At 70.4% G+C, this 48,399-nt stretch carries 48 protein-coding genes; 21 read left to right on the top strand and 27 right to left on the bottom strand.

Annotated features, from left to right (window positions below):
- Nucleotides 1-366: 366 nt before the first annotated feature.
- Nucleotides 367-1,017: a DNA-3-methyladenine glycosylase gene (locus ACZ60E_RS43930; RefSeq protein WP_384814933.1), complete on the bottom strand. Its 651-nt coding sequence runs from the start codon at nucleotides 1,015-1,017 to the stop codon at nucleotides 367-369.
- Between the two features lie 169 nt (nucleotides 1,018-1,186).
- Here ACZ60E_RS43930 and ACZ60E_RS43925 point away from each other — a divergent pair, with 169 nt between their 5' ends.
- The 3 genes from ACZ60E_RS43925 (at nucleotide 1,187) to ACZ60E_RS43915 (ending at nucleotide 3,235) form a co-directional block, all read left to right on the top strand.
- Nucleotides 1,187-1,972 (top strand): sporulation protein, encoded by a 786-nt coding sequence (locus ACZ60E_RS43925; protein WP_384814936.1) that lies wholly within the window; start codon nucleotides 1,187-1,189, stop codon nucleotides 1,970-1,972.
- A 75-nt stretch (nucleotides 1,973-2,047) separates the two neighbouring features.
- Entirely contained in the window at nucleotides 2,048-2,587 is a 540-nt protein-coding gene (locus tag ACZ60E_RS43920; RefSeq protein WP_469447985.1) for a YbhB/YbcL family Raf kinase inhibitor-like protein, read from the top strand.
- Between the two features lie 144 nt (nucleotides 2,588-2,731).
- On the top strand, nucleotides 2,732-3,235 hold the full coding sequence (locus ACZ60E_RS43915) for an HNH endonuclease (protein WP_107017795.1): 504 nt from the start codon (nucleotides 2,732-2,734) through the stop codon (nucleotides 3,233-3,235).
- A 197-nt stretch (nucleotides 3,236-3,432) separates the two neighbouring features.
- Here the strand turns inward: ACZ60E_RS43915 and ACZ60E_RS43910 are convergent, their stop codons facing one another.
- The 3 genes from ACZ60E_RS43910 to ACZ60E_RS43900 all read right to left on the bottom strand — a co-directional run bounded on the left by ACZ60E_RS43910 (nucleotide 3,433) and on the right by ACZ60E_RS43900 (nucleotide 5,874).
- Nucleotides 3,433-4,368: an SPFH domain-containing protein gene (locus tag ACZ60E_RS43910; protein WP_107017794.1), complete on the bottom strand. Its 936-nt coding sequence runs from the start codon at nucleotides 4,366-4,368 to the stop codon at nucleotides 3,433-3,435.
- Between the two features lie 168 nt (nucleotides 4,369-4,536).
- On the bottom strand, nucleotides 4,537-4,968 hold the full coding sequence (locus ACZ60E_RS43905; protein WP_384814939.1) for an NfeD family protein: 432 nt from the start codon (nucleotides 4,966-4,968) through the stop codon (nucleotides 4,537-4,539).
- Between the two features lie 114 nt (nucleotides 4,969-5,082).
- Complete coding sequence (locus ACZ60E_RS43900; protein WP_384814942.1) at nucleotides 5,083-5,874, bottom strand: ABC transporter ATP-binding protein; 792 nt, start codon at nucleotides 5,872-5,874, stop codon at nucleotides 5,083-5,085.
- A 134-nt stretch (nucleotides 5,875-6,008) separates the two neighbouring features.
- On the opposite strand from ACZ60E_RS43900, the gene ACZ60E_RS43895 reads away from it, so the two are divergent.
- Nucleotides 6,009-6,797 (top strand): hypothetical protein, encoded by a 789-nt coding sequence (locus ACZ60E_RS43895; RefSeq protein WP_469447984.1) that lies wholly within the window; start codon nucleotides 6,009-6,011, stop codon nucleotides 6,795-6,797.
- 115 nt (nucleotides 6,798-6,912) lie between these two features.
- On the opposite strand, the gene ACZ60E_RS43890 is transcribed toward ACZ60E_RS43895, so the two are convergent.
- From ACZ60E_RS43890 to ACZ60E_RS43875, 4 genes are all read right to left on the bottom strand, one after another.
- Nucleotides 6,913-7,152, bottom strand: coding sequence for a chaplin (locus ACZ60E_RS43890; RefSeq protein ID WP_107017791.1), 240 nt, complete (start codon nucleotides 7,150-7,152; stop codon nucleotides 6,913-6,915).
- A gap of 193 nt (nucleotides 7,153-7,345) precedes the next feature.
- A complete protein-coding gene (chpE, locus tag ACZ60E_RS43885) occupies nucleotides 7,346-7,591 on the bottom strand; it encodes a chaplin ChpE (protein WP_384814948.1) in 246 nt (81 codons plus the stop codon).
- A 184-nt stretch (nucleotides 7,592-7,775) separates the two neighbouring features.
- Entirely contained in the window at nucleotides 7,776-8,417 is a 642-nt protein-coding gene (locus ACZ60E_RS43880; RefSeq protein ID WP_107017789.1) for a response regulator, read from the bottom strand.
- Nucleotides 8,410-9,588, bottom strand: coding sequence for a GAF domain-containing sensor histidine kinase (locus tag ACZ60E_RS43875; RefSeq protein ID WP_469447983.1), 1,179 nt, complete (start codon nucleotides 9,586-9,588; stop codon nucleotides 8,410-8,412). Before ACZ60E_RS43875 ends, ACZ60E_RS43880 begins: the two co-directional genes overlap by 8 nt.
- Before the next feature lie 185 nt (nucleotides 9,589-9,773).
- Between ACZ60E_RS43875 and ACZ60E_RS43870 the strand changes: the two genes are divergently transcribed.
- From ACZ60E_RS43870 to ACZ60E_RS43860, 3 genes are all read left to right on the top strand, one after another.
- On the top strand, nucleotides 9,774-10,472 hold the full coding sequence (locus ACZ60E_RS43870) for an SDR family NAD(P)-dependent oxidoreductase (RefSeq protein ID WP_469447982.1): 699 nt from the start codon (nucleotides 9,774-9,776) through the stop codon (nucleotides 10,470-10,472).
- Nucleotides 10,469-11,617 carry an S-adenosylmethionine:tRNA ribosyltransferase-isomerase gene (locus ACZ60E_RS43865; RefSeq protein WP_469447981.1) on the top strand — a complete coding sequence of 383 codons (1,149 nt, stop codon included), beginning with the start codon at nucleotides 10,469-10,471 and terminating at the stop codon, nucleotides 11,615-11,617. The genes ACZ60E_RS43870 and ACZ60E_RS43865 overlap by 4 nt, the downstream gene beginning before the upstream one ends.
- Nucleotides 11,618-11,917: 300 nt before the next feature.
- Complete coding sequence (locus tag ACZ60E_RS43860; RefSeq protein ID WP_469447980.1) at nucleotides 11,918-12,625, top strand: transglycosylase SLT domain-containing protein; 708 nt, start codon at nucleotides 11,918-11,920, stop codon at nucleotides 12,623-12,625.
- 85 nt (nucleotides 12,626-12,710) lie between these two features.
- Here ACZ60E_RS43860 and ACZ60E_RS43855 read toward each other — a convergent pair whose 3' ends face one another.
- On the bottom strand, nucleotides 12,711-15,206 hold the full coding sequence (locus ACZ60E_RS43855) for an ABC transporter ATP-binding protein/permease (RefSeq protein ID WP_469447979.1): 2,496 nt from the start codon (nucleotides 15,204-15,206) through the stop codon (nucleotides 12,711-12,713).
- A 242-nt stretch (nucleotides 15,207-15,448) separates the two neighbouring features.
- Here ACZ60E_RS43855 and ACZ60E_RS43850 point away from each other — a divergent pair, with 242 nt between their 5' ends.
- Both ACZ60E_RS43850 and serB read left to right on the top strand, forming a co-directional pair.
- Nucleotides 15,449-17,380 carry a streptophobe family protein gene (locus ACZ60E_RS43850; RefSeq protein ID WP_469447978.1) on the top strand — a complete coding sequence of 644 codons (1,932 nt, stop codon included), beginning with the start codon at nucleotides 15,449-15,451 and terminating at the stop codon, nucleotides 17,378-17,380.
- 130 nt (nucleotides 17,381-17,510) lie between these two features.
- The gene (gene serB / locus ACZ60E_RS43845; RefSeq protein WP_469447977.1) at nucleotides 17,511-18,728 is read left to right on the top strand and encodes a phosphoserine phosphatase SerB; all 1,218 of its coding nucleotides are present in this window, start codon (nucleotides 17,511-17,513) and stop codon (nucleotides 18,726-18,728) included.
- Between the two features lie 103 nt (nucleotides 18,729-18,831).
- Here the strand turns inward: serB and ACZ60E_RS43840 are convergent, their stop codons facing one another.
- The 4 genes from ACZ60E_RS43840 to ACZ60E_RS43825 all read right to left on the bottom strand — a co-directional run bounded on the left by ACZ60E_RS43840 (nucleotide 18,832) and on the right by ACZ60E_RS43825 (nucleotide 21,535).
- Nucleotides 18,832-19,347 (bottom strand): SixA phosphatase family protein, encoded by a 516-nt coding sequence (locus ACZ60E_RS43840; protein WP_469447976.1) that lies wholly within the window; start codon nucleotides 19,345-19,347, stop codon nucleotides 18,832-18,834.
- Nucleotides 19,348-19,472: 125 nt separating this feature from the next.
- A complete protein-coding gene (locus ACZ60E_RS43835; RefSeq protein WP_384814972.1) occupies nucleotides 19,473-19,688 on the bottom strand; it encodes a hypothetical protein in 216 nt (71 codons plus the stop codon).
- A gap of 195 nt (nucleotides 19,689-19,883) precedes the next feature.
- The gene (locus ACZ60E_RS43830; RefSeq protein WP_107017780.1) at nucleotides 19,884-20,000 is read right to left on the bottom strand and encodes an SGM_5486 family transporter-associated protein; all 117 of its coding nucleotides are present in this window, start codon (nucleotides 19,998-20,000) and stop codon (nucleotides 19,884-19,886) included.
- Between the two features lie 185 nt (nucleotides 20,001-20,185).
- The gene (locus ACZ60E_RS43825; RefSeq protein WP_469447975.1) at nucleotides 20,186-21,535 is read right to left on the bottom strand and encodes a CynX/NimT family MFS transporter; all 1,350 of its coding nucleotides are present in this window, start codon (nucleotides 21,533-21,535) and stop codon (nucleotides 20,186-20,188) included.
- 49 nt (nucleotides 21,536-21,584) lie between these two features.
- On the opposite strand from ACZ60E_RS43825, the gene ACZ60E_RS43820 reads away from it, so the two are divergent.
- Nucleotides 21,585-22,310 (top strand): FadR/GntR family transcriptional regulator, encoded by a 726-nt coding sequence (locus ACZ60E_RS43820; protein ID WP_469447974.1) that lies wholly within the window; start codon nucleotides 21,585-21,587, stop codon nucleotides 22,308-22,310.
- Here the strand turns inward: ACZ60E_RS43820 and ACZ60E_RS43815 are convergent.
- From ACZ60E_RS43815 to fabG, 3 genes are all read right to left on the bottom strand, one after another.
- The gene (locus ACZ60E_RS43815; RefSeq protein WP_469447987.1) at nucleotides 22,294-22,647 is read right to left on the bottom strand and encodes a hypothetical protein; all 354 of its coding nucleotides are present in this window, start codon (nucleotides 22,645-22,647) and stop codon (nucleotides 22,294-22,296) included. The genes ACZ60E_RS43820 and ACZ60E_RS43815 overlap by 17 nt on opposite strands.
- Before the next feature lie 260 nt (nucleotides 22,648-22,907).
- Nucleotides 22,908-23,678 carry an enoyl-ACP reductase FabI gene (gene fabI, locus ACZ60E_RS43810; protein WP_384814979.1) on the bottom strand — a complete coding sequence of 257 codons (771 nt, stop codon included), beginning with the start codon at nucleotides 23,676-23,678 and terminating at the stop codon, nucleotides 22,908-22,910.
- A gap of 5 nt (nucleotides 23,679-23,683) precedes the next feature.
- On the bottom strand, nucleotides 23,684-24,403 hold the full coding sequence (fabG, locus tag ACZ60E_RS43805; RefSeq protein ID WP_469447973.1) for a 3-oxoacyl-[acyl-carrier-protein] reductase: 720 nt from the start codon (nucleotides 24,401-24,403) through the stop codon (nucleotides 23,684-23,686).
- A gap of 185 nt (nucleotides 24,404-24,588) precedes the next feature.
- Here fabG and ACZ60E_RS43800 point away from each other — a divergent pair, with 185 nt between their 5' ends.
- The 3 genes from ACZ60E_RS43800 to tyrS all read left to right on the top strand — a co-directional run bounded on the left by ACZ60E_RS43800 (nucleotide 24,589) and on the right by tyrS (nucleotide 28,934).
- A complete protein-coding gene (locus ACZ60E_RS43800) occupies nucleotides 24,589-26,112 on the top strand; it encodes a TldD/PmbA family protein (RefSeq protein WP_469447972.1) in 1,524 nt (507 codons plus the stop codon).
- An 82-nt stretch (nucleotides 26,113-26,194) separates the two neighbouring features.
- A complete protein-coding gene (locus ACZ60E_RS43795; RefSeq protein WP_469447971.1) occupies nucleotides 26,195-27,589 on the top strand; it encodes a metallopeptidase TldD-related protein in 1,395 nt (464 codons plus the stop codon).
- A 79-nt stretch (nucleotides 27,590-27,668) separates the two neighbouring features.
- Entirely contained in the window at nucleotides 27,669-28,934 is a 1,266-nt protein-coding gene (tyrS, locus tag ACZ60E_RS43790) for a tyrosine--tRNA ligase (RefSeq protein WP_469447986.1), read from the top strand.
- A 134-nt stretch (nucleotides 28,935-29,068) separates the two neighbouring features.
- Here tyrS and ACZ60E_RS43785 read toward each other — a convergent pair whose 3' ends face one another.
- Nucleotides 29,069-29,344: a GlsB/YeaQ/YmgE family stress response membrane protein gene (locus ACZ60E_RS43785; protein ID WP_469447970.1), complete on the bottom strand. Its 276-nt coding sequence runs from the start codon at nucleotides 29,342-29,344 to the stop codon at nucleotides 29,069-29,071.
- 212 nt (nucleotides 29,345-29,556) lie between these two features.
- Between ACZ60E_RS43785 and ACZ60E_RS43780 the strand changes: the two genes are divergently transcribed.
- Both ACZ60E_RS43780 and ACZ60E_RS43775 read left to right on the top strand, forming a co-directional pair.
- Nucleotides 29,557-29,943 carry a DUF3099 domain-containing protein gene (locus tag ACZ60E_RS43780; protein WP_453795197.1) on the top strand — a complete coding sequence of 129 codons (387 nt, stop codon included), beginning with the start codon at nucleotides 29,557-29,559 and terminating at the stop codon, nucleotides 29,941-29,943.
- Nucleotides 29,944-30,187: 244 nt separating this feature from the next.
- Nucleotides 30,188-30,445, top strand: a complete 258-nt coding sequence (locus ACZ60E_RS43775; RefSeq protein ID WP_385839351.1) for a hypothetical protein — start codon at nucleotides 30,188-30,190, stop codon at nucleotides 30,443-30,445.
- 16 nt (nucleotides 30,446-30,461) lie between these two features.
- Here ACZ60E_RS43775 and moaA read toward each other — a convergent pair whose 3' ends face one another.
- The 3 genes from moaA to ACZ60E_RS43760 form a co-directional block, all read right to left on the bottom strand.
- Nucleotides 30,462-31,451, bottom strand: coding sequence for a GTP 3',8-cyclase MoaA (moaA, locus tag ACZ60E_RS43770; protein WP_384815680.1), 990 nt, complete (start codon nucleotides 31,449-31,451; stop codon nucleotides 30,462-30,464).
- 185 nt (nucleotides 31,452-31,636) lie between these two features.
- Entirely contained in the window at nucleotides 31,637-33,280 is a 1,644-nt protein-coding gene (locus ACZ60E_RS43765) for a solute symporter family protein (protein WP_469447969.1), read from the bottom strand.
- Nucleotides 33,277-33,633: a DUF485 domain-containing protein gene (locus tag ACZ60E_RS43760; RefSeq protein WP_267025676.1), complete on the bottom strand. Its 357-nt coding sequence runs from the start codon at nucleotides 33,631-33,633 to the stop codon at nucleotides 33,277-33,279. The genes ACZ60E_RS43765 and ACZ60E_RS43760 overlap by 4 nt, the downstream gene beginning before the upstream one ends.
- A gap of 418 nt (nucleotides 33,634-34,051) precedes the next feature.
- Between ACZ60E_RS43760 and ACZ60E_RS43755 the strand changes: the two genes are divergently transcribed.
- From ACZ60E_RS43755 to ACZ60E_RS43745, 3 genes are all read left to right on the top strand, one after another.
- Nucleotides 34,052-35,578 carry a S8 family peptidase gene (locus ACZ60E_RS43755; protein WP_469447968.1) on the top strand — a complete coding sequence of 509 codons (1,527 nt, stop codon included), beginning with the start codon at nucleotides 34,052-34,054 and terminating at the stop codon, nucleotides 35,576-35,578.
- A 148-nt stretch (nucleotides 35,579-35,726) separates the two neighbouring features.
- Nucleotides 35,727-37,277: a S8 family peptidase gene (locus tag ACZ60E_RS43750; protein WP_384815673.1), complete on the top strand. Its 1,551-nt coding sequence runs from the start codon at nucleotides 35,727-35,729 to the stop codon at nucleotides 37,275-37,277.
- Between the two features lie 253 nt (nucleotides 37,278-37,530).
- The gene (locus ACZ60E_RS43745) at nucleotides 37,531-38,553 is read left to right on the top strand and encodes a CopD family protein (RefSeq protein ID WP_469447967.1); all 1,023 of its coding nucleotides are present in this window, start codon (nucleotides 37,531-37,533) and stop codon (nucleotides 38,551-38,553) included.
- Between the two features lie 24 nt (nucleotides 38,554-38,577).
- Here ACZ60E_RS43745 and ACZ60E_RS43740 read toward each other — a convergent pair whose 3' ends face one another.
- From ACZ60E_RS43740 to ACZ60E_RS43710, 7 genes are all read right to left on the bottom strand, one after another.
- Nucleotides 38,578-39,621: a zinc-dependent alcohol dehydrogenase family protein gene (locus ACZ60E_RS43740; protein WP_469447966.1), complete on the bottom strand. Its 1,044-nt coding sequence runs from the start codon at nucleotides 39,619-39,621 to the stop codon at nucleotides 38,578-38,580.
- Nucleotides 39,622-39,674: 53 nt separating this feature from the next.
- The gene (locus ACZ60E_RS43735; RefSeq protein ID WP_469447965.1) at nucleotides 39,675-40,406 is read right to left on the bottom strand and encodes a lysoplasmalogenase; all 732 of its coding nucleotides are present in this window, start codon (nucleotides 40,404-40,406) and stop codon (nucleotides 39,675-39,677) included.
- Complete coding sequence (locus ACZ60E_RS43730) at nucleotides 40,403-41,314, bottom strand: sterol desaturase family protein (protein ID WP_469447964.1); 912 nt, start codon at nucleotides 41,312-41,314, stop codon at nucleotides 40,403-40,405. Before ACZ60E_RS43730 ends, ACZ60E_RS43735 begins: the two co-directional genes overlap by 4 nt.
- Before the next feature lie 115 nt (nucleotides 41,315-41,429).
- A complete protein-coding gene (locus ACZ60E_RS43725) occupies nucleotides 41,430-42,677 on the bottom strand; it encodes an amidohydrolase family protein (protein WP_469447963.1) in 1,248 nt (415 codons plus the stop codon).
- Complete coding sequence (locus ACZ60E_RS43720; protein ID WP_384815657.1) at nucleotides 42,674-43,960, bottom strand: amidohydrolase family protein; 1,287 nt, start codon at nucleotides 43,958-43,960, stop codon at nucleotides 42,674-42,676. The genes ACZ60E_RS43725 and ACZ60E_RS43720 overlap by 4 nt, the downstream gene beginning before the upstream one ends.
- A gap of 66 nt (nucleotides 43,961-44,026) precedes the next feature.
- Nucleotides 44,027-44,911, bottom strand: a complete 885-nt coding sequence (locus ACZ60E_RS43715) for an SDR family NAD(P)-dependent oxidoreductase (RefSeq protein ID WP_469447961.1) — start codon at nucleotides 44,909-44,911, stop codon at nucleotides 44,027-44,029.
- Complete coding sequence (locus tag ACZ60E_RS43710) at nucleotides 44,911-45,720, bottom strand: acetoacetate decarboxylase family protein (RefSeq protein ID WP_469447959.1); 810 nt, start codon at nucleotides 45,718-45,720, stop codon at nucleotides 44,911-44,913. Before ACZ60E_RS43710 ends, ACZ60E_RS43715 begins: the two co-directional genes overlap by 1 nt.
- A 269-nt stretch (nucleotides 45,721-45,989) precedes the next feature.
- Between ACZ60E_RS43710 and ACZ60E_RS43705 the strand changes: the two genes are divergently transcribed.
- From ACZ60E_RS43705 to ACZ60E_RS43695, 3 genes are all read left to right on the top strand, one after another.
- Nucleotides 45,990-47,015 (top strand): DEDDh family exonuclease, encoded by a 1,026-nt coding sequence (locus ACZ60E_RS43705; protein WP_469447957.1) that lies wholly within the window; start codon nucleotides 45,990-45,992, stop codon nucleotides 47,013-47,015.
- A 79-nt stretch (nucleotides 47,016-47,094) separates the two neighbouring features.
- On the top strand, nucleotides 47,095-47,328 hold the full coding sequence (locus ACZ60E_RS43700; RefSeq protein ID WP_079103534.1) for a hypothetical protein: 234 nt from the start codon (nucleotides 47,095-47,097) through the stop codon (nucleotides 47,326-47,328).
- A gap of 65 nt (nucleotides 47,329-47,393) precedes the next feature.
- Entirely contained in the window at nucleotides 47,394-48,188 is a 795-nt protein-coding gene (locus ACZ60E_RS43695; protein ID WP_469447953.1) for an SURF1 family cytochrome oxidase biogenesis protein, read from the top strand.
- Nucleotides 48,189-48,399 lie beyond the last annotated feature (211 nt).

The following is a 48,399-nucleotide window of genomic DNA, read 5'->3' as shown; positions in this document are numbered from 1 at the left end:
CGCTGTCTTGCGTTTCCGACTCTATCAGACCGTTTCCGGTTCCGATTTCCTCGGTGCTTTCCAGGTTTTCGCTTTCGCGTTTCCCTTTCCGGCGAGTCCGACTCTACCAGACCCTTTCAGGCCCGATTCCCAGTCGGTGGGATTTGCCTTTTGGCCTTGCGGCCTTTCGACATTCACTACGTTAGCCGATCCCCTCGGCAACTCATAATCGAGTTCCGCGAGTTCGAATTCAGGCATGCGGACATGCTGAACGGACCCTCGCTGAGAGGAAGTCGTAGGTAGTGGGTTGGCCACTTCCGGCTGCTGGCTGAACGCAGTACCCGGGTCAAGCGGCTCGGGCTACGTTACGTATCACCCAAGGGCGAGTCAAGTTCGGCGGCGGCGAGGGGTGTGGGCCCGATAGGGGCTCACCGTCGGGTCGTTGGTGATCCAGTAGCGCCACGGGTGGACGCCTCCGTCGCCGGACACTCCGGTGCGCGGACCGTTGAGTACCTGGTCGGAGGTCACCGGGGTGCCGTGCAGGAGGCTCAGCGGTGAACTCTGCGAGGCGCATGCGTCCGTACCGTCGAGGGACCGGTCGACCCCCAGGGCCGTGGCCAGACGGGCCGGCCCTTTGGCCAGTTCTCGGTCGTGTCGGGCCGAAAGTCGACGTTTGCGCGCCAGTTCAACGCCTTCGGTGACCTCTCCCGCGCGGAGCAGGACCGCGCTCGCCCTGCCCTCCGGGCCACAGACCAGGTTCATGCAGTGCCACATGCCGTACGTGAAGTAGACGTACACGTACCCGGGCGGACCGAACATCACCGCGTTGCGGGCCGTGGGGCCGCGGAAGGCGTGGGAGCCGGGGTCGTTCGGGCCGTCGTAGGCCTCGACCTCCGTGATGCGCAGCTCGATCGGGTCGGCCGAACCGTCCGGGTCCGTACGTACGAGTACGCGCCCCAGGAGGTCGGGGGCGACCTCAAGTACAGGTCGGTCGAAGAACTCCCGGGCGAGGGGCGTACGGTCAGGGGCCGCGATCATGGCTTACGAGCGTACTTCACACGTCCGAGTGCGTGCGGGGTGGTCAGGGAGCGCCCGTCTTGCCAGGGTGAAGGCGCGGAACCGGACCCGGCTGGATCGCGTATGTATGGATCAAGGATCCGATCCGGACCGAACAACTACGGGGCGTTGCCCGAAAGAGGAGAAGACGATGGGGTTCAAGCGGCTGCTTGCGAGCCTGGGTGCCGGTGGGGCTTCGGTCGAGACGGAGCTCACCGAGGTCAACGTCGTTCCCGGTGGTGTCGTCCAGGGTGAGGTGCGGATCCAGGGCGGATCCGTGAACCAGGCGATCGAGGGTCTGTCGGTCGGGCTGCAGGCCAAGGTCGAGGTCGAGGGCCACGACGACCAGGAGTACAAGCAGAACATCGAGTTCACGAAGCTCTCGCTCGGCGGTGCCTTCGAGCTCCAGGCCAACGGCGTGCACGCGGTGCCGTTCGGTCTGGAGATCCCGTGGGAGACACCGATCACGAACATCGCCGGTCAGTCGCTGCGCGGGATGAACATCGGTGTGACCACGGAACTGGCCATCGCGCGCGCGGTGGACTCCGGTGACCTGGACCCGATCAACGTGCACCCGCTGCCGGCGCAGCAGGCGCTGCTGGACGCCTTCATCCAGCTGGGCTTCCGCTTCAAGAGCGCGGACCTGGAGAAGGGGCACATCCGGGGTACGCGCCAGAAGCTGCCGTTCTACCAGGAGATCGAGTTCTTCCCGCCGCAGCAGTACCGCGGGCTGAACCAGGTCGAGCTGACCTTCGTCGCGGACGACCGCGAGATGGACGTCGTCCTGGAGATGGACAAGAAGCCGGGTCTGTTCAGCGAGGGCAGCGACTCCTTCCGTTCCTTCCAGGTCGGACTCAACGACTTCCAGGGCACGGACTGGGCCGCGTACCTCAACCAGTGGCTGTCCGAGGTGGGCAGCCGCCGCAACTGGTTCTAGGACTTCCGGACCTGGCCGGTCCTAAGCTCGGGGCCAGACTTTTTCCGGAGCAGGAACCGATCAGGAGGTGCCGAGGTGACGGAGTCCACGAGGCCGCCGCTTCCCCACGACTTCCATCCCGTCGTGCCGTCCTTCACTGTCACGAGTGAGGACGTCGAGGCGGGTGGGACGTTGAAGGACGCTCAGGTCCACGCGGCCGGCAACACCTCGCCGCAGGTTCGCTGGGAGGGCTTCCCGGCGGGGACCAAGAGTTTCGCCGTGACGTGTTTCGACCCGGACGCCCCCACCGGGAGCGGTTTCTGGCACTGGGTCGTGTTCGACATTCCGGTCTCGGTGACGGAATTGCCGGCGGGCGCGGGCACGGGGAAGTTCGAGGGACTGCCCGAGGGGTCGGTCCAGGTGCGCAACGACTACGGGTCGAAGGACTTCGGGGGTGCCGCGCCTCCGGCGGGTGATCCGGCGCATCGGTACGTGTTCACCGTGTACGCGGTGGACCAGGAGAAACTCGGTCCGGACTCTGACGTCTCGCCAGCCGTGGTGGGCTTCAATCTCCGGTTCCACACGCTGGCGAGGGCGCAGCTCGTCGCCGAGTACGCGGCTCCCGCGGAGAGCTGACCTTTCACTGAGTGTTTGCCCGCCCCTGGTCTTGGAATTGATCAGGGGCGGGCATTTTTATTGCGTTGTCCATCTCGGCGTGCCCGGCCAGAGTTGATCCACGCCCGCCAGGTGGTGGGCCGGTGCACATGGGAGGTGGGCTGGATGCGGGACACGCTGGTGCTGAACGCGAGCTTCGAGCCGCTGTCGACGGTGACGTTGAACCGAGCCGTCGTTCTGGTGCTGCAGGACAAGGCAGTCGTCGAGCAGGCCCACCCCGAACTGCGTATGCGCGGAGCCGCGCTGGACATACCCGCGCCCCGGGTGATCAGGCTCTGCCGTTATGTACGGGTGCCGTTCCGAAGACAAGCACCGTGGTCGCGGCGGGGTGTGCTGGTGCGTGACCGGCACAAGTGCGCGTACTGCGGGCGGCGGGCGACCACGGTGGATCACGTGGTGCCGCGGGCTCAGGGGGGCCAGGACTCGTGGCTGAACACGGTGGCGTCCTGCGCCGAGGACAACCACCGCAAGGCTGCTCGGACGCCTGATCAGGCGGGGATGCCGTTGTTGCGGCGGCCGTTCGAGCCGACGCCGGCTGATGCGATGTTGCTGGCGCTGGGGCGGGATGATCTCGAAGCTCTGCCGGAGTGGCTTGCGCAGCCGGCGTGATGCGGGGGCTTGCGGGGCATTGACGGGTGCGGGCGCGTCGTGGCCGGCCGCGCAGTTCCCCGCGCCCCTGGGGATCTCAGCCTCTCCGGCGTTTGAGGAGCGGGGGTTCGGGGGCGGAGCCCCTGAGACACGGACGGGAACGGGTAGGGGCGGCGGGGGCGAGAACTCCGCCCCCGCCGCCCCTGCCCAAGGTGAGGTCAGTCCACTGACGGCTTTTCCCGGCGTTCCGTGCCGCCACCACCCTGGTTCCCGCCGCCCATGGGCCCGAAGTTGCCCATCGCGCCGCTGAGCCCCTTGAGGGCGTCACCGATCTCGCTGGGAACGATCCAGAGCTTGTTCGCGTCGCCCTCGGCGATCTTCGGCAGCATCTGGAGGTACTGGTAGGCCAGCAGCTTCTGGTCCGCGTCACCGGCGTGGATGGACTCGAAGACCGTACGGATCGCCTGCGCCTCACCCTCGGCGCGCAGCGCGGCGGCGCGGGCCTCACCCTCGGCGCGGAGGATCGCCGACTGCTTCTCACCCTCGGCGGTGAGGATCTGCGACTGGCGGATACCTTCCGCGGTGAGGATCGCCGCGCGCTTGTCACGGTCGGCGCGCATCTGCTTCTCCATCGAGTCCTGGATGGAGGTGGGCGGCTCGATCGCCTTGAGCTCGACGCGGTTGACGCGGATGCCCCACTTGCCGGTGGCCTCGTCGAGGACTCCGCGCAGGGCCGCGTTGATCTCCTCGCGGGAGGTCAGGGTCCGCTCCAGGTCCATGCCGCCGATGATGTTGCGGAGCGTGGTGACGGTGAGCTGCTCGATCGCCTGGATGTAACTGGCGACCTCGTAGGTCGCGGCGCGGGCGTCGGTCACCTGGTAGTAGATGACGGTGTCGATGTTCACGACCAGGTTGTCCTGGGTGATCACCGGCTGGGGCGGGAACGGCACGACCTGCTCGCGGAGGTCGATGCGGTTGCGGATCGAGTCGATGAACGGGACGACGATGTTGAGGCCCGCGTTCAGAGTCCGCGTGTAGCGGCCGAAGCGCTCGACGATGGCCGCGCTGGCCTGGGGAATGACTTGGATGGTCTTGATCAACGCGATGAAGACCAACACCACCAGAATGATCAGGACGATGATGATCGGTTCCATCGTGGCTCCCCGTACCCTTCTCCGCCTCGGTGCTTCCGGAAAATCTCGTGACTGCCGTGAAACGCGTGACTGCCGAAGATCTCGTAACTGTCGAAGATCTTGCTGGACGAGTGTGTCAGACCACAACTCGCCACGTGCGACGTTCCGTTCACTGGACGCCCTGGGAGGTCACACGACGATCGCCGTGGCTCCCTCGATCTCCACCACATCCACCTCTCGGCCCACCTCGTAGATGAGTGAGGCGTCGAGTGAGCGTGCGGACCAGATCTCGCCCGCGAGCTTGATGCGGCCTCCCGAACCGTCCACCCTCTCCAGGACGACGGCCTGTTTGCCCTTCAACGCGTCGATTCCCGTGGCCAGTTGGGGCCGTTGGGAGCGATGCCGGGCCGCCACGGGCCGTACCACCGCGATGAGCGCGACCGAGACGGCCGCGAAGACGACGACCTGGAGGACGACACCGCCTCCGAGCCCCGCGGTCACGGCGCCCGCGACGGCGCCGACGGCGAGCATTCCGAATTCCGGCATGGCGGTCACGACCAACGGGATTCCGAGCCCGGCCGCGCCGATCAGCCACCACACCCATGCGTCGATGTCGTTCACATGGTCATGGTAGGTCCGCAGGTCCCGTCCCCGACAGGGCGCACTTCCGGTTGGGGCAGGTGTTCCGGGTCGTCAGGACAGGTTGGCCGGGACGGGTGGGTCCGAACCGGTCGGTCAGGACAGCGGGAGGCCGTGGGCGGTCCAGCGGTCGCCGGCCTGGCTGACGACGAGCGGGAGGCCGAAGCACAACGAGAGGTTGCGGGAGGTGAGTTCCAGTTCCAGGGGTCCGGCCGCGAGCACCTTGCCCTGGCGGATCATCAGGACGTGGGTGAAGCCCGGGGCGATCTCCTCCACATGGTGCGTGACCATGATCATGGAGGGGGCGATCGGGTCGCGGGCCAGGCGGCCGAGACGGCGTACGAGGTCCTCGCGGCCGCCGAGGTCGAGACCGGCGGCGGGCTCGTCGAGGAGCAGCAGCTCCGGGTCGGTCATCAGCGCGCGGGCGATGAGGGTGCGCTTGCGCTCGCCCTCGGAGAGGGTGCCGAACCTGCGGTCCACGAACTCGGTCATGCCGAGGCGGTCGAGGAAGGCGCGGGCGCGCTGCTCGTCGATGTCCTCGTAGTCCTCGTGCCAGCCGGCCGTCATGCCGTACGCGGCGGTCAGCACCGTCTGCAGGACGGTCTGGCGCTTGGGAAGCTTCTCGGCCATGGCGATGCCGGCCACGCCGATGCGCGGGCGCAGCTCGAAGACGTCGACCTTGCCGAGGGTCTCACCGAGGATGGTGGCGGTGCCCTGGCTGGGGAAGAGGTAGCTGGAGGCGAGGTTGAGGAGGGTCGTCTTCCCGGCGCCGTTGGGTCCGAGGATGACCCAGCGCTCGCCTTCCTTGACCGACCAGGAGACCTGGTCCACCAGAGCCCGGCCCTCTCGGACCACGGATACGTCCTCAAGCTCCAGAACATCGCTCATGAGCGCGCTGTCTCCCATTGCAGTCTCGGCCGTCGCTGACGTCTGTGGACGCAGCCCCCAGGGAAAACCTACGCCACCGGTCGACCCGTCCAATCCATCGGCCGGTCCTTAAGCGGTTCCTTAAAGTGGGAGGCATGCTTTCGGAACCACGTTCAGGACGGTTGGCAGCATGGGGAAACGCACTGTTGGCCGGATTTGTCTCACCGGATGACGCGGTCGTCGCCATCGTCGGGGAGGACGCCGTGCACCGGGTCGCGGGGCTGCCGGGCGAGACGGGGCCCGTCGGGCTCTCGCTCGCGCTGGGACGGCTGCGCACGCTCGGGGCGACGGGTCTGCGGGTCGCGCTGCCCGCGCCCGGGCATCCGCTCGGGCTGAGCGGCCCGCCGGATTTCAACGCGCGCGCCCTGGAGGCCGAGGAGGCCGTCGTCTGCCACGGGGTCGCTCTCGGCCTCGTACCCGAGGTGTACGAGGCCGGGCCCGACGGCGATGTGCATGTGGAGGTCGTCTGGCACTGTCTGCCGGTGCGCGAGGCGCCGCCCGCCGATGTGCCGTCCCTCGGGGAGGCGGAGCGGGAGCTCGCGGAGGCGTTGCGTGACGCGACGGAGGTGCTGTCGCGGCTCGATGTGGCGGGCTCGGGTCCGGTGGCCGAGGCGGCGATCGACGCGTACCGGGCGCGGGCCGAGCGGGACGGCGAGGTGCTCGCTCCCGGCTATCCGTCCAGGGCGGTGCGGGTGTTGGCGCTGTCCCGGCGTGTCGGGCTGCTGGTCTCGGTGGCGTACGGCAACGGGCCCGGCGGGGCCGTGAGCGCGTCGGAGATGGCCGCGCGCTCCGACGCGCTGCGCCCGGTCGAGCGGACGGCCAGGCGGGCTCAGGTGGCGGCGTACAACGCGTTCGTGGAGGAGCGGGAGCGCGGGGTGCGCTGAGGACCGCGGCAGTCACCCGGGGCCGCTGCCGGCGCGGCGGTCGCCGAGGGCCCCGGGGCAAAGACGAGGGCCCCGCGGACCGTGTGGTCCGCGGGGCCCTCGTCCGGGCAGGACGTCAGTCGTTGACGGCCTCGTTGCCGAAGGTCGGGTTCAGGAGCCCGATCACGTTGATGCTGTCACCGACGACGTTGACGGGGACGTGGATCGGGGCCTGGACGGCGTTGCCCGAGGCGACGCCCGGGGACTTCACGGCAGCGCCGTCGGCATCCGAGTCGGCGACAGCGGCACCGGCCGAGGCACCCGCTGCGATACCGACGACGGTGACGGCCAGGGCGGCCTTCTTGGCGATGTTCATGAAAAGCGTTCCTCCTGCGATTGCGTATCCGGCCCTGCCGAGGGCCGTAGCCTGAGCAACGCCCGAGGGGCCCGGACGGCACGGCGGAGGAGCGCGTTCAGCCCGTTCGGGCCAGTGGTCCGACGAGCCGAAAAACGGACCGGCCCCCCAGGCGGACCTGGGGGGCCGGTGGTCGTTCGACCGGGGGCGTACGTCAGCCGTTGAAGCCGTCGTTGCCGAACGCCGGGTTCAGGATGCCGATGACGTTCACGGTGTTGCCGACCGCGTTCACGGGGATGGCGACGGGGACCTGGACGAGGTTGCCCGAGGCGACACCCGGCGAGCCCACGGCCTGGCCGGCCGCGTGCGCACCGTCGGTGGCGGAGGCGAGACCGGCACCGGCGGCAACGAGGCCACCGGCCACCATCGTGACGGCGGCGGCCTTCTTCAGGTTCTTCACTTCTGAGCCCTCTTCCTTGTGAACCACTGCGGCAGATCGCCGCAGCACGCACTGAAGAACGGCGGAGATCGCAGAAGGATGCGCCATCCGGGGGACATTCCCACGACGGTATGAATCTCAGTCCGGAGGGAGACCCTCCGTATTGCCGTCCCGGAGGCGGGCCGTTGCACGGATCAGCAGGTCATCAGCCCGTCACACCGTGACGTACGGCCCACAGCGCGGCCTGGGTACGGTCGGAGAGGTCGAGTTTCATCAGGATGTTCGAGACGTGCGTCTTGACGGTCTTCTCGGAGAGGACGAGGGCGCGGGCTATCTCGCGGTTGGAGCGGCCGTCGGCGATCAGGCCGAGCACCTCGCGCTCCCGCTCCGTGAGCGAACCGCCTCTGCCCTGGCCGTAGTTGGTGCCCTCCTGGGACAGCAGTGCGCCGGCCACCTCGGGCTGGAGCAGGATGTGTCCGGCGTGGACCGAGCGGATGGCTCCGGCGAGCGCGTCCGGGTCCACGTCCTTGTAGACGTAGCCGGCGGCGCCCGCGCGCAGGGCCGGGATGACCGTGCGCTGCTCGGTGAAGCTGGTGACGATGAGCACGCGCGCGGGGTTGTCCAGTTCGCGGAGTCTGCGCAGGGCCTCCACACCGTCCATGCCCGGCATCTTGAGGTCCATGAGGACGACGTCGGGCTTCAACTCCTCGGCGCGGGCCACTCCTTCAGCGCCGTCGGAGGCCTCCCCCACGACCTCGATGTCGTCCTGCACCTCCAGGAAGGTGCGCAGTCCCCGGCGGACGACCTGGTGGTCGTCGACGAGCAGCACCTTGATTGCGTCAGCCACCAGGGACCTCCATCTCGATCGTGGTGCCCTTGCCGGGCGCCGATTCGACGGTGAGTTCGCCGCCGACGCCGTTGGTCCGGTCGCGCATGGAGACCAGGCCGAGGTGGCGGCCCGCGCGGCGGGTCGCCCTGGGTTCGAAGCCGCTGCCGTCGTCCGTGACGCGCAGGACGGCGCCCGGGCCGCGCTTCTCCACGGTGACGTCGACGCGGGCCGCGCCCGAGTGCCGCAGCGCGTTGTGCAGCGCCTCCTGGGCGACCCGGAGCATGGCCTCCTCCTGGGCCGCGGGCAGCGCGCGGACGCCGCAGCTGTCGAAGGTCACGCGCGCGGAGTGGGCCCGGTCGAGGACCTGGATCTGGGTACGCAACGTGGCGACCAGGCCGTCCTCGTCGAGTGCGGCGGGGCGCAACTCGACGACGGCGGCGCGCAGTTCGTCGGCGGCCTCGGCGGCGAGGGCGGCCACCTGCTGGAGTTCGCCCTTGGCGCGGTCCGGGTCGCGGTCCACCAGGGCGGCGGCGGCCTGGGCGGTCAGGCGCAGGGAGAACAGCTTCTGGCTGACGGCGTCGTGCAGTTCGTGGGCGAGCCGGGAGCGCTCCTCGGCGATGGTCAGCTCGCGGCTGCGCTCGTACAGGCGGGCGTTCGTGAGGGCGATCGCCGCGTGCTGGGCGAGGATCCCGAGCAGTTCCTCGTCTTCCTCGGTGAAGCCGCAGCCGCCTTCCGGCTCGGGGCTCGGGGGGTGTGGGGGTTTTCCCTCCACAGGACGCAGCTTGTTGGCGAGGAAGAGGGCGCCGATGACCTCGTCGCCGTCACGGATGGGCAGGCCCAGGAAGTCGGACATGTCGGGGTGGGCGGCGGGCCAGCCCTCGAAGCGCGGGTCCTTGCGGACGTCGGCGAGGCGCTCCGGGCGGGCCTCGTGCAGCATCGCGGCGAGGATGCCGTGCTGGCGCGGGAGCGGGCCGATGGCCTTCCACCGGTCGTCGCTGACCCCGTCGACGACGAACTGGGCGAAGCCCCCGTGGTCGTCGGGCACCCCGAGGGCCGCGTACTGCGCGTCGAGCAGTTCGCGGGCGGAGGCGACGATCGTCTTGAGGACGTCGCGCACCTCCAGGTGCCTGCTCATGGCCAGCAGCGCGGTGCTCACCGCGAGCAGGCCCGACCGGGGTCCATGACTCATGACCTCACGGTACCGGCGGGGTGTGACAGCGCGTATCCGCCCTGTGGCGGCCCCGCCCCGGTCCGCTGGACCTAGGGCGAAGGGCCCCCGCGCACTGCGGCCCGCGCATGAGGCGGCGAGGGTCCTCGGGTTCCTACGTTGAGGGCAGCCGCCCGGAGCGGCGGTCTAGGACGAGGGGACGGATCATGCCGGTAGCGATCATCACGGGGGCTTCCAAGGGGCTGGGGCGCGCGCTCGCCGAGGCGCTGGCGGAGCGCGGCTGGGATCTGGTGCTCGACGCCAGAACGGCACGGCCCCTCCAGGAGACGGCCGTGGCCGTCCTCAGTAAGTACGGAGCACAGGTACGGGCACTGCCCGGGGACGTCACGGACAGCGCGCACCGCACCCATCTGGTGACGGCGGCCCGGGAGCTCGGCGGTGTCGATCTCCTGGTGAACAACGCGAGCGCGCTGGGCGCCGAACCGCTCGTACGGCTCGAATCGCTGGCCCTGGACGGGCTCCGGCGGGCGCTGGAGGTCAATGTGGTCGCGGCGCTCGGGCTGGTCCAGGAGGCGCTGCCGCTGCTGCGGGAGTCACCGACGGGCGCGGTGATCGACGTCAGCTCGGACGCGGCGGCGGAGGCGTACGGGACCTGGGGCGGTTACGGAGCCTCGAAGGCGGCGCTCGACCAGCTCTCCGCGGTGCTCGGGAAGGAGGAGCCCGGTCTGCGGGTCTGGGCGGTCGACCCGGGTGACATGGGCACGGACCTGTACGCGGCGGCCGTTCCGGACGACGACGATCCGCGGCCCGACCCGGCGAGTGTCGTGCCGGCCGTCCTGAGGCTGCTCGACGAACGTCCGGGGAGCGGGCGCTACGGGGCACCCGCCCTGCTGGAGCAGCGATGACGACCGCCATGGGGGTGCCTCCGCTCGACGGCGGCCGGGCGGGGAGGTGGACGCTCCCGGAGGAGCTGTCGGCCCGGGTGCCGGCCGAACAGCGGGGTGCCGGGCTCGACCGCGACGCCGTCCGTCTGCTCGTCTCGCACGGGACCCGGGTGTCGCACCACGCGTTCGTGGAGCTGCCGGGCCGGCTGCGGGCCGGGGACCTGCTCGTCGTCAACACGTCCGTGACACTGGCGGCGGCGGTGGACGGGAGAGTGGGGCACGCGCGCGTGGTGGTGCATTTCTCCACCCGGGGCGACGACGGGCGCTGGGCGGTGGAGCTGCGCGAGCCCGACGGAAGGGGCACCACGCGCGCACGCGGGGGCGGGCCCGCGGGGACGGAGGTGCGGCTGCCGGGGAACGTACGGCTGGTCCTGGAGGAGCCGCTTGCCGACCGGAGTGCACGGCTGTGGTGGGGGCGGGTCTCCGACGCCGACGTGCCGGGGCTGCTGCGGCGGCACGGGAGGCCCATCCGCTACTCCTACACGGACCGGGACCAGCCGCTGTCCGCGTACCAGACCGTGTTCGCGCTGCCGTCCGCCGACGGGACGGGGAGCGCGGAGATGCCGAGCGCGGCACGGCCCTTCACCGCGCGGCTGGTGGCGGAGCTGGTGAGCCGGGGTGTGCAGTTCGCGCCCGTCACCCTGCACACGGGGGTCGCCTCGGCCGAGGCGCACGAGCCGCCGTACCCGGAGCGCTTCACGGTGCCGGAGACCTCGGCGCGGCTGATCAACGTGGCGAAGGCCGGTGACGGCAGGGTGATCGGGGTCGGCACCACGGCCGTGCGCGCCGTGGAGTCGGCGGCAGGACCCGACGGGGTGGTGCGTGCCGCGCGGGGCTGGACCGGCCTGGTGGTGACCCCGGAGCGCGGGGTGCGGGTCGTCGACGGGCTGCTCACCGGGCTGCACGAGCCGCAGGCCTCGCATCTGCTGATGCTGGAGGCGGTCGCGGGCAGGGAGGCCGTCGACCGCGGGTACCAGGAGGCGCTGCGCGGGCGCTACCTGTGGCACGAGTTCGGCGACGTGCACCTCATCCTCCCGGCGGACCTCCCGGACACCCTCTCGACGGAGAACCCTCACACAGAGGATTGCCACAGCAACTGCCAGTGAGTCCGAGCGGCGTCCGGTGTGAGCCCGCACATAGGGCGCACATCACGTACGAAGGGGCATAGGAGACAACCGGACTCCTGGTGAGCGGGGCAGACGTATTGGTCTGTCCCGATTTGCCCTTCGGGGGTCCACTACCCGAGGTCGTACGTCACACCTTTGCCATCGAAAATTCGGGCCGCTAACAATGGCTCCCGTCGCTCGATGCCGGAGGTGCTCACCCACGGCGTCAGATCCGGAAACACTCTTTGTCCCCATCGGATCGAGAGCGGCCTCCGCGCTATTCGAAGAGGTCCTCCAGCCATGCCCAAGCAGCACAGCATTCCTGGTCGCATCCCCGCCATGACCAAGGTCCACAAGCTCTCGTTCGCCGGGGTCGCCACGCTCGGCGCCGCCGCCCTCGCGTTCTCCCTTGCTCCCGCCGACACGAAGGCGAGCGCCGACTCGGTCTCCGCCGCTCCCGCCGCGTTCTCGTCGCAGGAGCTGAAGGTCAAGACCGTCGGCCTCAGCGGCCAGCTGGCCGACGCCCAGGCCGCCGCCGCGAAGAAGAAGACGGCCGACGCCGCCGCCGCGAAGAAGGCCGCAGAGGCCGCCGCGGCGAAGAAGGCCGCCGACGCCCGCAAGGCCAAGGAGGCCGCAAGCCGGTCCGCCCAGCGTGCCGCGGTCAAGCCGGTCGCCGCGAAGACCTACGCGAACAACCTGGACGGCTGGATACGCCAGTCGCTGGACATCATGAAGAAGCACGGCATCCCGGGTACGTACGACGGTCTGCACCGCAACATCATCCGGGAGTCCTCGGGCAACCCGAACGCGATCAACGGCTGGGACATCAACGCCATCAACGGCGTCCCCTCCATCGGTCTGCTGCAGGTCATCAAGCCGACCTTCGACGCGTACCACGTCGCCGGCACCGTCCACAGCCAGTACAACCCGGTCGCCAACATCACCGCCGCCGCCAACTACGCGGCGGACCGGTACGGCTCGATCGACAACGTCAACAGCGCGTACTGAGGTCTGCGCGGACCTCTGCCCGTACGCCGGAAAGGGCGGCACCCCCACCGGGGTGCCGCCCTTCGCGCGTGCCGCTCGCGGCGTACTACTTGCGCATGACCTCCGGCTCGTGGCGGCGCAGGAAGCGGGCCACCATGAAGGCACAGACCGCGGCGAGGGCGAACAGCGCCGTCATGTCGAGGATCCAGGTCAGCGCCGTGTGATCCCACAGGGGATCGGTCTCGGCCGTGTTGTGCGGGTTGATCTTGTTGAAGTCGAGCGTGGCCCCGGAGGCACCGACCGCCCAGCGCGACGGCATCAGATACGAGATCTGGTTGACGCCCACAGCGCCGTTCAACGGGAACAGGCAGCCCGTGAACACGACCTGGATGATCGCGAACATCACCAGCAGCGGCATGGTCTTCTCGGCGGTCTTCACCAGCGAGGAGATGACCAGACCGAACATCATCGACGTGAAGCCGAGCGCCATGATCGGCAGGGAGAGTTCCAGCGCGACCGCGCCGCCGAGGATCAGTCCCTTGTCGGGGATCGTCCGGCTCATGAAGCCGATCGCGCCGACCAGAGCGCCCTGGAACATGGTGATGACACCGAGGACGATCACCTTGGACATCAGATACGCGGAGCGCGACAGGCCGGTCGCCCGCTCGCGCTCGTAGATGACCCGTTCCTTGATCAGCTCACGGACCGAGTTCGCGGCGCCCGCGAAACAGGCACCCACCGCGAGGATCAGCAGCACCGTCGCGGCCGTGCTGTTCGGGATGGGCAGGCCGTTGGGCTGCAGCTTCGTGTTCACCAGCAGCGTCTTGTCCGGCTCGATGAGCAGGCTGACCGCGCCGAGGACCGCCGGCAGGATCACCGTCAGGGCCAGGAAGCCCTTGTCGGACGCGATGACCGAGACGTACCGCCGGACCAGTGTGCCGAGCTGGGAGACCCAGCCCTGGGGCTTCGGCGGGCGCATCGCCTGCGGCGGCGGCATGGCTACGGACTGCGGGGCGACCGCGTCGATGTCCGCGGCGTACATCTGGTAGTGCTGCGAGCCCTTCCAGCGGCCCGCCCAGTCGTAGTCGCGGTAGTTCTCGAAGGCGGAGAAGACATCGGCCCAGGTGTCGTAGCCGAAGAAGTTCAGTGCCTCCTCGGGCGGACCGAAATAGGCCACCGATCCGCCGGGCGCCATGACCAGAAGTTTGTCGCAGATGGCGAGTTCCGCCACGGAGTGCGTGACGACGAGGACCGTGCGGCCGTCGTCGGCGAGGCCGCGCAGCAGCTGCATGACATCGCGGTCCATGCCCGGGTCGAGGCCGGAGGTCGGCTCGTCCAGGAAGATCAGCGACGGCTTGGTCAGCAGCTCCAGGGCCACCGAGACGCGCTTGCGCTGGCCACCGGAGAGGGAGGTGACCTTCTTCTCCTTGTGGATGTCGAGCTTGAGTTCGCGCAGCACCTCGTCGATCCGGGAGTCGCGCTCCTGGGTCGTGGTGTCCGCGGGGAAGCGCAGCTTGGCCGCGTACTTGAGGGCCTTCTTGACGGTCAGTTCCTTGTGCAGGATGTCGTCCTGCGGGACCAGACCGATGCGCTGACGCAGCTCGGCGAACTGCTTGTAGAGGTTTCGGTTGTCGTAGAGGACGTCACCCTCGTTGGCGGGGCGGTAGCCCGTGAGCGCCTTGAGGAGCGTCGACTTGCCGGAGCCCGAGGGTCCGATGACCGCGATGAGCGACTTCTCCGGCACGCCGAAGGAGACGTCCTTGAGGATCTGCTTGCCGCCGTCGACCGTGACGGTCAGGTGGCGGGCCGAGAAGGAGACCTCACCGGTGTCGACGAACTCTTCGAGGCGGTCGCCCACCAGGCGGAACGTCGAGTGGCCGACGCCGACGATGTCGTTCGCGCCGAGCAGCGCGGAGCCGCCCTTGGCGATCGGCATACCGTTGACGAACGTGCCGTTGTGCGAGCCGAGGTCACGGATCTCGTAACGCCCGTCGGGCGTCGCGTGGAACTCGGCGTGGTGCCGCGAGACCTGCAGGTCGGACACGACCAGCTCGTTCTCCAGCGCACGGCCGATTCGCATCACGCGGCCCAGCGACATCTGGTGGAACGTGGTCGGGCTGCGGTCACCGTAGACCGGCGGCGCCCCCGCGGCGCCGCCGGAGCCCTGCTGCTGCGGGATGTGCCCGCCCTGCTGCGACTGCTGCCAGCTCTGCTCGGGCGCCTGCGGCGTCTGCTGGGCCCAGCCGGCCGCCGGGGCGCCCTGAGCGGCGTACGGCTGCTGCTGGGGCTGTGCCTGCGGTGCCGCGGCCGCGGCGCCCGTCAGGCTCAGGCGTGGCCCGTCGGTCGCGTTGCCGAGGTGCACGGCCGAGCCGGGGCCGATCTCCATCTGATGGATCCGCTGCCCCTGCACGAATGTGCCGTTGGTGCTGCCGTGGTCCTCGATGACCCAACTGCGGCCGCCCCAACTGATCGTGGCGTGACGCCAGGACACCCTGGCGTCCTCGAGCACGATGTCCCCCTGCGGATCGCGTCCGAGGGTGTATGGCCTGGACGCTTCGAGCGTCCAGGTCCGTCCGTTCAATTCCAGTACGAGTTCCGGCACTCCATGCCCCACTGTGTTGTCCCCCGATGTACCCCCAACACAGGGAGTCTAGGGATGTCGAACATCGTGGGGAACTATTTCAGTAGGAGGCCCCTGACCGAAAGTCGGGCCTCTCGAAGACCGAGTACGGGCGTCTTGTCCGTTTCCGTTGACGGGGTTGAAACCGGACCGGAGAGTGGTAATCCCACGCGAGGGGGACACCGCGGCGGAGGTGTCGCGGGTGCGGAGTCGGGGGGCTGATGATGAGCGACGGGTCCGTGGGACAGGGCAGGCGCGTGCCGGTGGGCGATGTGCTGCTGTCCTCGATCGCCGCCGTGAGCTGGGCGTTGATCGGCATGGCGGGCGTGGCCGCGCTGGGGCTGCATCTGCTCGGCGCCGGCGAGACGGCCTCGCTCGGGCCGATGACCGCGGCGCTCGTGGCGCTCGGGGCGGGCGGTTCGGTGACGCCCTCGGGCGATATGTCGGCGTTCGGGCTGGAAGGTGCCCAGGCCGACACCGCCCTCCAGATCACGCCACTCGGGGTGAGCCTGGTGGGGGCGCTGCTGCTGTCCTGGTTCTTCCTGCGCTCCCTGCGCGGGGCGGGCGCGGTGATCGCGCCCGCCGAACTGCTGGCGCGGGCGGGCACGGTGGCCGCCCTCTTCGTGGCACTGCTGGGGGGTCTCGCCTGGGCGGGACACGACATCATCACGATCGACGGCGGTGCGCTCGGGCTCGACAAGCTGCCGGGCGGCGGGGTCCCCGACGACGTGGAGGTGCCCGGGCTCGGCAACATCGGCGGTCTGCTGCCGGACCGGCTCGGGGACCTCGCCGACGCGAACGCCAAGGTGGGCTTCACCGTCGACACCGTGCCGACGCTCCTCGGCGGCCTCGGCTGGGTGCTCGGCATCCTGCTGATCGCGCTGCTGGCCTCGCGCAGGACCCCGCTGCCGGGCGGCTGGACGGCGGTGCACCGCGTGGTGCGTCCGGCGGTGTCCGCGCTCGTCACGGTCCTGCTGGTGGCGGTCCTCGCGGGCTTCGCGGCGGCGTCGTACGCGGCGATCGGCGACGACAACCCGAAACGGATCGCCGGCGCCGCCCTGCTCGGGGCGCCCAACGGCGTGTGGCTCGGCATCCCGATCGGGCTCTTCGTGCCGTGGGACGGGACAGCCACGGGGCCGTTCCTGCAGTTCCTGCCGGATCCCATGGACGACCTCCTGAAGTTCTCCGACAAGCCCGTGACCCTGGCCAGGCTGGCCGAACTGGACGGCCGGGTCTGGCTGCTGGGCATCGCGGCGGCCCTGATGATGCTGTTCGCGGGCGTCCTGACCGCGGCGCGCACCCCGTTCGTACGGGAGCGGGGCGTCCTCGGTTTCGCGGCGCGCTGCGCACTGCGGCTGGCGATCGTGACCGCGCTGGTGCTGCCGTTGCTGGTCTGGCTGACGGAGGTGTCCGTGAACGCCTCGCTGTCCGTGCTCGGCATAGACGCGTTCGACTCCGGGATCGAGTTGCGCGGGCAGCTCGGCATGGCGCTGCTGCTCGGCGCGCTGTGGGGCGCGGTCGCGGGAGCGGTGGGCGCGCTGCTCGCGTGCGCGTCGGGTGCGGCCGGCCGGCAGGCGGCGCCGCCGGCACGGGGTGACGCGGACGCGACCGCGCCGGAGGCCGTCGCCTCGTACGCGGAGGCGGCCGGGCAGGCGGCGGGGCAGCCGGCCGGGGAGGCCGGTCCGTACCGTCCCGGGACGCCGTTCCGGCCGACAAACCCGGAGACGAACCCCTATCTGCGGATCCCCGACGAATTACGGGAGTCAGGGCCCGGACGGCGCTCCGGCCCCCAGTCCCCCGGCGGCTCCCGGCCGCCCGGCGCACAGCCCCGCGAGCCGGGCACACAGCAACGGCCTCCCGGCGGGCAGCCGCAGCCCCCTGGTGGCCGGCCACGGCCTCCAGGCGGGCAATCAGGGCCCGGCGGACAGCCTCCGAGCGGCGGCGGGCAGCCACCGGGCTCGCGTCCGCCGGACGACGTGCCGGACGACGTGTACGGGGCGCAGACGATGATCGGCCCCTTCCCGCCGACGCCCCGACCGGGGTCTCCGCGGCCCGGAGCCCGGCGCCGGCCCCGCTCGTCGCAGGACGGGCCGCCTCCCCCGCCGGACGAGCTGCCTCCCCCGCCGCCGCCCCGCAGGCCGGGCGGGCGCCGCTGACCGGAGAGCGTGCGCGGGGCCGACACGGCCCGTGAAGGCCGGGGACACCCGGACGACATGTACTGTTCCCTGTCCGTCAGGCGGACCTCGGGGGCATTCGGCACGGAGTGCCGGATACGGTGTAAGCACCATGAGCGCATCACAGACCCCTGATGTTCCCACTGATGTCCCCACTCTCCTCGTCAAGATCTTCGGCAAGGACCGCCCCGGTATCACCGCCGGGCTCTTCGACACCCTCGCCGCCTACTCGGTCGACGTGGTCGACATCGAGCAGGTCGTCACCCGTGGCCGGATCGTGCTGTGCGCGCTCGTGACGCATCCGCCGGCCGGCCTGGAGGGCGATCTGCGCGCCACCGTGCACAGCTGGGCGGACTCGATGCGGCTGCAGACCGAGATCATCTCCGGTCACGGCGACAACCGGCCCCGCGGGCACGGCAGGTCGCTGGTGACCGTTCTCGGACATCCGCTCACCGCGGAGTCGACGGCCGCCATCGCCGCCCGGATCACCGGGGCCGGCGGCAACATCGACCGTATCTTCCGGCTGGCCAAGTACCCCGTGACCGCGGTCGAGTTCGCGGTGTCCGGTACGGAGCCGGAGGCACTGCGGACCGCGCTGGTGACCGAGGCCGCCGCACTCGGCGTCGACATCGCGGTGGTCGCGGCCGGGCTGCACCGGCGGGCCCAGCGCCTGGTCGTCATGGACGTGGACTCCACGCTCATCCAGGACGAGGTCATCGAACTGTTCGCGGCGCACGCCGGCTGCGAGGCCGAGGTCGCCGAGGTGACGGCCGCCGCGATGCGCGGCGAGCTGGACTTCGAGCAGTCCCTGCACGCGCGCGTGCAGCTGCTCAAGGGGCTCGACGGCTCCGTGGTGGACAAGGTGCGCAGCGAGGTGCGGCTGACACCGGGGGCGCGCACGCTGATCCGTACGCTGAAGCGGCTCGGCTTCCAGGTCGGTGTCGTCTCCGGCGGCTTCACGCAGGTGACGGACGATCTGCGGGAACGGCTCGGGCTGGACTTCGCCCAGGCCAACACGCTGGAGATCGTCGACGGGAAGCTGACGGGCCGGGTCATCGGCGAGATCGTGGACCGGGCGGGCAAGGCACGACTGCTGCGCCGGTTCGCCGCGGAGGCGGGCGTTCCGATCTCGCAGACGGTGGCGATCGGTGACGGGGCCAACGACCTGGACATGCTCAACGCGGCCGGTCTCGGAGTCGCCTTCAACGCCAAGCCGGTGGTGCGCCAGGCCGCGCACACCGCGGTGAACTTCCCCTTCCTGGACACGGTCCTCTACCTGCTGGGCGTGACGCGCGAAGAGGTCGAGGCGGCGGACATGCACGTCGACTGACAGCCCTCGGGTGCGCGCTCCCGCGAGCACCCGGGGTCTCCCGCGACAGGGACGGGGCCCGGCACCACGATGGTGCCGGGCCCCGTCCGCGCTCACGGTCCGTTCACTCGGACGGGTCCCAGTAGTCGAGCAGGGTGGCCGCGCCGGGCTCCAGGCTCTTCCACGACCCGGTGAAGGAGAGCACGGCGAACGCGGCGGGGTGGAACTCGCGGCTCACCCCTTCCTGCGCGTCGGCCTCGGACCGGCCCGCCAGGATGTCGGCGAGGCCCTGCACTCCGGGGTTGTGCCCGATCAGGAGGGCGTTCTGCGCGTCGTCCGGGGTCTCGTTCAGTACGGCGATCAGCTCGCCCGGGGAGGCTTCGTAGAGCCGCTCCTCGTAGACCGTTTTCGGCCGGTGCGGCAGTTCCTGGACGGCGAGCTTCCAGGTCTCGCGGGTCCGGGTCGCGGTGGAGCAGAGGGCCAGATCGAAGGGGATGCCGGTGTCGGCCAGCTTGCGTCCGGCGACGGCGGCGTCCTTGCGGCCCCGCTCGGCCAGCGGACGCTCGTGGTCGGGCACCTCGGGCCAGTCGGCCTTCGCATGCCGGAAAAGGACAATCCTGCGGGGTTCTGCGACGCTCATGGGTCCCAGCTTCGCATGAAACACGCCACGGGGCGCAGGGAGTTGATGCGCTGCCCCACCACGGGGCACGGGGAGCTCAGGAGCCCCTGGCGCGGCACGATCTCACGAGCCGGGGTGCGGGCGGCTCACGAGCCCTGGTGCAGCACCAGTTGCTGGATCCGCTCGAAGAGGCTGCCGACCGCCGGGTCCGTGCCCGCCGCGTGGGCGTCCGCCGGGTTCAGTATCAGCAGCAGGAGCGCCGCGAAGGCGAGGGCGGGGAGCAGCAGCGCCCACCAGGGCAGTCGCGTCTCGACGCCGCGCCCGGTCGCCGGGTGGGGCGGGGTGTGCGTTGGGGCCGACATGCCGCCTCCGTGGGGCTTCGAGTGGTCCGTGGTCCGCGTCGTCGCGGTCACATCTCGAAGGTACGGACTCGGGAACCCTCAACCCATCCGGTGATCCACCCACTTGACCCTGACACTCACCCCCTAGGGGACGGGGGGATAACCCCACCCTTCGCTCCCGGGAGGGCTCGGCGGAGCGCGATCAGGGCGGGGCGGTCAGGGTGAGGCGATGGACGCGATGACGCCGATGACCACGAAGATGAGGAGGAACGCGCCGAAGACGAGAAGCATCTTCTTCTGGCCGTTCTTGGGGTTCGGATCGAGCACGGGCATGGGCCCAGTCTCGCACTCTTCGCCCGGATCCTCACGGGTGGGGTCGGTGTCCGAGGGCGGTCGTCGCGCGGCCCGGAGCGGGCGATCACCTTGCGGTCCGGAAGCGGCGCTCGTCGCGCGGCCCGGAGGGAGCGGTCGCCGCACGGCCCGGAAGGAGCGATCACCGCGCGGTCCGGGAGCGGTGGTCACCGCGCGGCCTCGTCCTCCACCGTGCGGTCGCGGCCCGCCAGGACGCCCACCACGATCTGCGGGACCATCAGGCCCGCCATGAGCGCGATCGGCAGCCCCCAGCCGCCGCTGTGCTGGTAGAGAACGCCCACCAGCAGCGGGCCGGGGATCGAGATGAGGTAGCCGGTGCTCTGCGCGAAGGCCGACAGCTGCACGACTCCCGCGCCGGTCCTGGCCCGCATGCCGACCATGGTGAGGGCCAGCGGGAACGCGCAGTTGGCGATGCCGAGCAGCAGGGCCCACGCCCAGGCGCCGGCGGCCGGGGCGAGATAGAGCCCCGCGTAGCCGGCGAACCCGCAGAGGCCGAGGGCGACGACGATGGGCCCCTGGTGGGGCAGCCGGGTGGCCAGCCGCGGGATGACGAAGGCCAGGGGCACGCCCATCACCATCGTGACCGCGAGCAGCAGCCCTGCGGTGCCCGCCGGGACGCCGGCGTCCCGGAAGATCTGCGCCATCCAGCCCATCGTGATGTACGCGGCGGTGGCCTGGAGTCCGAAGAAGACGGCGAGCGCCCAGGCGGTACGGCTGCGGGTGATCCGCAGCGGGGCGGCCTCCTGACGCGCTCCGGAGGCCGTGCTCGGGGCCGTGACCGGGGCGGCGCCCCCAGGAGCCGCATCGGCGGACAGGGGCGTGCCCTTGGCCCGTACGAGAGGGATCCAGGGCAGGACGGCGACAGCCGCGAGGGAGGCCCAGACGGCGAGGCCCGTCTGCCAGTTGCCTCCCAGGGCCCGGGTCATGGGCACGGTGACGGCGGCCGCGGCGGCGGTGCCGAGGGCGAGGGCCATGGAGTAGAGGCCGGTCATGGTGCCGACCCGGTCCGGGAACCAGCGCTTGACGATCACCGGCATGAGGACGTTGCTGACGGCGATGCCCATGAGGGCGAGGGCGCTGGCGACCAGGAAGCCCGCGGTGCCCCCGACGAAGGGCCGCAGCACCAGACCCGTACCGATCGCCAGCATGCCCGCGCAGACCACGGCGGCGAGTCCGAAGCGACGGGCGAGGCGCGGTGCCATGACGCCGAAGACGGCGAAACAGAGCGGCGGTACGGAGGTGAGGAGCCCGGCGACGCTGCCGCTCATGCCGAGGCCGTCGCGCACCTCTTCCAGGAGGGCGCCCAGGCTGGTGATGGCGGGGCGCAGGTTGAGGGCCGTCAGGACGATGCCGGCGATCACCAGACGCGTCATCCACGCGCGCGTGGGGGGCGTGTGCACATCCACGTCCTGTGCGGAGCTGCGTATCGGTGTCTGTGTCGGTATCGATGGGGACACGGTCGTCCTGGTTTCCTCGCCTGTCATGAACCCCATCATAGAATCATGGGATGATTGGTTGTCCAACCCCCTGGCGCGAAGGACCGTCATGCCCCTGAGCCACCCTCGTCGTTCGGCCCTGTCCGAGCAGGTCATCGCCGCGTTGCGGAACGAGATCACCTCGGGAGAGTGGCCGGTGGGCTCCCGCATCCCCACCGAGCCCGAGCTGGTCGAGCAGCTGGGAGTGGCCCGCAACACGGTCCGGGAGGCCGTGCGGGCCCTCGCGCACAACGGTCTGCTCGACATCCGGCAGGGCTCGGGCACGTACGTGCTGGCGACCAGCGAGCTGGCCGGTGTGATGCACCGCCGCTTCGCGGACGCCGACCCGCGGCACATCGCCGAGCTGCGCTCCACGCTGGAGTCGAGCGCGGCGAGGCTGGCCGCCGAGCGCCGTACCGAGCGCGATCTCAAACAGCTGGACGCGCTGCTCGTACGCAGGGAGGAGGCCTGGGAGTCGGGCGACACGGAGGCCTTCGTGACCGCCGACACGACCTTCCACCTGGCCGTGGTCGCCGCATCCCACAACGACGTCATGACGGCGATGTACGCGGACCTGGGCGAGGTCGTGCGTGACTGGCTGCGCGAGGACGTCGGTGAGGAGCTGACGCCCGAGACGCACATGGACCACACACGCCTGGTGGACGCGATCCGCGCGGGCGACGCGCAGACGGCGGCCTCGGAGGCGGCCGGCTATCCGTTCCTCCTGTGCCGCCCGGGGCGGCCCGGGCCCGCGGGCCCTGCGGGACAGGCGGGGAACGTCACTTCTCGTGGCTGACCCACGCCGAGCGGACTTCCTTCCAGCAGCGGCCGGTCAGCCGGACGTTCTGCGCGGGGCCCGCCTCGACCCTCGCCCCGTCGGCGTCGATGTCCCACCACCGGTCGCACTCGATGTGCAGACCGACGTGGTCGGACTCCGGATAGGGGTTGTGGCAGTCCGCCGTCACATGTGAACCGTCGACGACGGTCCGGCAGGCCGCTCCGAAGGGCCGTTTCTCGGCGGGCACGCGCGCGTGGGGCGTCGTTCCCGCGCCGTGCGCGGTGTGTGCGCCGTGCGCGGAGTGCGAGGCGGCGTCGGAAGGCGCCGCGAGCAGCAGGGTCAGAGCGGCGAACAGCGCGGCGGGGGCCGCCGCGAAAGCGTTCCTGGGGAGCCGATGCGTGCATCGGGCCTGGGACAGGCGCACAAAGGGACCTCCTCGGCCGGGCTCTGGAGGGCATCTCGGGAGGAGAACTCCTGCTTCGGAGAACTCCTCCTCCAGAGTGGGCCGTTACCCCTCACGGCCGCCCGGCCGGTGGGGCCGAACGGGTGACGCCCCGCTCCCCGCGCACTGCGGGGAACGGGGCGCCGACCGTGGAAGCACCTGTGCGGCGGCGACTACGCGCCGATCGCGTGCAGCCCGCCGTCGACGTGGATGATCTCGCCGGTGGTCTTCGGGAACCAGTCGCTGAGCAGGGCGACGACACCGCGGCCGGCCGGCTCGGGGTCCTTGAGGTCCCACTCCAGGGGCGCGCGGTCGTCCCAGACGGCGGCCAGCTCGCCGAAGCCCGGGATGGACTTGGCGGCCATCGAACCGATCGGACCGGCCGAGATGAGGTTGGAGCGCACGTTCTGCTTGCCCAGGTCGCGGGCGAGGTAGCGGTTGGTGGCCTCCAGGGCGGCCTTGGCCGGGCCCATCCAGTCGTACTGCGGCCACGCGTACTGGGCGTCGAAGGTGAGGCCGACGACCGAGCCGCCGCCGTTCTGCATCAGCGGCAGGCAGGCCATGGTCAGCGACTTCAGGGAGAAGGCGGAGACGTGCATGGCCGTGGCGACCGACTCGAACGGCGTGTTCAGGAAGTTGCCGCCGAGGGCGTCCTGCGGGGCGAAGCCGATGGAGTGCACGACGCCGTCGAGGCTGCCCAGCTCCGCGCCCACGACCTCGGCGAGCCGCCCGAGGTGCTCGTCGTTGGTCACGTCGAGCTCGATGACCTTGGTGGGCTTGGGAAGCTTCCGTGCGATGCGCTCGGTCAGCGTGGGCCGCGGGAACGCGGTCAGGATGATCTCGGCACCCTGCTCCTGGGCCAGCTTCGCGGTGTGGAAGGCGATGGACGACTCCATCAGCACACCGGTGATCAGGACCCGCTTGCCCTCAAGAATTCCACTCATGGTGATCAGTGACCCATTCCCAGTCCGCCGTCTACGGGGATGACGGCTCCAGTGATGTACGAGGCCTCTTCCGAGGCGAGGAACCGCACCGTTGCGGCGATCTCCTCGGGCTGCGCGTACCGGCCGAGCGGCACCTGCTTCACGATGGCCTCGCGCTGCTCGTCGGTGAGCGCCTTCGTCATGTCGGTGTCGACGAAACCGGGCGCGACGACGTTGAAGGTGAGGTTGCGCGAGCCCAGCTCACGGGCGAGCGAGCGCGCGAACCCGACCAGGCCGGCCTTCGAGGCCGCGTAGTTCGCCTGGCCGGCCGAGCCGAGGAGGCCGACCACCGAGGAGATGAGGACGACACGGCCCTTCCTCGCGCGCAGCATGCCGCGGTTGGCGCGCTTCACGACCCGGAAGGTGCCCGTCAGGTTGGTGTCCAGGACGGACGTGAAGTCCTCCTCGGACATCCGCATCAGCAACTGGTCCTTGGTGACACCGGCGTTGGCGACGAGGACCTCGACCGGGCCGTGCGCGGCCTCGATCTCCTTGTAGGCCTGCTCCACCTGCTCGGTGTCGGTGATGTCGCACTTGACCGCGAGGCAGCCCAGTTCGGTGAGGGCGGCCGGGGGCTCGCCCGAACGGTATGTGATCGCGACGTTGTCGCCCGCGTCGGCGAACGTGCGGGCGATGGCGAGGCCGATGCCCCGGTTTCCTCCGGTGACGAGAACCGAGCGGCTCAACGGATCACCCTTTCGATAGCCGGTCTGGTACCTCGAAAACCTATCGGTACGGTCGGCCCCGCGGAGAATCGGGCACCGACAGTGGCTCGGGGGACTCGCTGTCGGGTCCCTACAGAAAAGCCTGGCCGTCGGGCCCGCCCGCGCGACATGATCGGAACCGACAGGCGACAACAAGGGAGACCTCCGTGCCCCATTCCATCGACGAAGCCTTCACGGCACTGCCGCTACGGGCCCTGGCCGACGCGGCGCTCGCGCGGGCGCGGGCGCTGGGCGCCGACCATGCGGACTTCCGGTTCGAGCGGGTGCGCAGCGCGTCCTGGCGGCTGCGGGACGCCAAGCCGGCGGGATCGTCGGACACGACCGACCTCGGGTACGCGGTACGGGTCGTGCACGGCGGCACCTGGGGGTTCGCCTCCGGGGTCGATCTGACGATGGACGCCGCCGCGAAGGTGGCGTCGCAGGCCGTGGCCATGGCCAAGCTGTCGGCGAAGGTGATCAGGGCGGCGGGCTCCGACGAGCGCGTCGAGCTGGCCGGTGAGCCCGTGCACGCGGACAGGACGTGGGTCTCCTCGTACGAGATCGACCCCTTCTCCGTACCGGACGAGGAGAAGTCCGGGCTGCTGGCCGAGTGGAGTGCGCGGCTGCTCGGGGCGCCCGGGGTCAGCCATGTCGACGCCTCGCTGATGACCGTGCACGAGAACAAGTTCTACGCGGACACCGCGGGCACGGTGACCACCCAGCAGCGGGTCAGGCTGCACCCGCAGCTGACCGCCGTGGCCGTCGACGAGTCGAGCGGCGAGTTCGACTCGATGCGCACGATCGCGCCGCCCGTCGGGCGCGGCTGGGAGTACCTCACCGGCACCGGCTGGGACTGGGAGGCGGAGCTGGGGCGGATCCCGGAGCTGCTGGCGGAGAAGATGCGGGCGCCGAGCGTCACGGCCGGGGTGTACGACCTGGTCGTCGACCCGTCCAACCTGTGGCTGACCATCCACGAGTCCATCGGGCACGCCACCGAGCTGGACCGCGCGCTCGGGTACGAGGCCGCGTACGCCGGGACCTCGTTCGCCACCTTCGACCAGCTGGGCAAGCTGCGGTACGGCTCCGAGCTGATGAACGTGACGGGCGACCGCACCGCCGAGCACGGGCTCGCGACCGTCGGGTACGACGACGAGGGCGTGGCCGGGCAGTCCTGGGACCTGGTGAAGGACGGCACGCTCGTCGGTTACCAGCTGGACCGCAGGATCGCGAAGCTGACCGGCTTCGAACGGTCCAACGGCTGCGCGTACGCCGACTCGCCCGGCCATGTGCCCGTACAGCGCATGGCGAACGTGTCGCTGCAGCCCGATCCGGCGGGGATGTCCACGGACGACCTCATCGGGAGCGTCGACCGGGGGATCTACGTCGTCGGCGACCGGTCCTGGTCGATCGACATGCAGCGCTACAACTTCCAGTTCACCGGCCAGCGGTTCTTCAAGATCGAGAACGGGCAGATCACGGGCCAGCTGCGTGATGTCGCCTACCAGGCGACGACCACGGACTTCTGGGGCTCGATGGCGGCCGTCGGCGGCCCGCAGACCTACGTCCTGGGCGGCGCCTTCAACTGCGGCAAGGCCCAGCCGGGCCAGGTCGCGGCGGTCTCGCACGGCTGCCCCTCCGCCCTCTTCAAGGGCGTCAACATCCTCAACACCACGCAGGAGGCCGGTCGATGAGCATCAGCACAGGAATCGGCTGGGGGTCCGGGGGTTACTCCCCGGGAAAGCACAGTCTCAACACCACGCAGGAGGCCGGGCGATGAGTGCTCGTACGAACAAGCCGCACGAGATCGTCGAGCGCGCCCTCGCACTGTCCCGGGCGGACGGATGTGTCGTCATCGCCGACGAGCGGTCGACCGCGAACCTGCGCTGGGCGGGCAACGCGCTGACCACCAACGGTGTCACGCGCGGGCGCACGCTGACCGTCGTCGCCACGGTCGACGGCCGCGAGGGCACCGCCTCCGGAGTCGTCTCGCGCTCCGCGGTGACCGCCGACGAGCTGGAGCCGCTGGTACGGGCCGCCGAGGCCGCGGCACGGAGCGCCGGTCCGGCGGAGGACGCGCAGCCGCTCGTCGAGGGCGTGCCCGCCTCCCCCGACTTCACGGACGCGCCCGCCGAGACCTCGTCGGCGGTGTTCACCGACTTCGCCCCGGCGCTCGGCGAATCGTTCGCACGCGCGCGTGCGGGCGGCCGTGAGCTGTACGGCTTCGCCAACCACGAGCTGGTCACCAGCTACCTGGGGACGTCCACGGGGCTGCGCCTGCGGCACGACCAGCCCAACGGGACGCTGGAGCTGAACGCCAAGTCCCCGGACCGTACGCGCTCGGCGTGGGCCGGCCGCTCCACGCGGGACTTCAAGGACGTCGATCCGGCGGCGCTCGATGCCGAGCTGGCCGTCCGGCTGGGCTGGGCGGAGCGGCGGATCGACCTGCCCGCCGGGCGGTACGAGACATTGCTGCCGCCGACCGCCGTGGCCGACCTGCTGATCTACCAGCTGTGGTCGGCGGCGGCCCGGGACGCGGCCGAGGGCCGGACGGTGTTCAGCAAGCCCGGCGGCGGCACGCGCGTCGGCGACCGGCTCACCGAGCTGCCGCTGACCCTGCGCAGCGACCCGAACGAGGCCGGGCTCGAAAGCGCCCCCTTCGTCCTCACCCACTCCTCCGGGGACGACGCCTCCGTCTTCGACAACGGACTGCCGCTCAAGGCCACGGAGTGGGTCCGCGAGGGCGAGCTGAAGCGCCTGACGAGCACCCGGCACAGCGCGGCCCTGACCGGGCTGCCGGTGGCTCCCGGCATCGGGAACCTCATTCTCGACGGCGGCGACGACACCTCGCTGGAGGAGATGGTCGCCGCGACCGGGCGCGGGCTGCTGCTGACCTGCCTCTGGTACATCCGCGAGGTCGATCCGGCGACGCTGCTGCTGACCGGGCTGACCCGGGACGGCGTCTACCTCGTGGAGAACGGCGAGGTCACCGGCGAGGTGAACAACTTCCGCTTCAACGAGTCGCCGGTGGGGCTGCTGGGGCGGGCGACCGAGGCGGGGCGGACCGAGAAGACGCTGCCGCGCGAGTGGAGCGACTGGTTCACCAGAGCCGCGATGCCGGCGCTGCGGGTGCCGGATTTCAATATGAGCTCTGTCAGTCAGGGCGTATAACCTCGGTAGCCTCGCAGTCGGCTGCCCCCGGGGCTGTCCTTCCGACTGCACGAAGATCTTGCTAGGAGACATGAGAACCGTGACGGACATCGTCGACGACCTGAAGTGGCGCGGGCTGTTCGCCCTGTCCACCGACGAGAACGCATTGCGCAAGGCGCTCGCGGACGGTCCCGTCACGTTCTATTGCGGCTTCGACCCCACCGCGGCCTCCCTGCACGTCGGGCACCTGGTGCAGGTCCTCACCATGCGCCGGCTCCAGCAGGCGGGTCTGCGCCCGCTGGCCCTGGTGGGCGGGGCGACCGGTCAGATCGGCGACCCGCGCCCGACGGCGGAGCGCACGCTGAACGACCCGGAGACGGTCGCCGACTGGGTCGGCCGGCTGCGTTCCCAGATCGAGCCGTTCCTGTCCTTCGAGGGTGAGAACGCCGCGGTCATGGTGAACAACCTGGACTGGACGGCCGGTCTGTCGGCCATCGAGTTCCTGCGGGACATCGGCAAGCACTTCCGCGTCAACAAGATGCTCACCAAGGACTCGGTCGCCCGGCGTCTGGAGTCACAGGAGGGCATCAGCTACACGGAGTTCAGTTACCAGCTGCTCCAGGGCATGGACTTCCTCGAGCTGTACCGGAGGTACGGCTGCACGCTCCAGCAGGGCGGCAGCGACCAGTGGGGCAACCTCACGGCGGGCCTGGACCTGATCCACCGCCTGGAGCCGGACGCGCAGGCGCACTGCATCGCGACGCCGCTGATGGTCAAGGCGGACGGCACCAAGTTCGGCAAGACCGAGGGCGGGGCCATCTGGCTCGACCCGGAGATGACGACGCCGTACGCGTTCTACCAGTTCTGGCTGAACGTGGACGACCGTGACGTCTCGACGTACATGCGGATCCTGTCCTTCAGGTCCCGGGCGGAGCTCGAGGAGCTGGAGAAGCTGACCGAGGAGCGTCCGCAGGCCCGCGCGGCGCAGCGTGCGCTGGCGGAGGAGCTGACGACGCTGGTGCACGGGGCCGGGCAGACCGCCGCCGTGATCGCCGCTTCACGGGCGCTGTTCGGGCAGGGGGAGCTGAGTGAGCTCGACGCGGCGACGCTGAGTGCCGCGCTGTCCGAGCTGCCCCGGGTGCGGGTGGCCGAGCCGGGGTCCGTGGTCGACCTGTTCGCCGAGGTCGGGCTCGTGCCCAGCAAGTCCGCCGCTCGGCGGGCCGTGAAGGAGGGGGGCGCGTACGTGAACAATGTGAAGGTCGCGTCCGAGGACGCGGTTGTCTCCGCGGAGGATCTGTTGCACGGGCGGTGGCTGGTGCTTCGGCGGGGGAAGAAGTCGCTTGCGGCTGTGGAGGTCGCGCCGTAAGGGGTGCGTCTTCGGGTGCGGGTGCGTTGTGGCTGGTCGCGCCGTTCCCCGCGCCCCTTGAAAGCAAAAGATTGCGCAGTTCCCCGCGCCCCTTTCCAGGGGCGCGGGGAACTGCGCAATCTTTTTGCCTTCGCTCAGGCTCTTTGTTTGTTGCCCTTCATTGCCGTGTAGAGCATGTCTCCCAGGAAGACGATGATGACCGCGGCCACCAGTTGGAGGGCGTGACGGCCCCAGTCGATTCCGCTGGTCTCGCCGATGCCGATACCGCGGGCGATCGCGTTGCCCACGATCGCGCCGATGATTCCGAAGATCGTCGTGAGCCAGAGCGGACTGTGCTGCTTGCCAGGAATGATCGCCTTGGCCAGCAAGCCCAGTACGAATCCCACGATGATCGCCCACAACCAGCCCATGGCTGCCTCCTATACGGCTCTACGCGAGCATTACGCCCAGTGTCGGCCCGGGTGCCGTACGCCGCATGTCGGGTACGGCCATACGCGGTACGGCGCAGTCGTCCCCACCCGGACCGGAGCCGACCCGGTCTCGTAGGCGGCGCAGCCGCGGCGTAACGTGGTTTCCGGTACGGGCCGGGGAGCGTCCGACGCAGGCGGGGTGGTGGAACGTGATGCGGAAGCAGAGCGAGACCGAGGTCTTCCGGATCACCGGGGCCAGGCAGGGGCTCACCGACGACGTACGGGGCAGGCAGCGCCGCTACATCATCTCGATGTCCGTCCGTACGGTCTCCGTCGTCCTCGCGGCCACCCTCTGGAACGTGGAGCGCCATGTCGCCGTCGTTGCGCTGGTTCTCGGCGTGCTGCTCCCCTACATCTCCGTCGTGATCGCGAATGCGGGACGTGAGAACGTGCCCTCGCTGCCATCCACTTTCGTGACCGCTCCGACCCGTCCGATGCTTGCGGGGCCGGGCGCCGGCGGGGCCGCGGAACCCGTCGCGGAAGACCTGGCGGCCGACCCCGGCACACGGCTGCGGGACGAGCCGCACGAACGGGCCTGAGCACCGGGGATCCGGAAAAAGCGGAATCCGAAACCTCTGCCAAGCTCAAGAAAAGCTCAGATCAATCATGTTGTTCCGTTGCCGGGCGATGGGTTACCCGTGACATACTTGGTACGCACTCCGCATCCCCCGTCGGAGTGACAGACCGACGCCGGGCAGCTCCCCCCGTGGCTGCTCGGCGTCGCCTTTTCCGGAGCCTTCAGGACTCGTGGGAACCCCTCGGGACTCGGCTAGTGTCGAGGACGTGATCCTGAACGTTCCCGGTTCCGAGCCGTCGTCCCCGTCCTCCCCCGTCTGCTCCGCCAAGGGCTGCCGGGCCGACGCCGTGTGGGTGCTCGCCTGGAACAACCCGAAACTGCACACGCCGGAGCGCCGCAAGACCTGGCTCGCGTGCGAGGAGCACCGCGACCATCTGTCGAAGTTCCTGGGCGTCCGCGGCTTCCTGAAGGACGTGGTCCTCCTGTCGGAATGGGAGTCCGCAGAGCAGCAGCCCGGTAATTGAGGGGCGGGCCGGGCGGTCAGCCGCCGATCGCCGACATCGGTCGGTCCGGCTGTACGAAGGAGGGGTCGTCCAGACCTGCCCCGGCCTTCTTGCCCCACATCGCCAGCCGCCAGATCCGGGCGATCTCCTCGTCCGGCGCGTCCGAGCGGAGCGCCGCCCGCAGATCGGTCTCCTCCTGGGCGAAGAGGCAGGTGCGGACCTGCCCGTCCGCGGTGAGCCGCGTACGGTCGCAGGCCGAGCAGAACGGGCGGGTGACCGAGGCGATCACGCCGACCCGGTGCGGGCCGCCGTCCACCACCCAGCGCTCCGCGGGTGCCGAGCCGCGCTCGTCGGCCCCCTCGTCCGTCAGCTCGAAGCGGGTGCGCAGCGAGGTGAGGATGTCGCCGGCGGTGACCATGCCGTCGCGCTTCCAGCCGTGCTGGGCGTCCAGCGGCATCTGCTCGATGAACCGCAGTTCGTAGTCGTTCTCCACGGCCCAGGCGAGCAGGTCGGGCGCCTCGTTCTCGTTCAGTCCGGGCATCAGTACGGAGTTGACCTTGACCGGGGTCAGTCCCGCGGCGCGGGCCGCTTCGAGGCCCTCGATGACGTCCTTGTGGCGGTCGCGGCGGGTGAGGGTCTTGAAGACGTCCGGGCGCAGGGTGTCCAGCGAGACGTTGACCCGGTCGAGGCCCGCCGCCTTGAGGGCGGTCGCGGTGCGCTTGAGGCCGATGCCGTTCGTCGTCAGGGACATCTGGGGGCGGGCTTCGAGGGCCGCCACACGCTCCACTATCCCGACCAGGCCGGGGCGCAGCAGGGGCTCGCCGCCGGTGAAGCGGACCTCGGTGATGCCGAGCCGGGTCACCGCCAGGTCGATGAGGCGGACGATCTCGTCGTCCGTGAGCAGGTCGGGCTTGGCCAGCCACTGCAGGCCCTCTTCGGGCATGCAGTACGTACATCTGAGGTTGCATCGGTCGGTCAGCGAGACGCGCAGGTCGGTGGCCACCCGGCCGTAGGTGTCGATGAGCACGTGGGCCCCCTCCCTCGGTACTGCGGGCTTCGAACGATCAGTCGATCCGATATCGACGAGCCTACGTGACGGAACCGACAACACGGGTGGCCCGATCCCACGAGACGCACCGAGGCCGCGTCGTAGGGATCTACGACGCGGCCTCGGTGCGTGACAGTCGGTACCCGACGGTCGATGGCCGTCGGTCAGTGCGCTCCGGTTCCGGTGAGGGAGCGGACCTCCAGCTCGGCGTACTTGCCGGCGTCCGGCTCCTCCTTGGACAGGAGGGTGCCGAGGAAGCCCAGCAGGAAGCCGACGGGGATCGAGATGATGCCCGGGTTCTCCAGCGGGAACCAGTGGAAGTCGACGTCCGGGAACATCGAGGTGGCCTTGCCCGAGACGACCGGCGAGAAGAGCACCAGGCCGACCGCCGTGGCGAGGCCTCCGTAGATCGACCACAGCGCGCCCTGGGTGGTGAACCGCTTCCAGAAGAGGCTGTAGAGGATCGTCGGCAGGTTGGCGGAGGCGGCGACCGCGAAGGCCAGGGCGACCAGGCCGGCGACGTTGAGGTCACGGGCGAGGGCACCGAGGCCGATGGAGACGATGCCGATGCCGATGGTGGCGTAGCGGGCGGCCCTGAGCTCTTCCTTCTCGGTGGCCTTGCCCTTCTTGATGACGTTCGCGTAGATGTCGTGGGCGAACGACGAGGACGACGCCAGGGTCAGACCGGCGACCACCGCGAGGATCGTGGCGAAGGCCACCGCGGAGATCGTGGCGAGCAGGATGGCGCCCCAGGCCGAGTCGACGCCTCCCAGGTGCAGGGCGAGCAGTGGCGCGGCCGTGTTGCCCGCGGGGTTCGACTCGACGATCTCCTTCTTGGAGATGAGGGCCGCCGCGCCGAAACCGAGCGCGATGGTCATCAGGTAGAAGCCGCCGATGATGCCGATCGCCCAGTTCACGGACTTACGCGCGGCCTTGGCGTTGGGCACGGTGTAGAAGCGGATCAGGATGTGCGGCAGACCGGCGGTGCCCAGGACCAGCGCGATGCCCAGCGAGATGAAGTCGATGCTGGAGGTGGTCGTGAGCCCGTACTTCAGACCGGGCTCCAGGAAGGCCGCACCCCCGCCGCTGTTCTCGGCCGCCTTGCCGAGCAGGTCGGAGACGTTGAAGTCGAACTTGAGCAGCACCAGGAAGGTGATGAGCAGGGTGCCGCTGATGAGCAGCACGGCCTTGACCATCTGGACCCAGGTGGTGCCCTTCATGCCGCCGATGGTCACGTACACGATCATCAGGACGCCGACCAGGGCGACGATGCCGACCTTGCCCGCGTCGCTGGTGATGCCGAGCAGCAGCGAGACCAGGACGCCCGCGCCCGCCATCTGCGCGAGCAGATAGAAGATGGAGACGACGATCGTGGAGGTGCCCGCGGCGGTACGGACCGGGCGCTGGCGCATGCGGTAGGCGAGGACGTCGCCCATCGTGTAGCGGCCGGAGTTGCGCAGCGGTTCGGCGACCAGGAGCAGCGCCACCAGCCAGGCGACCAGGAAGCCGATGGAGTACAGGAAGCCGTCGTACCCGAAGAGGGCGATGGCGCCCGCGATGCCGAGGAACGAGGCCGCGGACATGTAGTCGCCGGAGACGGCGAGCCCGTTCTGGAAGGCGCTGAAGGAACGCCCGCCGGCGTAGAAGTCGGAGGCGTCCTTGGTCTGCCGGCCCGCCCAGACGGTGATGACGAGGGTCGCGACGACGAAGACCGCGAACAGGGAGATGATCAGCGGCCGGTGCTCGCTGGCCTCCCCCGCCGCGAGCTGCGCCTGTGCGAGCTGTACCTGACCGATCGCGGGGCTCATGCGCCGCCCTCCATCCGGGACTTGATCGCCTCGGCCTTGGGGTCGAGCTTGGTCGAGGAGTGACGCTCGTACCACCAGGCGATGAGGAACGTGGTGAGGAACTGGGCGAGGCCCAGCACGAAGGCGACGTTGAAGTTGCCGAACAGCTTGGTGCCCATGAAGTCGTCCGCGTAGATCGACAGCAGGACGTACAGCAGGTACCAGCTGATGAAGCCGATGGTCAGCGGGAAGGCGAAGGAGCGGTGGGCGCGGCGCAGTTCACCGAACTCGGCGCTCTCCTGCACCTCGACGAACTCCGCGGTGGACGGGAGATGAGGTTCGGCTTTCGAGGGGGGTGGTGCGTCGGTGGCCACGGAGTCTCCTCGCGTTGCGGGTGCGGGTTCTGAGGCGGGTTGGGGTGCGGGTCCGGCACCGGACGGGGATCTGTCCGGATCGGCGGGCGGACTGGGTTCGGGCATGGCTGATTTCTGACCTCACGGTGACGTGGATCACGTGGGCCGGGTGGCCGTGCCAGGTCTCCCGGGCGTGATCCAACAGGGAGCTCGACGGTGCTCGTGCTCCCTGCTCAACGTCACGGCGCCGCTCGGGGAGCGGTTCAACACCCGGCACTTCTTTCGGAACTCGGCTCCGGCGTTTCACAAGACATCCCCGTAAGTCATTGCTGGCCAGGGATGCCGGGAGATAGCTTCGCCCTGCACCACCCAGTCATGTACCTGCCCGAGCACCACCTGTGTTCGGGCCGGTTCCTTTTCCGGATGATGTGGAGACCCCATGGCTCATCTGCGCTCCAGACGCCGCCTCGCGCTCGCCGTGCCCGTCGTGCTGTCGCTCACCGCCACGCTCGGTTTCCTGCCGGGTGCCGCTTCGGCCGCCCCGCAGCAGTCCGCTCCCGCCGCCACCGCGGCCGACGGACCGAACCTCGCGTACGTGGTCAACACGAAGACCGACCACCGCACGCTCGCATCGGTCAAGAGGGCGATCGTCGAGGCCGGCGGCACGGTCGTCATCACGTACGACAAGATCGGCGTCATAGTCGCCCACTCGGCGAACGCCGGGTTCGGATCGCAGATCCGCGCGGTGCGCGGCGTCCAGTCCGCCGGTGCCACGCGTACGACCCCGCTGACCGCCGCGGGTACGACGGACGAGGGCGCCGCCGACTATCTGTCGGCCGCCGAGGCCGCCAAGGTGAAGGCCGCGGCCACGCCGGAGAGCGAGCCCCTTGAGGCCGACCAGTGGGACCTGCGCGCGATAGGCGCCGACAAGGCCGCGAAGATCAACCCGGGCAGCAGGAAGGTCACGGTCGCCGTGATCGACACGGGTGTCGACGACACGCACCCGGACCTGGCCCCCAATTTCTCCGCCAAGCAGTCCGCCAACTGCGTGGGCGGCGTCGCCGACACGAGTGCGGGCGCCTGGCGTCCGTACACCGCCGACGACTACCACGGCACACATGTCGCCGGTGAGATCGCCGCCGCCCGCAACGGCATCGGCGTCGCCGGTGTCGCGCCCGGCGTGAAGGTCTCCGGCATCAAGGTCAGCGACCCGGACAACGGCCTCTTCTACCCGGAGAGCGTCGTCTGCGCCTTCGTGTTCGCCGCCGACCACGGCGTGGAGATCACGAACAACAGCTACTACGTGGACCCGTGGCTCTACAACTGCATGGACGACCCGGACCAGAAGGCGATCGTCGACGCGGTCAACCGGGCCCAGCAGTACGCCACGAAGAAGGGCACCCTGCACCTCGCGTCGGCCGGCAACTCCAACCACGACCTGGCCTCGGACGCCATCGTGGACGAGTCGAGCCCCGACGACTCGACGCCGGTCCCCCGCACGATCGACCCGCACGAGTGCTTCGACGTGCCGACCCAGCTCCCGGGTGTCGTCACGGTGAGCGCGACCGGCGTACAGAACCTCAAGTCGTACTACTCGACGTACGGCAAGGGTGTCATCGACATCGCCGCTCCCGGTGGTGACCGGCTCTACCAGATCCCGGACACCCCGTCGAAGAACGGCCGCATCCTCTCCACGATGCCGAACAACCAGTACGGCTTCCTCCAGGGGACGTCGATGGCGTCGCCGCACGCCGCGGGGGTCGCCGCGCTGCTGAAGTCCGAGCACCCGTGGGCGAGTCCCGCCCAGCTGCAGGCGCTGCTGAAGGCCCAGGCGGACAACCCGGGCTGCCCTGACTCGTACGACCAGGACGGCAACGGCACGCAGGACGCCACCTGTGAGGGCGGCAAGCGCGTGAACGGCTTCTACGGCTTCGGCATCGTCAACGCGCTGAAGGCAGTCAAGTAGGCCTGCTTCCCTCCGGCTTCCGCCAGGGGACCTCCCGCACGGCCCGCACGCCCCGTACGGCCGCACCACCCGTACGCCTCGCACCGCCCGCACGGCCGGTACCTCCCGCACGGCCCGCTCGAACTCGCGAAAACGAACTGGAGACAGCATGACCGCGCCTACTACGCGCTCACGTCGCTTCATGGCCATCCCGCTGGGCATGGCCATGGCCACGGCTCTCGCCTTCCTGCCGAACGTCAGCGCGTCCGCCTCCCCGGCCGACGCGGCCGGGGCGACCACCGCCGCCGACGTGGCCGGGAAGATCTCGGCGGAGGCCACCCCGCTGAGCTACGTCGTCAACGTCCGCTCCGGGCACGGCACTTCGTCGCACGTGAAGAAGGCCATCGCCAAGGCCGGCGGGACGATCGTGACCTCGTACGACCGGATCGGCGTGATCGTCGTCCACTCGTCGAACGCCGACTTCGCCAAGACCATCCGCAAGGTGCGCGGAGTCGAGTCGGCGGGCTCGACGCGTACGGCCCCGCTGCCCGCGCAGTCCACGACCGACGTCGGCACCCCGAAGGCGCTCAGCGCGGAGGAGATAGCCGACGTCGACGCGGTCGCCGGACAGGACCCGCTGGAGCCCCTGCAGTGGGACCTGCCCGCCATCAAGGCGGACAAGGCGCACGAGAAGACGCTCGGCAGCAAGAAGGTCACCGTCGCCGTGATCGACACCGGCGTCGACGACACGCACCCCGACATCGCGCCGAACTTCGACCGCAAGGCGTCGGTCAACTGCGTGTCGGGCAAGCCGGACACGACCGACGGCGCCTGGCGGCCGAGCGCCGCCGAGAGCCCGCACGGCACGCACGTGGCGGGCGAGATCGCCGCCGCGAAGAACGGCATCGGCGTCACCGGTGTCGCGCCCGGCGTGAAGGTCTCCGGCATCAAGGTCTCCACCACGGCCGGCTTCTTCTACACGGAGGCCGTCGTCTGCGGCTTCATGTGGGCGGCCGAGCACGGCGTGGACGTCACGAACAACAGCTATTACACCGACCCGTGGTACTTCAACTGCAAGAACGACCCGGACCAGAAGGCGCTCGTCGAGGCCCTCACCCGGGCGACGAAGTACGCGGAGAAGAAGGGCACGGTCAACGTCGCGGCGGCCGGCAACGAGAACTACGACCTCGCCGCCGACGAGATCACCGACCCGACCTCGCCGAACGACTCGACCCCCTCGGACCGTGTCATCGACCCGTCCGAGTGCCTCGACATCCCGACCCAGCTGCCGGGTGTCGTCACGGTCGCGTCGACCGGCGCGAAGGGCATCAAGTCGTCCTTCTCCAACCACGGCCTGGGCGTCATCGACATCGCGGCCCCCGGCGGCGACTCGACGCGCTACCAGACCCCCGCCCCGCCCGCCACCAGCGGCCTGATCCTCGGCCCGCTGCCGGGCGGCTCGTGGGGCTACATGGCCGGTACGTCGATGGCGTCCCCGCACGTCGCGGGCGTCGCGGCCCTGATCAAGTCGACGCACCCGCACGCCTCGGCCGCCCTGGTCAAGGCCCTGCTGTACGCGGAGGCCGACGCCACGCCGTGCACGGACCCGTACGACATCGACGGTGACGGCAAGGTCGACGCGGTCTGCGAGGGCTCGAAGAACCGCAACAGCTTCTACGGCTGGGGCACCGCGGACGCGCTGGACGCGGTGACCAAGTAGGACCCGCGCGGTCCGAGGGCATTGCGTGAAGGAGGGGCCGGGCGGCCGTGTGCTGCCCGGCCCCTTCGTGTTCGCAGGCACGCTGTCGACGGGACGGTGTCGACGGGGGCGGATTCCCTGCGCCCCCGGCTGAGTCGGGGAGCGGCCGGGCGCGTATGAATGGGCGGAATGCCCGTGGGGCGGGTGGAATGCCGTTCCGCCAGTTGTTTTCCAGGACTTGCCCCGGTCTGGGACGACTGGTGAAGATCTTGGGGTGAGTTCGATACGACCGACTGCCGACACGGGTGGCGAGTCCGGCGCCCCCCGGGTGAGCGCGGCCTCCCTCCAGCGTTCCGTCACCGTCCTCGCCCTGGTGGCGCTGGCCGCGCTGATCCCCCTGCTCGGGCCGTCCCTCGCGCTGGACGGCACGGGTGAGGCCGCCGCGCCCGGGGTGGGCGGGATCGCGTTGCTGCGGACCGTCCTGTTCGCGGCGGTGTGCGTGCCGGCCGGCGAGCTGTTCGTCACCCGGCTGGCGCGTCGGGTGCCCGGCGCTCCCCGGGAGGACGCGCCGCGCAGTTGGGCCCCGGTGTCGGCCGCAGCCGGTTTCGTCGCCTCGCTCGGTCTGGCCTCCGTGGTGGCCACCGGGAACCTGGTGCCGCGCCGGCTCTCCGACATGGACATCGGCGGGCTCTACCAGTCGAGGGACGGCGCGCTCGCGCTCCTGGAGGTCAACGCGTTCGTCGTGCTGGGCCTGTGCGCCCTGTCCCGCCGGCCGGGCACCCAGGTGTGGCCGCTGGCCGCGGTGGCCGTCGCGGAGGCCCTGCGCGCCCATCCGACGACCGAACAGAGCCCGCTGATCGGTTCGGGCCTGACGCTCGTTCATGTGACCTGTGCGGCCCTGTGGGCGGGCGGGCTGCTGTACGTACTGCGCACGCTGCTCCGGTGGCGGAACAGTGCCCCCGGGGAGGGCGCCGCGCTGTTGGGCCTCTACGCGCGCGTGGCGGCCGTCCTGCTCGCCGCGATCACCGCGACGGGCGTGTGCAGCACCCTGCGCCGGATGCCGCCCGGCACGGTACTGGACCAGTTGACGACGACGGCGTACGGGCGCACGCTGCTCGCGAAGGTGCTCCTCGTGGCCGTCGTCGCCGTCCTCGCGCTGTGGGCCCGGCGTCGGCTGCGCCGGGCGGCCGATCCGCTCACCGCCTACTCCCCCGCGCGCGCGGAGGTCGTGGTGCTGGGTCTTGTGGTGGCGGTCTCGGCCCTGCTCACGGCGGTGCCGGTGCCGATCCGCTGGTGACCCTCCCGAGGCCGCGGGGGCCGGTCAGCCGGTGACCATGACCTTGAGCGCGGTGCGCTCGTCCATCGCCTTGTAGCCGTCCGGCACGCCGTCCAGAGCGACCGTCAGGTCGAAGACGGGCGAGGGGTCGATGGTCCCGTCCAGCACGTCGGGCAGCAGTTCCGGGATGTAGGCGCGGACGGGCGCGACCCCGCCGCGCAGGGCGATGTTCCGGTCGAACATGACGCTCAGGTCGAGGCCGGTGCCGCTGCCGTGCGGCACGCCGACGAAGCCGATGGCGCCGCCGTCGCGGGTGATGTTCACGGCCGTGCTCATCGACTGCTCGGTGCCGACGGCCTCGACGACGGCGTGGGCGCCCTGGCCGCGGGTGAGATCACGGACCGCCTCGACGGCCGCGTCCCCGCGTTCGGCGACGACGTCGGTGGCTCCGAAGCGCCGCGCGATGTCCGTACGCGTCTCATGGCGGCCCAGGGCGATGATCCGCTCGGCGCCGAGGCGCTTGGCGGCGAGCACCGCGCACAGTCCGACCGCTCCGTCGCCGACGACGGCCACCGTGGCGCCGGGGCGGGCGCCCGCGCCGAGGGCGGCGTGATGGCCGGTCCCCATGACGTCGGAGAGGGTGAGCAGGGCGGCCAGCAGACGGTCGTCGGAGGCGGCCTCGGCGGGCAGCGCGACGAGCGTGCCGTCGGCGTACGGGACGCGCACGGCCTCGCCCTGTCCGCCGTCGGACCCCACGGAACCCCAGAATCCGCCGTGGTCGCAGGAGGTGGTGAGCCCTTCGCGGCAGTAGTCGCACACGCCGTCGGACCACATGAAGGGCGCGACGACGAGATCGCCCCGGCGGACGGTGCCCACCTCGGCGCCGGTCTCCTCGACGATGCCGAGGAACTCGTGCCCGATGCGCTGCCCGGGTGTGCGCGCGGACTCGCCCCGGTACGCCCACAGGTCGCTGCCGCAGACGCAGGAGCGCAGGACCCGTACGACGGCGTCGCCCGGCTGCCGCACCACCGGGTCGGGAACGTCCTCCACGCGCAGGTCGAACGGGGCGTGGATGGTGGTGGCGCGCATGCGGGGTCCTGCTTCCGGCTCAGGTGGTGACGGTGCTCAGGTGGTGACCGTCTTCAGGTGGACGGTCGTGAGGCGGACGGTCGGGAGGTGGTGACGGTCCGGTTCCCACGGTACGTCGCAGACGGATCGGAGCGCGCGCCGGGCGCCCGGAGTACGCCGCTGACCAGCAGGTACTGCGCCGCGATATAGGTCAGCATGATCCACAGGTCGGGCCGTGGCGGCTGCGGCCGTTCGGCGACGCCGGTCGCGATGAGGGTGTCCGACAGCATGAAGAGGGCTCCCCCGGCCGCCGCGAGGGGCCCGAGTCGCGTGGCCCCGTACGCCATCGCGGTCAGCAGCAGGCTGTAACCGGCGACGGGCACGCGGAGGCCGGCGGGAAGACCGGGCCACAGGAGGGTGACGGTCGCGACGAGGGCGAGGGCGTACGCGGCTGCCGTGAGGCGGCCCGATCGCGTGCCTGGGGCAGCCGATCGGCCGAGCTTCGCGAAGAGCAGCAGGTAGCAGACATGGCCCGCCGCGAAGGAGGCCATCCCGGCGAGGAACGCCGGTTCGGCGTCGAGGAGGAGCAGGACGTCGCCGCCCCACCCGAACAGCAGGGCACCGACGAGGAGCCGGGGCCCGCCGCACAGATGCACGCAGGCGGCGAGCAGGGGCATCAGCAGCGGCTTGGCCACGGCGTGACCGGTGTCGAGGCCGACGGCCAGGGAGACGAGGTCCACGGCGCCGACCAGGGCGAAGGAGACACCGAGGGCGACGAGCGGCACGCGCGCGTGGCGCGGATTCACGCGGCGGACTCCGGGACGGGGGTCTCCGTGGAGGCGGCCCGCACCGGAGAGGGTGCGGAGGCGGCCTCGGGCCCCGAGGGGCGGGGCTGCCAGCCCGGCCCGCCGAACACCCGACCGGCCCGCTCGCGCCAGCTCCCCGCCGCCCGCAGGTCCCTGGCGATGGCGGCGTACTCGTGCGTGGCGACCCGGATCGGGTTGTACGTGCGGATGTTCTTGGTCAGCCCGTACACCGGCCGGTCCGTCTCCGGGACGAACGACCCGAAGAGCCGGTCCCAGACGATCAGGATCCCGCCGAAGTTCCGGTCGAGATAGCCGCCCTGGGAGGCGTGGTGGACCCGGTGGTGCGAGGGCGTGTTGAAGACGAACTCGAAGACCCGGGGCAGCTTGTCGATGCGCTCGGTGTGGATCCAGAACTGATAGACGAGGTTCGCGGACGAGCAGAACGCGAGCGCGGCCGGGTGGACTCCGAGGGCGATGAGGGGCACGTAGAACGGCCACACCGTCCAGGTGGTCCACGGCTGCCGCAGCGCGGTGGTCAGGTTGAACTTCTCACTGCTGTGGTGCACCACATGACAGGCCCACAGGATGCGGATCACATGGTGCCCGCGGTGGGACCAGTAGTAGAAGAAGTCCTGCGCCAGCAGAAGCAGTGGCACGGTCCACCACAGGACGGGCACGCGCAGTGGTGTCAGCTCATATATGGCGGTGTAGACGGCGAGGATCGGGATCTTCCACAGGAAGTCGAAGGCCATGCTTCCCAAGCCCATGCCGACACTGGTGGCGGCATCCTTCGTCTCGTATCCGGCGTCGTCCTCGTCCGGATGGATGCGGACACTCACCATCTCCACCACGGTGAGCAGCACGAAGGCGGGTATCGACCACAGCACGACATCGGGCAGGTTCGGCATTACTGCACCGTAGGACGGCCGGCCGACTGCGGCTAGACGTTGTTACCCACAAGTATTACCGACGGTACGCGCTTGTTTCTTGGTGATCTCCACCAAGGGCACCGGGCGTACGCCGTCACCAGACCCGTACCGACCCTCCCCGTGCGAACGCCGGGCTCGTCGCCTCCGGTGGGGGGTCGTCCAGCGGCTGTGCGATCTCCTCCGCCGTCGGGCCGATCCTTGCCGCCAGGGGGTCGAGGAGGGCCAGGTCGAAGCCGTACACGCGGGCCGCGTTCCCGCCCGCCATCGCCGTGATCTCCTCGCGCGGCAGGCCCGCGTACGCGATCCGCAGGCCTTCCCTGCTGTAGGGGTACGTGCCCTCGTCGTGCGGGTAGTCGCTGCCCCACATGATCTTGTCGAGGCCGATGCGGTCTCGCAGCGGCACCTCGTGGGGGCGCATGAAACTGGCTCCTACGAAGCAGTTGTCGCGCCATACCTGGGAAGGACCCTTGCCCATCGAGGCGGCCAGTCCCGCGCCGAACTTGGACTCGGCGGTGGCCGCCCTCGTCGCCGCGGCCACCAGGCGGCCGTGGTAGTAGTCCAGCATGTCGAGCACCCCGGGGATCCAGCCCGAACCCTGCTCGGTCAGGACGAGTTTCAGGCCCGGGTGGCGGCGGAAGGCGCCGCCGAAGATCAGGTGCCAGAGCGCGCGGTGCGAGAACCAGGTCGTCTCCACCATGAAGACCGCGCGGGCCGCGGGTTCCTCGCCCAGCGGTGGCGACGCGGAGCCCGCGTGGTGGTTGACGGGGACGTCCAGTTCCTCGCACACGGCCCAGATGGGGTCGTACGCCGCCGAGTACAGCTCCGGGAGTCCCGAGCCCGGTGGGGTGCCGGGCAGCAGGAGGCCGCCCCTGAGGCCCGCCCCGACGGCCCACCTGATCTCCTTCACCGCCTCCCCCACGTCGTTCAGGAGGATCTGGAAGACGCCCGCCCGGCGGCCGGGGGCGGCCGAACAGAAGTCCGCGAGCCAGCGGTTGTGGGCGCGCAGGCCCGCCCAGCGCCGCTCGAACTCCTCCGCCGCCGGCGCCGGTGCCATCAGCGACCCGGAGGGGAAGAACGGCGGGATGGTGTTCGGAAACACGACCTCGGCGACGATGCCGTCCTGTTCCAGCTCCGCGAGCCTGCGCTCCGAGTTCCAGTTCTTGTCGGCCGTGTCGGCCACCAGGTCCTCGTACGGATTGACGTACGTGGCCGCCCAGGCGTCGAACTCGTCGTGGTACGCCTTCGGCAGGTACGGCCGGTAGTCCAGCAGGTCCGCCCCGGCGTGGCAGTCCGCCGAGATGACGGTGTAGCGGTCCGGGCCGCTCGTAGGTTCCGTACTCACGGGGCCACCCCCAGGACCGGGAAGTCGTGGTCCGTCAGCCAGTGGCGGCCCACCTCGCGCGAGCGCGCCCAGGACGCCTCAACCGCCGGCTGGTCCTCGGACTGGCCGAGGTCCGCCGGGCTGGGGCCGATGCGCCGCGCGAGCGGGGCCAGCCTGTCGGTGTCGAAGCCGAAGACCTCCGCCGCCGCGAGGCCCAGCATGCGGCGGGTCTCCGTCACCGGGATGTCGTGGAAGGTCCGCGACAGCCACGCGCGCGTGTCGGGCCAGGTGCCCTCCGGGTGCGGGAAGTCGCTTCCCCAGAGGATGTTGTCGACGCCGATCTCGTACCGCTGGGCCAGTTCACGGCGTTTGGTGTTGGTCGCGCAGATGAAGACCTGGCGGTCGAGGTACTCGTGCGGCGGACGCCGCAGTTCCGCGAAGGGGGACAGTTTCTTGCCGCCGTGCGCGCCCAGGTAGAGCCGGTCCATGAACCACAGCAGGTTCGGCAGCCACCAGCAGCCGGACTCCGCCACACCGAACCTGAGCCCGGGGTGGCGTTCGAAGACACCGGACCAGAGCAGGAACCACAGGGGGCGCGCGGGCCACCAGGTCACCTCGCTCACATAGATGCCCAGGTGGTCGCCGTACTCGTGGCGCGGCGCCGCTCCGGAGTGGGTCACCACCGGCATCCCGCACTCGGCCGCCGCCGCCCACACGGGGTCGTAACGGCGGTCGTGGTAGGGCTCCTTGTCGACCCACATGGAGGGGATCATCAGGGCGCCGAGTCCCGACTCCTTGGCGCGGTGGATCTCGGCGACGACCTGTTCGGTGGGTGCCGTGACGGGCAGCAGGGCGACTCCGCAGTGCCGTTCGGGGTGCTCGCCGACGAACTCGGCGAGCCACCTGTTGTGGGCCTGCGCGCCCGCCATGCCGAGGTCCGGGTCGTGGTCGCCGGAGAGGCCGAGGCCCACTCCGAAGGGCGCGGCCGTGCGGCTGTCCACGGCGTCGGCGTCCGGGAAGACCACCTCGCCCGCCACCCCGTCGCCGTCCAGCTCCTTGAGTCGCTGCGCGGAGTCCCAGCCGCCGCGCAGGCCCTCCTCGTTGTCGTGGAACCACTTGTCGGCGAAGGACTCGTTGCGGATGCCCAGGCGTGTCATCTCCTCGCGGCGGCGGCCCTGTCCCGCGAGGAACTCGTCGAAGTCCCGGTGGAACCGGGCCTCCAGATAGGGCCGGTACTCCTCGGTGGGCAGTCCGGCGTGGCAGTCGGAGGAGATGATCAGATAGGGCTCCGGTGCAGAGGCCATAACGGCTCCTCGGTTCGGTCCTCGGTCCAGTCAGTCCAGTCAGTCCAGTCAGTCCAGTCAGTCCAGTCAGTCCAGGATGAAGTGCTCCAGGTACGCCGGATCGGCGCGGTCGAGCATCGAGCGCGACCGCGCGCGGATCTGCGCGTCGCTGTGTTCGCTCTCGGGCAGCAGCCAGAAGCGGTCCGCGCGGATGCCGTCCGCCACGAAGTCGGCGACCTCCTCGACCGGCGTGAACCGCACCTCCTGCCCCGCCTCCCGCATCGCGGCCTCCCACTGGTCGAGGCTGCGGTACGGGGTCCTGCGGGGCCGCTGCTTGGCGTACCGGGCGGGCCTGTTGCGGTGCGACTCCCACAGGCCCGTACGGAGCATGTGGGGCCCGGGGAAGAGCACGGAGGCCCCCACGCGCGCGTGCTCCGCCTTCAGGTGCGCGTACAGGGACTCGGTCATCGTCACGACGGCCGACTTGGTGACGGCGTACACGGACGCGGTGGGCAGCGGCGCGATACCGCCGTCGCCGGACGAGGTGTTGACGATGTGGCCCGGTTCGCCGCCGGCCAGCATCCTCGGTACGAAGGCCTGGATGCCGTGGAAGACACCCCACACGTTGACGGCGAACGCCCATTTCCAGTCGTTCGGGTCGTGCTCCCACATCCGGCCCTCGGCGCCCGAGCCGACCCCCGCGTTGTTGCACAGGACGTGCACGGCGCCGAACCTGTCGTACGCCTCCTCGGCGAGCGCGACGACCTCCTCGCGCTCCCCGACGTCCACCACGCGCGCGTGCACCACGGCCCCGTCCTCGCGCAGCGCGGCGGCGGCCTTCTCCAGGGCGCCCTCCTCCACGTCCGCGAGGACGACCTTCAGCCCGTCCGCCGCGAACCGCCGCGCCAGGGCCAGTCCGACCCCGCTCGCCGCGCCCGTGACGACGGCGACCTGCCCCTCGGCCAGTTCCATCAGACGCTCCCCTGGGGCGGTCCGTCGAGGATCTGCTGGGGGTCGTCGTACCGCTGGTGGATGTACGGCAACAGCGCCTGCGCGTCGACGCGTTCGACGACCGTGCCCTTCTGGTCCGTGGTCTTCTCGCCGATGGTGATCCCGACGAGTTCACGGACCGGGAGGTCGGCCACGGGGTCGTACATCGACTCCCGCAGGACGACGTCGCCGGAGATCCGCTCCAGCTTCCGCACCTTCTCGTTGCGCACGCAGTGCACGAGGACGGGACCGGCGTCGAAACCGGAACCGTCGCCCGAACCGTCCACCGCGGGCAGGAACTTGAAGTAGAAGTCGGTCTTGCGGGCCGGCTCCGGCAGGGGCAGCAGCCCGCTCACGGCGCCGCGCACCTCCACGAACTCGATCCCGTGCCGGGCGAGGGCGGCGCGTACGACGAGGCCCTCGCGCTCGACCGTCACCTCGCCCAGTTTCTTGGGTTCGCCGAAGACCTCACGGCCGCCGACGAGAGCCCGTTCGTGGGTCATCGGCATGACGAGCGGATACCAGCCCTCGATCCCGTCGTGCGCGGCGGCGACCGCGAACGAGCCCGCGCCCAGCGGGTATCCGGGCAGGTCCACCTTGCTGATGTTCACCCTGACGAGGGGTCGTCCGGTGGGTTTGAGCGGAGGCGGCAGGACCGCCGCGACCGCGTCCGGGTCGCTCTCCCAGACGGCCACCACGCCGGTGGACCAGATGTCGGGGAGCCGGGAACCCGCGGTGCGCGCGGCGGCGATCTCCGCCCCGGTCCGCGCGCCGTACCGTACGCGTGCCATGCCGTACCGCCCTTCGCGTCGCATGCGTTCCGCTCGTGCGTGTCACTCGCGCATTCCGCTCGTACGGGTCACCCGTGCGGTCGGCCCGCGCGGGCCGACCGTTCAGTCCAGGCGCGCAGCACAGTCGCACCGGGCGCGGCAATGGTCCATAGCCGTGCAGGCACGAGCCCGTGGGAAAACGCCGGAATGTCGTCGAAGGGGGCTGAATCCGCCCCGGGTTCGGACTCCGGGGACAGGAGTGTCAGTCGCGCCCCTTATCCTCAGTGACCATGCTCGAAGACCGTCAGACCGCACCGTCCGCCACCCCGTGGCCGGCCGCGTATCCCCAGGGGTACGCGGTCGTCGACGTCGAGACCACAGGGCTGGCCCGCGACGACCGCATAGTGTCGGCCGCGGTCTACCGGCTGGACGCGCGCGGCGAGGTCGAGGATCACTGGTACACGCTGGTCAACCCGGAGCGGGACCCGGGCCCGGTGTGGATCCACGGCCTGACGAGCGACGTGCTCGAAGGGGCGCCCCTGTTCCCGGAGATCGCCGAGGAGTTCGCGACCCGGCTTGAGGGCCGGGTGCTCGTCGCGCACAACGCGGTCTTCGACTGGTCGATGATCGCCCGGGAGTACGCGCGCGCCGAGCGCGAGGCGCCGGTCCGTCAGCGGCTGTGCACCATCGCGCTGTCCAAGGAACTCCGGCTGCCGCTGGCCAACCACAAGCTGGAGTCGCTGGCCGCGCACTTCGGCGTCGTGCAGCAGCGCGCGCACCACGCGCTGGACGACGCGCGCGTGCTCGCCGAGGCGTTCCGGCCGAGTCTGCACACCGCCGCGCGCGACGGCGTACGGCTGCCGCTCCTGGAGTGCCGGCCGCTGACCGAGTGGACGGACCGGGCGGCCCCGGTCATCGGACGGCAGTCCGCGGGCTCCGGTGGCTACTCGTCCGGTGGTTACTCGTCGGGCCCGCCCGCGAGTTGGCGTCCCTCACGCAAGCGGCCCGCGTGCCCGTATCCCAATCCGGGCCGGTACGAACCGGGCAAGCAGCTCAAACAGGGCATGCGGATCGCGTTCTCCGGGGACACCTCGGTCGAGCGCGACCTCCTGGAGGACCGTGCCGTCGAGGCCGGGCTGCATGTCGCGACGAGCCTGTCCCGGCTGACCAGCCTGCTCGTCACGAACGACCCGGAGTCCGGTACGTCCAAGGTGGTCAAGGCCCGCCAGTTCGGCACCCCGGTCGTCGACGAGGCGGCGTTCGGCCAGCTCCTCGGGAACGTGGAACCGGCGGCGGGACCGGCAGCGCGGACGTGACCGTACGGACGGGTGATTGCCGGGCGACTCGCCCACCGACCGCTCGCCCGGACCGCGGGAACGGCCCACCCTGTGGCGCATGGCGACATGTGAGGTTTGCGGCAACAGCTACGGAATGACCTTCGAAGTCCACGCACAGGGAGCGGTGCACGTCTTCGACTGCTTCTCCTGCGCGATCCACCGCATGGCACCCCTGTGCGAGCACTGCCGGGTGCAGATCATCGGACAGGGCGTCGAGGTCGAGGGCCACTGGTACTGCGGTGCCCACTGCGCCCGCGCGGAGGGAAAGGTGGGGATCATCGACAGGGTGTGACCCGGCACACGGAAGAGCCGGTACCCGACCGAACGCGCCCCACGACCCGGTTGTACGGTCGTGGGGTGTACCGCTTCCTGTTGTCCCGGCAGTGGGTGATCCTCACCCTCATCATGCTCGCGCTCATCCCGACGATGATCGAGCTGGGCTTCTGGCAACTGCACCGGCACGAGCACAAGGTCGCGCTGAACCGGGTGATCTCGGACTCGCTGTCCGCGAAACCGGTCCCCGCCGAGTCGCTGACCGCGCCGGGGCAGGCGTTCAAGCACGAGAACCTGTACCGGCGGGTGACGGCGAAGGGCACGTTCGACACCGCCGACGAGGTCGTGGTCCGCCGCCGCACCAACTCCGACGAAGAGGTCGGCTTCCACGTACTGACACCGTTCGTCCTGGACGACGGCCGGGTCCTCATGGTGAACCGCGGCTGGATCCCCGCGGACGGCGCGCAGACCGAGTTCCCGAGGATTCCCGCGCCCTCGCGGGGCGAGACCACGGTCACCGGGCGGCTGATGGCCGACGAGACGTCCGGCGGCAGCGGCATCAAGGACGTCAGCGGACTGCCCGACCGCATGGTCATGCTGATCAACAGCGAGCAGCAGGCGAAGGCGCTCGGCAAGCAGGTCCTCGGCGGGTACGTCGAACTGACCGCGCCCGAGCCGAAGGGTGACGTACCCGAACTGATCGGGGCGCCCAACCACAGCGACATCGGTCCCCACATGGCGTACGCGGTCCAGTGGTGGCTCTTCGCCGCGGGCGTTCCGGTGGGCTTCGTGATCCTGGCCCGCCGCGAACGCCGTGACCGGGAGGAAGCGGCGGCCGAGACGGAGTCCACCCCGGCGACGGAGCCGGCCACGGTCTGACCACCGCGGCGCGCGGTCGGCCCCCCTCAAAGCGAAAAGACTGCGCAGTTCCCCGCGCCCCTAAAGAAGCCGGGGCACCCGCGCGCTTTTAGGGGCGCGGGGAACTGCGCAGTCTTTTAGGCGACGTTTCCTTTGGTGGGGGTTGTCGTTGTGTTGGTATGACGAGTCTTGCTGAGCATCTGGTCTCGGATGAGTTGTGGGAGTTGTTTCG

The sequence above is a fragment of the Streptomyces sp. NPDC102514 genome (assembly GCF_055584525.1).
Note: the sequence above shows the minus strand (reverse complement) of the source record. Positions and strands in the feature narration are given on the sequence as shown.

Coding starts and splice junctions, on each gene's coding strand:
- ACZ60E_RS43930 (WP_384814933.1), bottom strand. CDS start 1,017: ATGATCGCGGCCCCTGACCGTACGCCCCTCGCCCGGGAGTTCTTCGAC.
- ACZ60E_RS43925 (WP_384814936.1), top strand. CDS start 1,187: ATGGGGTTCAAGCGGCTGCTTGCGAGCCTGGGTGCCGGTGGGGCTTCG.
- ACZ60E_RS43915 (WP_107017795.1), top strand. CDS start 2,732: ATGCGGGACACGCTGGTGCTGAACGCGAGCTTCGAGCCGCTGTCGACG.
- ACZ60E_RS43910 (WP_107017794.1), bottom strand. CDS start 4,368: ATGGAACCGATCATCATCGTCCTGATCATTCTGGTGGTGTTGGTCTTC.
- ACZ60E_RS43900 (WP_384814942.1), bottom strand. CDS start 5,874: ATGAGCGATGTTCTGGAGCTTGAGGACGTATCCGTGGTCCGAGAGGGC.
- ACZ60E_RS43895 (WP_469447984.1), top strand. CDS start 6,009: ATGCTTTCGGAACCACGTTCAGGACGGTTGGCAGCATGGGGAAACGCA.
- ACZ60E_RS43890 (WP_107017791.1), bottom strand. CDS start 7,152: ATGAACATCGCCAAGAAGGCCGCCCTGGCCGTCACCGTCGTCGGTATC.
- ACZ60E_RS43875 (WP_469447983.1), bottom strand. CDS start 9,588: ATGAGTCATGGACCCCGGTCGGGCCTGCTCGCGGTGAGCACCGCGCTG.
- ACZ60E_RS43870 (WP_469447982.1), top strand. CDS start 9,774: ATGCCGGTAGCGATCATCACGGGGGCTTCCAAGGGGCTGGGGCGCGCG.
- ACZ60E_RS43865 (WP_469447981.1), top strand. CDS start 10,469: ATGACGACCGCCATGGGGGTGCCTCCGCTCGACGGCGGCCGGGCGGGG.
- ACZ60E_RS43860 (WP_469447980.1), top strand. CDS start 11,918: ATGCCCAAGCAGCACAGCATTCCTGGTCGCATCCCCGCCATGACCAAG.
- ACZ60E_RS43850 (WP_469447978.1), top strand. CDS start 15,449: ATGAGCGACGGGTCCGTGGGACAGGGCAGGCGCGTGCCGGTGGGCGAT.
- serB (WP_469447977.1), top strand. CDS start 17,511: ATGAGCGCATCACAGACCCCTGATGTTCCCACTGATGTCCCCACTCTC.
- ACZ60E_RS43840 (WP_469447976.1), bottom strand. CDS start 19,347: ATGAGCGTCGCAGAACCCCGCAGGATTGTCCTTTTCCGGCATGCGAAG.
- ACZ60E_RS43835 (WP_384814972.1), bottom strand. CDS start 19,688: ATGTCGGCCCCAACGCACACCCCGCCCCACCCGGCGACCGGGCGCGGC.
- ACZ60E_RS43830 (WP_107017780.1), bottom strand. CDS start 20,000: ATGCCCGTGCTCGATCCGAACCCCAAGAACGGCCAGAAGAAGATGCTT.
- ACZ60E_RS43825 (WP_469447975.1), bottom strand. CDS start 21,535: ATGATGGGGTTCATGACAGGCGAGGAAACCAGGACGACCGTGTCCCCA.
- ACZ60E_RS43820 (WP_469447974.1), top strand. CDS start 21,585: ATGCCCCTGAGCCACCCTCGTCGTTCGGCCCTGTCCGAGCAGGTCATC.
- fabI (WP_384814979.1), bottom strand. CDS start 23,678: ATGAGTGGAATTCTTGAGGGCAAGCGGGTCCTGATCACCGGTGTGCTG.
- ACZ60E_RS43795 (WP_469447971.1), top strand. CDS start 26,195: ATGAGTGCTCGTACGAACAAGCCGCACGAGATCGTCGAGCGCGCCCTC.
- ACZ60E_RS43785 (WP_469447970.1), bottom strand. CDS start 29,344: ATGGGCTGGTTGTGGGCGATCATCGTGGGATTCGTACTGGGCTTGCTG.
- ACZ60E_RS43780 (WP_453795197.1), top strand. CDS start 29,557: ATGCGGAAGCAGAGCGAGACCGAGGTCTTCCGGATCACCGGGGCCAGG.
- ACZ60E_RS43765 (WP_469447969.1), bottom strand. CDS start 33,280: ATGAGCCCCGCGATCGGTCAGGTACAGCTCGCACAGGCGCAGCTCGCG.
- ACZ60E_RS43755 (WP_469447968.1), top strand. CDS start 34,052: ATGGCTCATCTGCGCTCCAGACGCCGCCTCGCGCTCGCCGTGCCCGTC.
- ACZ60E_RS43750 (WP_384815673.1), top strand. CDS start 35,727: ATGACCGCGCCTACTACGCGCTCACGTCGCTTCATGGCCATCCCGCTG.
- ACZ60E_RS43740 (WP_469447966.1), bottom strand. CDS start 39,621: ATGCGCGCCACCACCATCCACGCCCCGTTCGACCTGCGCGTGGAGGAC.
- ACZ60E_RS43730 (WP_469447964.1), bottom strand. CDS start 41,314: ATGCCGAACCTGCCCGATGTCGTGCTGTGGTCGATACCCGCCTTCGTG.
- ACZ60E_RS43720 (WP_384815657.1), bottom strand. CDS start 43,960: ATGGCCTCTGCACCGGAGCCCTATCTGATCATCTCCTCCGACTGCCAC.
- ACZ60E_RS43715 (WP_469447961.1), bottom strand. CDS start 44,911: ATGGAACTGGCCGAGGGGCAGGTCGCCGTCGTCACGGGCGCGGCGAGC.
- ACZ60E_RS43710 (WP_469447959.1), bottom strand. CDS start 45,720: ATGGCACGCGTACGGTACGGCGCGCGGACCGGGGCGGAGATCGCCGCC.
- ACZ60E_RS43705 (WP_469447957.1), top strand. CDS start 45,990: ATGCTCGAAGACCGTCAGACCGCACCGTCCGCCACCCCGTGGCCGGCC.
- ACZ60E_RS43700 (WP_079103534.1), top strand. CDS start 47,095: ATGGCGACATGTGAGGTTTGCGGCAACAGCTACGGAATGACCTTCGAA.